Annotated in this window: 44 protein-coding genes (1 of these 44 running past the window's edge); 34 read left to right on the top strand and 10 right to left on the bottom strand. The window is 56.0% G+C overall.

The window, feature by feature from the left end; genetic code table 11:
* Both pepN and QP381_RS03115 read right to left on the bottom strand, forming a co-directional pair.
* Nucleotides 1–376, bottom strand: the beginning of a protein-coding gene (gene pepN / locus QP381_RS03120; RefSeq protein ID WP_219585792.1) for an aminopeptidase N. It extends 2,180 nt beyond the left edge of the window; the window shows 376 of its 2,556 coding nt (coding positions 1–376); it begins with the start codon at nt 374–376; its stop codon lies off the left edge, out of view.
* 182 nt (nt 377–558) lie between these two features.
* Nucleotides 559–2,610, bottom strand: a complete 2,052-nt coding sequence (locus QP381_RS03115) for a M13 family metallopeptidase (protein WP_219585793.1) — start codon at nt 2,608–2,610, stop codon at nt 559–561.
* A gap of 327 nt (nt 2,611–2,937) precedes the next feature.
* Here QP381_RS03115 and glpA point away from each other — a divergent pair, with 327 nt between their 5' ends.
* The 11 genes from glpA to smc all read left to right on the top strand — a co-directional run bounded on the left by glpA (nt 2,938) and on the right by smc (nt 20,267).
* Entirely contained in the window at nt 2,938–4,569 is a 1,632-nt protein-coding gene (gene glpA, locus QP381_RS03110; RefSeq protein WP_285067863.1) for an anaerobic glycerol-3-phosphate dehydrogenase subunit GlpA, read from the top strand.
* The gene (gene glpB, locus QP381_RS03105; RefSeq protein WP_103633604.1) at nt 4,566–5,816 is read left to right on the top strand and encodes a glycerol-3-phosphate dehydrogenase subunit GlpB; all 1,251 of its coding nucleotides are present in this window, start codon (nt 4,566–4,568) and stop codon (nt 5,814–5,816) included. Before glpA ends, glpB begins: the two co-directional genes overlap by 4 nt.
* Before the next feature lie 11 nt (nt 5,817–5,827).
* Nucleotides 5,828–7,066: an anaerobic glycerol-3-phosphate dehydrogenase subunit C gene (locus QP381_RS03100; protein ID WP_103633642.1), complete on the top strand. Its 1,239-nt coding sequence runs from the start codon at nt 5,828–5,830 to the stop codon at nt 7,064–7,066.
* 279 nt (nt 7,067–7,345) lie between these two features.
* Entirely contained in the window at nt 7,346–8,197 is an 852-nt protein-coding gene (locus tag QP381_RS03095; RefSeq protein WP_285067783.1) for a DUF4349 domain-containing protein, read from the top strand.
* Nucleotides 8,198–8,543: 346 nt separating this feature from the next.
* On the top strand, nt 8,544–11,822 hold the full coding sequence (gene ileS, locus QP381_RS03090; RefSeq protein WP_285067780.1) for an isoleucine--tRNA ligase: 3,279 nt from the start codon (nt 8,544–8,546) through the stop codon (nt 11,820–11,822).
* Nucleotides 11,823–11,960: 138 nt separating this feature from the next.
* Nucleotides 11,961–13,628: a bifunctional folylpolyglutamate synthase/dihydrofolate synthase gene (locus tag QP381_RS03085; RefSeq protein WP_103633607.1), complete on the top strand. Its 1,668-nt coding sequence runs from the start codon at nt 11,961–11,963 to the stop codon at nt 13,626–13,628.
* Between the two features lie 95 nt (nt 13,629–13,723).
* Nucleotides 13,724–14,716, top strand: coding sequence for a dihydroxyacetone kinase subunit DhaK (gene dhaK, locus QP381_RS03080; protein WP_103633608.1), 993 nt, complete (start codon nt 13,724–13,726; stop codon nt 14,714–14,716).
* Between the two features lie 8 nt (nt 14,717–14,724).
* A complete protein-coding gene (gene dhaL / locus QP381_RS03075) occupies nt 14,725–15,357 on the top strand; it encodes a dihydroxyacetone kinase subunit DhaL (RefSeq protein ID WP_103633609.1) in 633 nt (210 codons plus the stop codon).
* Nucleotides 15,354–16,055, top strand: a complete 702-nt coding sequence (gene dhaM / locus QP381_RS03070; RefSeq protein ID WP_040318674.1) for a dihydroxyacetone kinase phosphoryl donor subunit DhaM — start codon at nt 15,354–15,356, stop codon at nt 16,053–16,055. Before dhaL ends, dhaM begins: the two co-directional genes overlap by 4 nt.
* A gap of 120 nt (nt 16,056–16,175) precedes the next feature.
* Nucleotides 16,176–16,628: a nucleoside-diphosphate kinase gene (gene ndk, locus QP381_RS03065; RefSeq protein ID WP_006681586.1), complete on the top strand. Its 453-nt coding sequence runs from the start codon at nt 16,176–16,178 to the stop codon at nt 16,626–16,628.
* Between the two features lie 123 nt (nt 16,629–16,751).
* Nucleotides 16,752–20,267 (top strand): chromosome segregation protein SMC, encoded by a 3,516-nt coding sequence (smc, locus tag QP381_RS03060; RefSeq protein WP_285067772.1) that lies wholly within the window; start codon nt 16,752–16,754, stop codon nt 20,265–20,267.
* Between the two features lie 144 nt (nt 20,268–20,411).
* Here the strand turns inward: smc and QP381_RS03055 are convergent, their stop codons facing one another.
* Nucleotides 20,412–20,633, bottom strand: coding sequence for a DUF7455 domain-containing protein (locus QP381_RS03055; protein WP_006681584.1), 222 nt, complete (start codon nt 20,631–20,633; stop codon nt 20,412–20,414).
* Between the two features lie 172 nt (nt 20,634–20,805).
* Here QP381_RS03055 and QP381_RS03050 point away from each other — a divergent pair, with 172 nt between their 5' ends.
* The 3 genes from QP381_RS03050 to QP381_RS03040 all read left to right on the top strand — a co-directional run bounded on the left by QP381_RS03050 (nt 20,806) and on the right by QP381_RS03040 (nt 25,188).
* Nucleotides 20,806–22,908 carry a DNA gyrase/topoisomerase IV subunit B gene (locus QP381_RS03050; RefSeq protein WP_006681583.1) on the top strand — a complete coding sequence of 701 codons (2,103 nt, stop codon included), beginning with the start codon at nt 20,806–20,808 and terminating at the stop codon, nt 22,906–22,908.
* A gap of 217 nt (nt 22,909–23,125) precedes the next feature.
* Nucleotides 23,126–24,064: a GNAT family N-acetyltransferase gene (locus QP381_RS03045; protein WP_006681582.1), complete on the top strand. Its 939-nt coding sequence runs from the start codon at nt 23,126–23,128 to the stop codon at nt 24,062–24,064.
* A gap of 83 nt (nt 24,065–24,147) precedes the next feature.
* Nucleotides 24,148–25,188 carry a GNAT family N-acetyltransferase gene (locus QP381_RS03040; RefSeq protein ID WP_285067771.1) on the top strand — a complete coding sequence of 347 codons (1,041 nt, stop codon included), beginning with the start codon at nt 24,148–24,150 and terminating at the stop codon, nt 25,186–25,188.
* 47 nt (nt 25,189–25,235) lie between these two features.
* Here QP381_RS03040 and QP381_RS03035 read toward each other — a convergent pair whose 3' ends face one another.
* The gene (locus tag QP381_RS03035; RefSeq protein WP_285067769.1) at nt 25,236–27,710 is read right to left on the bottom strand and encodes a DNA gyrase/topoisomerase IV subunit A; all 2,475 of its coding nucleotides are present in this window, start codon (nt 27,708–27,710) and stop codon (nt 25,236–25,238) included.
* Nucleotides 27,711–27,778: 68 nt separating this feature from the next.
* Between QP381_RS03035 and QP381_RS03030 the strand changes: the two genes are divergently transcribed.
* A complete protein-coding gene (locus QP381_RS03030) occupies nt 27,779–28,312 on the top strand; it encodes a DUF5998 family protein (protein WP_006681579.1) in 534 nt (177 codons plus the stop codon).
* 5 nt (nt 28,313–28,317) lie between these two features.
* Nucleotides 28,318–29,457, top strand: a complete 1,140-nt coding sequence (locus QP381_RS03025) for an alkaline phosphatase family protein (protein WP_285067767.1) — start codon at nt 28,318–28,320, stop codon at nt 29,455–29,457.
* 70 nt (nt 29,458–29,527) lie between these two features.
* Here the strand turns inward: QP381_RS03025 and sepH are convergent, their stop codons facing one another.
* Nucleotides 29,528–30,682, bottom strand: a complete 1,155-nt coding sequence (gene sepH, locus QP381_RS03020) for a septation protein SepH (RefSeq protein WP_006681577.1) — start codon at nt 30,680–30,682, stop codon at nt 29,528–29,530.
* A 182-nt stretch (nt 30,683–30,864) separates the two neighbouring features.
* On the opposite strand from sepH, the gene QP381_RS03015 reads away from it, so the two are divergent.
* The 4 genes from QP381_RS03015 (at nt 30,865) to QP381_RS03000 (ending at nt 32,907) form a co-directional block, all read left to right on the top strand.
* A complete protein-coding gene (locus tag QP381_RS03015; protein ID WP_006681576.1) occupies nt 30,865–31,167 on the top strand; it encodes a DUF4193 domain-containing protein in 303 nt (100 codons plus the stop codon).
* 9 nt (nt 31,168–31,176) lie between these two features.
* Nucleotides 31,177–31,818: a DUF3710 domain-containing protein gene (locus QP381_RS03010; RefSeq protein ID WP_285067765.1), complete on the top strand. Its 642-nt coding sequence runs from the start codon at nt 31,177–31,179 to the stop codon at nt 31,816–31,818.
* A 79-nt stretch (nt 31,819–31,897) separates the two neighbouring features.
* Entirely contained in the window at nt 31,898–32,206 is a 309-nt protein-coding gene (locus QP381_RS03005) for a DNA-binding protein (protein ID WP_243440792.1), read from the top strand.
* Nucleotides 32,203–32,907 (top strand): DUF3159 domain-containing protein, encoded by a 705-nt coding sequence (locus QP381_RS03000; RefSeq protein ID WP_006681573.1) that lies wholly within the window; start codon nt 32,203–32,205, stop codon nt 32,905–32,907. Before QP381_RS03005 ends, QP381_RS03000 begins: the two co-directional genes overlap by 4 nt.
* A 30-nt stretch (nt 32,908–32,937) precedes the next feature.
* Here the strand turns inward: QP381_RS03000 and QP381_RS02995 are convergent, their stop codons facing one another.
* Together QP381_RS02995 and QP381_RS02990 are read right to left on the bottom strand one after the other, a co-directional pair.
* Nucleotides 32,938–33,642 carry a potassium channel family protein gene (locus tag QP381_RS02995; RefSeq protein WP_006681572.1) on the bottom strand — a complete coding sequence of 235 codons (705 nt, stop codon included), beginning with the start codon at nt 33,640–33,642 and terminating at the stop codon, nt 32,938–32,940.
* 5 nt (nt 33,643–33,647) lie between these two features.
* A complete protein-coding gene (locus tag QP381_RS02990; RefSeq protein ID WP_006681571.1) occupies nt 33,648–34,298 on the bottom strand; it encodes a potassium channel family protein in 651 nt (216 codons plus the stop codon).
* A 199-nt stretch (nt 34,299–34,497) separates the two neighbouring features.
* Here QP381_RS02990 and QP381_RS02985 point away from each other — a divergent pair, with 199 nt between their 5' ends.
* The 6 genes from QP381_RS02985 (at nt 34,498) to acnA (ending at nt 44,549) form a co-directional block, all read left to right on the top strand.
* Nucleotides 34,498–36,498: an amino acid permease gene (locus QP381_RS02985; protein ID WP_442953397.1), complete on the top strand. Its 2,001-nt coding sequence runs from the start codon at nt 34,498–34,500 to the stop codon at nt 36,496–36,498.
* 69 nt (nt 36,499–36,567) lie between these two features.
* Entirely contained in the window at nt 36,568–37,881 is a 1,314-nt protein-coding gene (locus tag QP381_RS02980) for a class I SAM-dependent RNA methyltransferase (protein WP_285067764.1), read from the top strand.
* 158 nt (nt 37,882–38,039) lie between these two features.
* A complete protein-coding gene (locus QP381_RS02975) occupies nt 38,040–38,978 on the top strand; it encodes an alpha/beta hydrolase (RefSeq protein ID WP_179370418.1) in 939 nt (312 codons plus the stop codon).
* A 33-nt stretch (nt 38,979–39,011) separates the two neighbouring features.
* Complete coding sequence (locus tag QP381_RS02970; protein WP_101627215.1) at nt 39,012–39,491, top strand: ABC transporter permease; 480 nt, start codon at nt 39,012–39,014, stop codon at nt 39,489–39,491.
* Between the two features lie 750 nt (nt 39,492–40,241).
* A complete protein-coding gene (locus QP381_RS02965; protein WP_285067762.1) occupies nt 40,242–41,468 on the top strand; it encodes an MFS transporter in 1,227 nt (408 codons plus the stop codon).
* A gap of 390 nt (nt 41,469–41,858) precedes the next feature.
* On the top strand, nt 41,859–44,549 hold the full coding sequence (acnA, locus tag QP381_RS02960; protein ID WP_285067761.1) for an aconitate hydratase AcnA: 2,691 nt from the start codon (nt 41,859–41,861) through the stop codon (nt 44,547–44,549).
* 78 nt (nt 44,550–44,627) lie between these two features.
* Here the strand turns inward: acnA and ppgK are convergent, their stop codons facing one another.
* Nucleotides 44,628–45,383: a polyphosphate--glucose phosphotransferase gene (gene ppgK / locus QP381_RS02955; protein ID WP_006681564.1), complete on the bottom strand. Its 756-nt coding sequence runs from the start codon at nt 45,381–45,383 to the stop codon at nt 44,628–44,630.
* 134 nt (nt 45,384–45,517) lie between these two features.
* Complete coding sequence (gene map, locus QP381_RS02950; protein WP_006681563.1) at nt 45,518–46,405, bottom strand: type I methionyl aminopeptidase; 888 nt, start codon at nt 46,403–46,405, stop codon at nt 45,518–45,520.
* Between the two features lie 206 nt (nt 46,406–46,611).
* Between map and pheS the strand changes: the two genes are divergently transcribed.
* The 8 genes from pheS to tyrS all read left to right on the top strand — a co-directional run bounded on the left by pheS (nt 46,612) and on the right by tyrS (nt 57,074).
* Nucleotides 46,612–47,697: a phenylalanine--tRNA ligase subunit alpha gene (pheS, locus tag QP381_RS02945; RefSeq protein ID WP_006681562.1), complete on the top strand. Its 1,086-nt coding sequence runs from the start codon at nt 46,612–46,614 to the stop codon at nt 47,695–47,697.
* A 1-nt stretch (nt 47,698) separates the two neighbouring features.
* Nucleotides 47,699–50,347, top strand: coding sequence for a phenylalanine--tRNA ligase subunit beta (gene pheT / locus QP381_RS02940; protein WP_285067759.1), 2,649 nt, complete (start codon nt 47,699–47,701; stop codon nt 50,345–50,347).
* A 128-nt stretch (nt 50,348–50,475) separates the two neighbouring features.
* Nucleotides 50,476–50,967 carry a flavodoxin domain-containing protein gene (locus QP381_RS02935; RefSeq protein ID WP_103633645.1) on the top strand — a complete coding sequence of 164 codons (492 nt, stop codon included), beginning with the start codon at nt 50,476–50,478 and terminating at the stop codon, nt 50,965–50,967.
* A 50-nt stretch (nt 50,968–51,017) separates the two neighbouring features.
* Nucleotides 51,018–51,530, top strand: coding sequence for an arginine repressor (locus tag QP381_RS02930; protein WP_006681559.1), 513 nt, complete (start codon nt 51,018–51,020; stop codon nt 51,528–51,530).
* Between the two features lie 57 nt (nt 51,531–51,587).
* Entirely contained in the window at nt 51,588–52,811 is a 1,224-nt protein-coding gene (locus QP381_RS02925) for an argininosuccinate synthase (RefSeq protein WP_006681558.1), read from the top strand.
* A 139-nt stretch (nt 52,812–52,950) separates the two neighbouring features.
* Complete coding sequence (locus QP381_RS02920; protein WP_285067758.1) at nt 52,951–54,336, top strand: O-antigen ligase family protein; 1,386 nt, start codon at nt 52,951–52,953, stop codon at nt 54,334–54,336.
* Nucleotides 54,333–55,766, top strand: coding sequence for an argininosuccinate lyase (gene argH, locus QP381_RS02915; RefSeq protein ID WP_006681556.1), 1,434 nt, complete (start codon nt 54,333–54,335; stop codon nt 55,764–55,766). The genes QP381_RS02920 and argH overlap by 4 nt, the downstream gene beginning before the upstream one ends.
* A gap of 42 nt (nt 55,767–55,808) precedes the next feature.
* Complete coding sequence (gene tyrS, locus QP381_RS02910; RefSeq protein WP_006681555.1) at nt 55,809–57,074, top strand: tyrosine--tRNA ligase; 1,266 nt, start codon at nt 55,809–55,811, stop codon at nt 57,072–57,074.
* Nucleotides 57,075–57,372: 298 nt separating this feature from the next.
* Here tyrS and QP381_RS02905 read toward each other — a convergent pair.
* The coding region (locus QP381_RS02905; RefSeq protein WP_285067756.1) for a hypothetical protein at nt 57,373–57,671 on the bottom strand (299 nt) is incomplete at its 5' end.

Genomic DNA, 57,671 nt, shown 5'->3' with positions numbered 1-57,671 from the left:
CCTCAAACTGGGAGTAGCAGTAGTCTTCGCCGTCAGCCGGATCGGTGAAACGGTGCAGGCCTTCGCCGGTGTGCATGTACTGGCAGTCAGCTTCAACTTCAAGAACGTTGTGCTTAGCCAAATCGTCCAGCGCGATGCGGTGGTCAGTGTGAGCCTCGGTGGGGATTTCCTGACCATTCAGACGAATCGAACGGACGTTGTTTGAAACTAAGTCAGCGAAGGTCGAGGCGCCGGCGGTCGCATCGAACTCGATGCGCGTCGTGGAACCAAAATCAGTGGCGCCACGCGTCAGATCCAGCGTGATGTCGTAGTGGTGAACGGACAGGATCTCCGCGCGTGTCGCTGCTTCTTCGCGGGTAAGGTTCAATCCCGGCATGATGCCCTTTCAATTCAGAGGAACGTAAACAAAGAAATACTTGATCCTATCTTTTCACTGAACGACCTTTGACGCACATTTGACAATGAAAAAGCAAGCATGACCCGCCAGAGTGATCAGTCGTGAACGGGGAATAGTCCCAGACCGATGGCTGTTCGCCACGGTAGAAATGAAGCGGAGTTTTACCAGATGTGAACACGCTGTGAGGGATCAAGCCACATGTGATCGCCCTGACAGACATCGAAGGCCTCGTGGAACTGATCCATATTGCGTGCAATCTGATTGCATCTAAACTCTGCGGGCGAGTGAGGATCGATCGCCAGCATCTGCAGAGCAAACTCTGGGCGTGACGCGGTTCGCCACGCTCGTGCCCACGCGTAGAAGAAGCGTTGGGCTCCGCTCAGACCATCAATCACCGGGGCAGAATCAATAGTTAAGCCTTGTTCACTCAACGTGGCAACCCACGCATTCCATGCAATCGTCAGACCAGCAAGGTCGCCAATATTCTCGCCCAGGGTCAGTGCACCATTCACCGTTGGAACAGGTGAAGACTCTTCTTCCACCTGCGTATCTTCGCCGGCATCCAGATCATAGACCGCAAGTTGAGCCAAATCTAGGGGAGTGAGTGTGTCGTACTGTTCGACCAGTTTGCTCGTGATCTGCTCGAAGAGCTCGCGGTCGGTGTCACTCCACCAGTTTTCAAGGTTGCCCTGAGCGTCATACCGTGAGCCCTGGTCATCGAAGCCGTGCCCGATCTCGTGTCCGATAACTGCGCCGATTGCACCAAAGTTCACTGCATCGTCAGCTTCGGGATCGAAGAACGGTGGTTGCAAGATCGCGGCAGGGAAGACGATTTCATTCATCGCAGGGTGGTAATAAGCGTTCACCGTCTGAGGAGTCATCAGCCACTCGTCGCGGTCGACTGGCTCATCGAGCTTACGTAGTTCTCGCGTGGTCTCGAACTGGTAGGCCTTTGTCACGGCGTCAACCAGAGAATCACCCTGTTCAATGACGAGCCCCGACATGTCGCGCCACTTCGGTGGATACCCAATCTTCGGGCGGAAGGTTGCGAGCTTTTCAAGCGCCCGCTTCTTTGTCTCTTCGCCCATCCAGTCACATGTAGTGATTGCTTCGCCGTAGGCATTCAATAGCCCTTCGACCAACTGATCCATGCGTTCCTTGGACTCTGGCGGGAAGTGTCGTGACACCCAGATGCGCCCCAGCGATTCGCCGGCAACAGATTCAACGAGGCCGAGTGCACGCTTCCAACGAGGTCGCAGTTCCTGTGTGCCTGACAAGGTACGGCCATAGAAATCAAAGTTTTCTTCGACAAACTCCGAAGAAAGCAGACCGATCCGCGCATCCAGTACGGAGAGCTTTGACCAGATCTTCAGATCCTCGATCGGAGTCTGGCCCCAAATCTGCGCCGATCCGGCAAAGAAATCGGGTTGAGACACGCTGATCTGGGCCTCGTCCCCGATCTGCCAACCCAGGCCGCGCGCCCACGCATCCCAATTGAACCCAGGCGCACTGGCAACAAATTCGCGCCACGTCATCTGGTTATCAGACAGGAGGGGATTGCGGTTATCCACGGCACTGCGGTGATGCGAAGCAAAACGCGTTTCGAGATCCATAATCAGGCGCGCAACCCGGGCAGAGTTTTCACCAATACCGGCCAACGATGCGAGTTTCTCGAGGTGAGAAACGTAGGCATCGCGGATGGGTGCATATGAATCTTCGCGATAGTAGGCCTCGTCCGGAAGACCTATTCCGCCTTGGACAAAGGTCATAATGCGCGCATCGGAATTATGCGGATGCGTACCGCTGTAGGCCCCAAAGAAAGAATCGGCGCCACCGGCCATCAACGTGCCAGTCAATTCATCAAGTTCTTCGCGCGTAGTTACGTGATCGATGGCCTCGAAGAAGGGAAACAGGGGAGTAATGCCTGCTTCCTCAATCGCGTTTTCATCCATAAATGCACCCCAGAGGGTAGCAATAAGAGTGGCGTCCGTGTCATCAAGAGTGCCGGCAAGAGCATCGTTGCAAATATCCCGACCACGTTCTTCGGAAAGATCACGCAACGCGTGGAAAGCGCCGTCGATCGGCCGGTCAGCGGGGATTTCATGCGTTGCAATCCAGTGTCCATTGACGTGACGATAAAAATCGTCCTGCGCACGGACGTTGGAATCGATGTTTGCGGTTTCTAGGACTCGCGCCAGAATCTTTTCGCTCATGCGCTAACTGTATGGCAGAGCATGTAGATATCGCTTTGCGAAAACAGGGGAGTGGTCGGAGGGGCCATGTGCCCCCCCAGCTCTTTCCTGGCAGATCCGAGTGCGAATTCCGAATCATTCGTTATGTGAAAATCTGTCATTTCACACCTGAAAAGCGCAGGTTTCCGGCGTTTCTCTACGAATGGAAAATGAGGTACGCCTAAGTTGTGAACATTTGTGCATAGGGGTTGAACAATGCAATCAAATGAGGGGAGGCAAGGCACTATTGAAGAGGCGAAGGGGCTAGCTGTGTGCAAGCCCGAAGCGAAAATGTGAAGGGAACGAATGGTGAAGACGATCAACACTGACGTTGTCGTCATTGGCGGTGGTTCCACCGGAGCCGGTGTCGTCCGTGACGTTGCAATGCGAGGGTTTAGAACCGTCCTCGTTGAACGATTCGACATCGCACAAGGTACCTCTGGCCGCTTCCATGGACTGCTCCACTCTGGTGGACGCTACATCGCGTCCGACCCCGAGTCAGCAACCGAGTGTGCAGAAGAAAACGAAATCGTTAAGCGCATCAACTCAAACGCAGTTGAAGCAACCGGTGGCCTGTTCGTGGTTACCTCGCAAGACGACGAAGAATACGCAGATAAATTCCTCGAGCGCGCTGCCGCGGCAAAAGTGCCGGCACAGGAAATCAGCGTCGCCGAGGCACTGAAGCGTGAGCCTCGTCTTGACCCCAAGCTCAAGCGTGCATTCGAGGTCCTCGACGGCTCCGTCGACGGCTGGCAGATGGTCTGGGGCGCAATCCGTTCCGCAGAGGCTTACGGCGCACAGGTGATGACCTACAACAAGGTCACAAAGATCGAACGCGAAGGTGACCGCATCAGCGCAGTCATCGTCCACAACGTTCGCACCGGCGAAGACACTCGCATCGAATGTCAGTTCGTTTTGAACTGTGGTGGCCCCTGGGCCGGTCAGATTGCCGCGATGGCTGACTGTCACGGCGTTGACGTCGTCCCCGGCGCCGGCATCATGATTGCAATGAACTTCCGCCTGACCCAGACGGTGCTCAACCGCTGCATCTGGCCAGCCGACGGCGACATCATCGTTCCTGACCACCCGGTGTGCATCATCGGCACGACGGACCTCAAGGCAGACGACCCGGACAAGCTGACGATCCCCGCCGATCAGGTTCAGCAGATGTTCGATGCTGGCGAAGCAATGGTTCCCGGCTTCCGCAAGGCTCGCGCGGTTCACGCGTGGGCAGGTGCCCGACCGCTGGTCAAGGATTCGCGTGTTGCAGCAACCGACACGCGCCACATGGCTCGTGGCATGTCGGTCATCGACCATAATTCGCGTGACGGCGTCTACGGCATGCTTACCATCGCCGGTGGCAAGCTCACGACCTACCGTCTGATGGCAGAGCGCATCGTCGACATCATGTGTGAAGAAATGGGCGAGAAACGCGAGTGCAAGACCGCCGGTGAAGCAGTCCCGACCGCATCGCCGAAGCTCTACACCATCGGCCACCGCCTACACGACATCGAGCACAAGAACGTGGCCCCCAGCCACGATCAGATCATCTGCGAATGCGAACTGGTCACCCGCAAGATGCTCGAAGACACAATGGATGCTTTGCCGGGCGGTCAGCTTGATGACGTTCGTCGTCAGGTTCGCCTCGGCATGGGCCCCTGCCAGGGTGGCTTCTGCTCCCAGCGTGCAACCGGTATCGCTCACGAACGTGGAGATATCGATTCCGAGAAGGCAAACGAACTGTTCAAGACCTTCTTGAAGAACCGTTGGATTGGTCTATGGCCGATCACCTACGGCAAGCAGCTACGTCAGGCAGCGCTTGATAACTGGATTCATGAAGGCATGCTCGATGTCGAGCACCTGCCGATGGCGCAAGGCGAGCCTGGCGAGGAATTTGTCTTTCCTGCATCAGCTTCCGAGAATAAGGAGGACGCCCGATGAGAGACGCCGTTGTTATTGGCGCTGGCCTTGCCGGTCTTACCGCAGCTCTTTATCTTGCTCGCGGTGGCGCTTCGGTCACGGTTGTAACGAAGGGGCTTGGCGGTTTGCAGCTTGGCCAGGGCACCGTCGATATTCTCGGATACTCCGAGTCTCGCGTGGATGCTCCGATCGCTCAGATCTCCGAGCACATTTCCTCGCGTCCGACGCACCCGTACACGCACTTCACTCCCGAGTTCATTGCTCACAGCGCGAACTGGTTGAAGGATGTCCTGGGTCCTGACCTTTTGGTTGGCGATCCCGAAAAGAACGTTGTGCTTCCGACCGCGATCGGTGCGCTCCGTCCGACGAGCCTGTACCAGCCCTCGATGGAAGCGGGTATTCCTGCAGACGGAGCCTCGTACCTGATCGTCGGTCTGCGTCGACTGAAGGATTTCTACCCGACCCTCGCTGCCGAAAACCTCTCGCGCCAGACCACACCGAATGGTGAACCGATCAAGGCGCGTTCGTTGATCGTCGACGTCGAGATGCGTGCAGACGAGGCCGATACGACCGGTACGAACCATGCGCGCACATTGGATCGAGTCGAGAAGCGCACCAAGCTGGTTGAGGCCATCAAGCCTCACGTTCGCGAAGGTGAAATCATCGGCCTTCCCGCCGTGCTTGGTCTCGATGACCTGAACGCCTGGAAAGACATTGCTGACCAGCTCGGACACAAGGTCTTCGAGATCCCGATGCAACCGCCATCAATCCCCGGTATGCGTATGAACCAGGTCCTGACCGCTTTAGTGAAGGCTGAAGCGCGCTTCATTCTCGGGTCTGCCGTGAAGGGCATCGAAACTGACGGCCAGAATGTCACCGCCGTGACGATCGGGACCGCCGGTCACTCGACGCGCATCGAAACGAAGAATGTCATCCTCGCTGGTGGCGGTTTCGAATCCGGCGCACTCGATATGGATTCCTACGGGAAGGTCACCGAAACGATCCTCGGCCTGCCGGTTCTCGGCGCTGAGGGCCAGCTTCTCCACGGTGACTTCTGGGGTAGCGACCAGCCGATCTTCCTCGCCGGCCTTGACGTTGACGATGAGATGCACCCGCTGGACGCAGCCAAGAAGCCCGTCTACACCAACGTTTACGCAGCCGGCGGAAACCTGGCTGGCGCAACCCGTTGGCGCGAAAAGTCAGGTGAAGGCATTGCCCTTGCCTCCGCACTCCGCGCCGCCGATTCGATCCTTGGGAGCCTGAAGTGACCATCGAAGAAATGAACGTACTGTCCCTGACCGACGAAGACTTCGGTCTGCGCTCCACCCTCGACTCCTGCGTCAAGTGCACGATCTGTGAAACCCAGTGTCCGGTCATGCGCGTGACCGATCTGTTCCCGGGCCCGAAGTACTCCGGCCCGCAGGCAGAGCGCTACCGCAAGGCAGGGCAGATCGTCGATTCGTCGATCGATTACTGCTCGTCGTGCGGCACTTGCACGCTGGTCTGTCCGCAGGGCGTGAAGGTCACCGAGATGATCCACCACGCTCGCACCGACATGAAGAAGGAAAAGGGCATTCCGCTTCGCGATCACCTGATTGGTCGTACCGGTTTCATCGGTACCGTCATGACCCCGGTTGCTCCGATCGCGAACTGGGCGCTCGATGTTAAGCCGATCCGTATTGCCATGGAAAAAGTCATCGGCGTTCACCGCAGCGCACCGATGCCGAAGGCTGCCGGTCGCACCTTCGAAGGCTGGTTCAAGAAGCACACGCCGCTGGAAGGTTCTGGCCGCAAGGGCCAGGTCATCTTCTTCCACGGTTGCGCAGGCCAGTACTTCGAGGTCGAAACGTCGATCCACTCGGTCCAGGTTCTCGAGTACCTCGGGTACGAGGTTCTGGTTCCGCCACACGGTTGCTGTGGTTTGGCATTGCAGTCGAACGGCCTGTACGACGAGTCCCGCAAGTACGTCTCGAAGCTGACAAACGATCTGCGCAAGGCCAACCGCAACGCGCCGATTATCTCCGCTTCCGGTTCGTGCGCGGGCATGCTCCGCCATGAGGCAAACGAGATCCTCGAGATGGATACTCCGGAGCTGAAGGACGTGGGCTCGCGTATGTGGGACATTTGCGAATTCCTCATGCACCTGCACGAAAAGGGCGAGTTGGATCTGAACTTCCAGCCGATGGACATCACCATCCCTTACCACGCACCATGCCAGCTGAAGTCTCAGGGTCTCGGCCTTCCGGCTGTCGAACTGATGGAACTGATCCCCGGTGTGAAGGTCAAGGAATCGAACCAGCCTTGTTGCGGTATTGCTGGTACCTACGGCATGAAAAAGGAAAAGTACGACATTGCCCAGGCAGTCGGAAAGCCTGTCTTCGACTTCATCAAGCAGGTCAACGTTGAACTGGCCGCGTGCGACACGGAAACGTGCCGTTGGCAGTTGCGCACCGCAACGGGTGCGAACGTTGTTCACCCGATCTGGCTGATCCACAAGGCGTACGGCTTGCATAGCTGAACGTTGAATACAGGCGAGTGAGGCGGTGCGAACCCACGTGGTTCGCACCGCCTCACTGCAATCAGGGCTTAATTTCCTTCAGATACGGCACCGTTTCTTCGTAGCGACGATACGATGAAAGACCACACGACGCTAAGGAGGAGTCATGCCCCCCGTTTTGTCCGATCCTCGCAGACAACGCGAAAGCCATTAGTCGCCACCGCCCTTGTAGCGATAACAAGTCTGCTTTTAGCCGGTTGCGCAAGCTCAACGATGAGTTCTGACTCCAGTGGGGCGCCCGTGGGTCAGAATTACGAGTATGGCACCTCTTCGAGCGAGGCGAGTAACTCAGACTCTGACTCTTCGTATGACTCGAACAGAGAATCGCAAGGAACAACGGTTGAAGCTCAAGTGATCGTCACCGGTAATATGAGCCTCGATGTTGCTGATCCCGCTGAAGCGTTAGCTCATGCCTCCACTATCGTCACTGAAGCGGGTGGCTCAGTTGCTCATTCTTCCCTGAAGGGAGAATCGGATTCACCGTGGGGCAACGCAACATTCAAGATCCCAGCAAATAGCTTCGAAGAAACTCGTCAGAAGCTTGCAGAATTGGGGAAGGTCACTGATCAATCGACTGATACTGCCGATGCGGGGGCTGAAGTCGCTGACCTTGACGCTCGCATCACAGCGTTGAAAGCATCCATCGCCCGCCTTACCACTTTGATCGATCAGGCAGAGACTACATCGGATCTCTTGGAAGCAGAACGCGAACTCACAAGTCGTCAGGAAGAACTCGACAGTCTGAAAGCGCAGCGCGCCTGGTATTCCGACCAAGTGTCGTATTCAACTCTTGAGGTTTCTTTCCATTCGACAGCGATCACTCCGGTTCCCTCAAGCTCGGCATGGGAAGAATCCTGGCAGGCGTTCTCTCAGGGAATCGCAGGACTTGTGTATGGACTGATCATGTTCGTCCCGTGGCTTATCGTGATTATTCCGATCACGCTATTTTTCGTGTGGCTATATCGCCGTAGAAGGGCTCGCCGGCGCGCGCGAGGGGAGGCAACGCCTACCATGTCTACGGAAACTGAGCCCGAGGCTCAGGGGGATCCCGTTGCTCAGGCAACGAATACGCTGGTCGCACGCAACATGTGACCGGGCAGACTAACCGCTGATGTTGAACTCTCGCCGGAGGGATGTGAGGGACAAGCCACGTGGGCTGGCTCGGCTCTCAGTCGTAATTTCAGCTACGATAAACACCAACGTTGATCCGGCCTGCGCTACACGGCGCGGGGTATCACCGGGGAGTTTTCGGAAGAACCGGGCGCGCTCGCAGTGCGCCCACAGTAGAACCGAACGGGTGAGCCCGTTACAGCGAATAAAAGAAGCGGCTTTGCTCCTGCGGCGCGCACGCATCGGGGTGGTAGAGCAAGCGGGGTGGTACCGCGGGTCCCAGTGAAGCTGGTCCTCGTCCCTGTGAATCGAACAGACGAGGACAACAATGACGAAGCACGGCTTTTACCCGCGTCACCGCGACAACGAGGTGGACGCAAGCCCGTCCTTCCCGCAGATGGAAGGCGAAACCCTGGCCTTTTGGGCCGATAACGATACCTTCCGTAAGTCCATTGAGGCGCGCCCTGCTGGCGAAGGCGGTCAGAACGAGTTCGTGTTCTACGACGGCCCACCCTTTGCCAACGGACTTCCGCACTACGGTCACCTTCTGACCGGCTACGTCAAGGACGTTGTTGGTCGCTACCAGACAATGCTCGGCCACCGCGTTGAACGCCGTTTCGGCTGGGACACGCACGGTCTGCCCGCTGAACTCGAGGCGCAGCGTATCCTCGGCATCGAAGATGTCACTGAGATCACCCGCGAAGGTGGCCTCGGCATCGAGAAGTTCAACGAGGCCTGCCGTTCGTCTGTTCTTCGTTACACGAACGAGTGGGAAGACTATGTCACCCGCCAGGCTCGCTGGGTTGACTTCTCCGACGACTACAAGACGCTCGACCCGAACTACATGGAGTCGGTCATCTGGGCATTCAAGACTCTCTATGACAAGGATCTTGCCTACCAGGGCCACCGCGTTCTGCCGTACTGCTGGCACGACCGCACCCCGCTGTCCAACCATGAGCTCAAGATGGATGACGATGTCTACCAGGATCGTCAAGACAACACGGTCACCGTTGGTATGCGCCTCGAAGAGCCTCTTGTTGAGGGCTCTGACAAGGGTGAACTGGTCCTGATCTGGACTACGACCCCGTGGACCTTGCCGTCGAACGAAGCTGTCGCCGTTGGCCCGACCATCGACTACGTGGTCGTGCGCGTTCCGGCTGACCTCGAGTCCCCGGTTGCCGGCCAGGATGTCGTTGTCGCTCAGGGGCGTCTTGGCGCATACGCGAAGGAACTGGGCGAAGAACCGCAGATCGTGAAGACCTTCAAGGGGAGCGAGCTTGCGGGCAAGCATTACTTCCCGATCTTCGACTATTTCGACAACGCCGATCACCGCGCCAAGGGTGCGGCTCCCGGCCCGGACGGCTGGACGATCATCCCCGGCGATTACGTGTCGACGGAAGACGGCACCGGCCTGGTCCACATCGCACCCGCATTCGGTGAAGACGACATGTTCGTCTGCCAGGAACGCGGAATCCTACCGGTCATCCCGGTGGATGAAGGCGGTTGCTTCACGTCTGAAGTTCCCGACTACCAGGGCATGCAGGTGTTCGATGCGAATAAGCCGATCACCGTTGACCTGCGCGATGGTACTGGTCCGCTGGCCCGCGTTCCCGAAGAAAAGCGTGCCGTTCTGGTTCAGCAGAAGTCGTATGTTCACTCCTACCCGCACTGCTGGCGTTGCCGTAAGCCACTGATCTACAAGGCTGTGTCCTCGTGGTTCGTGCGCGTCAGCGCTATCCGTGATCGCATGGTCGAACTCAACCAAGAGATCACCTGGGTTCCTGAGCACACCAAAGACGGCATCTTCGGAAACTGGCTTGCCGGCGCTCGCGACTGGTCGATCTCGCGTAACCGCTTCTGGGGTGCGCCGATCCCGGTCTGGCGTTCAGATGACCCGAACTACCCGCGTGAAGACGTCTACGGTTCCTTTAAGGAACTTGAGTGCGACTTCGGCGTGAAGGTGGATAACCTGCACCGCCCGTTCATCGATCAGCTGGTTCGCCCGAACCCGGATGATCCGACGGGCAAGTCGATGATGCGCCGTATCCCGGACGTTCTCGACTGCTGGTTCGAGTCTGGTTCTATGCCGTACGCGCAGGTTCACTACCCGTTCGAGAACCAGGAATGGTTCGAGTCGCACTACCCGGGCGACTTCATCGTCGAGTACATCGGCCAGACGCGTGGCTGGTTTTACACCCTGCACGTCCTGGCGACCGCTCTGTTCGACCGCCCGGCGTTCACGAACGTTGTCTCGCATGGCATCGTTCTGGGTGATGACGGCCGCAAGATGAGCAAGTCCCTGCGCAACTATCCGGACGTCAACGGCGTGTTCGACACCTACGGTTCGGATGCGATGCGTTGGTTCCTCATGAGCTCGCCTGTCGTCCGCGGTGGCAACCTCATAGTGACCGACACGGGTATCCGTGACACGGTTCGCCAGGTGCTACTGCCGATCTGGAATACCTACTACTTCTTCACTCTGTACGCGGGGGCAGCGAATGGGGGCAAGGGGTACGAGGCCACGGCCTGGGACCTCAACGACAAAGCGGTGGTTTCCAGCTTGTCGAAGATGGACCGCTACCTGCTGGCACGCACGCGCTCGCTCGCAGCCGATGTCAAGGCTGACTTGGATTGGTATGACATCGCGAAGGCATGCGAGCACGTCCGCGATTACCTGGATGTTCTGACGAACTGGTACGTGCGTACTCAGCGCCAGCGTTTCTGGGAGGAGGATTCGGCTGCGTTCAACACGCTGTACACCGCTCTTGTCCGTCTGTCTGAGATTGCAGCTCCGTTACTCCCGTTGCTCAGCGAGGAAATCTGGCGCGGTCTGACCGGTGGTGAGTCTGTCCACCTGGTTGACTTCCCGGTGATCTCGGATCTGGTTGCTGACGACGCACTGGTGTCCGCAATGGACGAGGTCCGCGACGTTGTGTCGACGGCACACGCCCTGCGTAAGAACCATCACCTGCGCGTTCGTCAGCCACTTGCCGGCATGACGATCGTCTCTGAGCAGGCGGGTGCGCTCGGCCAGTTCGCTGACCTTGTTGCATCCGAGGTCAACGTCAAGGACGTTCGCTTCCGAACGCCGGAAGAATCCGGTTTGCGTGCGAACATCGAACTGTCGCTGAACCCGCGCGCCTTTGCTCCCGAGCTCCGTAAGCTGACGTCTTTGCTGTTCAAGGCGCAGAAGTCGGGCGAGTGGACCGTGAACGAAGACGGTAGCTGTGTTTTTGCGACCGTCCAGCTTAATGGCCAGCCGGTTGTTCTGACCGGCGAGCAGTTCTTAGTGGCCACCACCGTGGACGCTGAAGAAGGCCAGGCGGCGGACGTCATGAGCAATGGCACGGTGGTCCTGCTTGATACAGAGCTGACCGCGGAGCTGGAAGCTGAAGGCTACGCACGTGACGTGATCCGCGCCGTGCAGGATGAGCGTAAGAACGCCGGCCTGCATATTGCTGACCGCATCACGCTGAACCTCGTTGTTCCTACTGATCGCGTGGACGCCGTGAACGCGCACACTGAAATGATCGCCCACGAAACGCTCGCCCTTCAGGTGAACGTGGAAGCCGGCGAGAAGCTCACGGTGAGCGTCGCAAAGCACTGATCATTTGATCGCGTGACTCGGGGCTGGGATCACATCACTACGAAGTGCTCCCAGCCCCGAACCGTATAAAATAGGCGGGTCGCTTTTTAACTGCGCGCACTTTCGATGCGCCGGGCAACATGTGCTCTGGAGGCCCTCATGTCGAACGATCACTCCGCATTCTTTGGCGATAGCGAGGAAGAAGCGGTTGCAGGCTCAATCCCTGCGGATCTGATTCCCTACCTTGAAGCGGCTGACGAGCCCGATGAGGTGGCATTGACTGACGTAACGGATCACGGGCAAGATGCCGAAGAGGCTGAACTGCAAACTGCTCTGCGGAACCTCGTCGAATCCTCCTTGCTACTTGGCCCCGATCCTTCGATTCTCGCAGAACTGGAAGGCGATATCGACGAAGACTTTGCCGACGACGCCGAGGCAGCGCGCGCAGAACACGAAGAAGCTCTCGCGAAGGCTGCAGATTCGGTTGAGCTGGATGCTACGGTGGCTCAGATCTACGAATCAATCGTCGAGCGCGCACCCGAACACGACATTGAGCCGAGCTTGGATCGCATCCGGATGCTGCTCGATATCCTGGGCGATCCGCAGAATACATTCCCGACCGTGCACATTACGGGTACGAACGGCAAGACATCGACCGCACGCATGATCGATGCGGTGCTGACTGCGTTCGGCGTGCGCGTCGGACGATTTACGTCTCCGCATTTGATTGATGTGCGTGAGCGAATAAGTATCGAAGGCATACCAATTTCCCGCGAAGCCTTTATCGCAGCCTGGAACGATATCGCGCCCTACGTCGAGATGGTCGACACGAAGTCGGTTGCTGCCGGAGGAGTACGCCTGTCGTTTTTTGAGGTCTTTACTGCTCTAGCGTTGGCAGCGTTTGCGGACCACCCGGTCGATGCTGGCGTCATCGAGGTCGGCATGGGTGGAACGTGGGATGCCACGAACCTCATTGAGGCCGGCGTTTCTGTGATCATGCCGATCGATCTGGATCATACGAAGTGGCTGGGCTCCACGATCCGTGAAATCGCAGAAGAAAAGGCCGGGATTATCAAGCCCGGTCAGATTGTCGTGATCGCCGAGCAACCCGAAGAAGCACTAGAGGTCCTATTGGACCGCGCCCGCGAAGTTGATGCGATCGTCCGCCTTGAAGGCCGAGACTTCGAGCTCCTTGATCGCCAGATGGGCGTTGGTGGTCAGCTGGTTACTGTCCGCACTCCTTCCGCCACCTATACTGACGTTTTCGTTCCGCTCTTTGGCGAGCATCAGGCCCACAACGCGGCGGCAGCTCTGGTTGGAGTCGAAGCGTTCATGGGCGGTCGCGCCTTGGATGCGAAGATCGTCGAAAATGGCATGATGACGGCGACTTCACCGGGACGCCTGCAGGTTGTGCGCACATCCCCGACAATTCTTGTCGACGCTGCACATAATCCCGCAGGTGCTCGCGTCCTTGCCGATGCTCTTGACGATTCCTTCGCATTCGCTCACGTTGTCGGCGTCTATTCGGCGATGGGAGACAAGGACATCGAGTCCGTTCTGGCCGAAATGGAACCGCATCTGGATTCGATTGTCATCACCGAAATGCCCGGCGAACGTGCTGCGAATATCCAACAATTGCGCGAAATTGCAATCGATGTCTTTGGTGAAGACAGGGTGGAAGTACGCGACAATCTTGGCGAAGCGGTCGACCGTGCGGCGACCCTTGCTGAAGTCACCACTGACCCCGCAGACAAATGCGGCGTGGTCGTCTTTGGCTCGGTCGTTCTTGCAGGCCACATGCTTGATCTTGCTGGCATTCGTCCATAGAGGTCAGTGAGCCGTCTTTTTGCTAGTCGAGTAGCAAAAGTCGTGGCACCATAGTCCCAGAGCATGACCGCTCTGTTTTGATGCAAGGAGGCACGATGAAGAAGCTGGTCAATGACGTCCACAACGTCGTCAAGGAAACCCTCGAAGGGTTTGCTCTGGCGCATGCGGATATGGTGGAGGTTCACCTCGATCCCGATTTCGTTACCCGCGCAACCCCGAAGGATAACGGCAAGGTCGGTCTGGTTTCCGGTGGTGGCTCTGGTCACGAACCGTTGCACGCAGGCTTTGTCGGCCTGGGCATGCTGGATGCTGCCGTTCCTGGCGCCGTTTTCACGTCCCCGACCCCGGATCCGATCCTCGAAGCCACAAAGGCTGCCGATCGCGGTGCAGGCGTCCTGCACATCGTGAAGAACTATACCGGCGACGTCCTCAACTTCGAGACCGCCGCCGAAATGGCTGAAATGGAAGACATCGAGGTCCGTTCCGTTGTCGTCAATGATGACGTCGCGGTCGAAGACTCGCTGTACACCGCAGGCCGTCGTGGTGTTGCCGGCACCGTCTTTGTTGAGAAGCTTGCCGGTGCAGCCGCAGAACGTGGCGACGACCTTGACAAGGTCACCGAAATCGCTCAGCGTGTGAACGACGAGATGCGTTCCATGGGCCTCGCACTTGGCCCGTGCACGGTTCCTCACGCAGGCACCCCCTCCTTCGATCTTGGCGAAGACGAGATCGAGCTCGGCATCGGTATCCACGGTGAACCCGGTTACCGTCGTGGCAAGATGGAAACCGCTGACGCACTGGTGGAAGAGCTCTATATCAAGGTTCGTGATGACCTGAAGCTTGAAAAGGGCCAGCGTGTGATCACCCTGGTCAACGGAATGGGTGGCACACCTTCGTCCGAGCTCTACATTTGCCATCGTCGACTGGCTCAGCTGCTGGAAGCAGACGGCATTAAGATTGCTCGCACAATGGTGGGCAACTACGTGACCAGCCTTGAAATGCCTGGCGTTTCTGTCTCCCTGCTCCGCGTGGATGACGAAATGCTTGAACTGTTCGATGCGCCGGTGGCAACACCGGCATGGAAGTGAGGGACTAGATGGCGCTAGATACTGCATGGGCAATGCGCTGGATTGCGCTTACTCGCGTAGAGATTGGTGCTCAGCGTGAATACTTGATCGATCTGGACCGCCAGATCGGCGACGGTGATCATGGTGAGAACCTCGATCGTGGGTTCGGCAAGGTCATGGAAGCCTTCGAAGCAACGCCTCCGACTAGCGTTCAGGACTGCCTGAAGATCGTTGCGAAGACTCTGATGTCGACGGTCGGTGGGGCTGCTGGTCCTCTGTACGGAACAGCTTTCCTGCGCGCAGCAAAGGTTGCTGTCGACGAACCTCTGACCGCTGAAGCTGTTGCTGCCCTGATCGGCGGTGCTCTCGCTGGCATTCAGGCTCGTGGCAAGGCAGAGCGTGGCGAGAAGACCATGGTCGATGCCTGGGGTCCGGCGTATGACGCAGCTAAGGCTGCTGCAGAATCTGGCGCCACACCTGAACAGGTTCTGGCGGTTGCTTCCGAGGCCGCTCATAAGGGTGCTCTTGCCACTGAACCTCTTCAGGCAACCAAGGGTCGTGCTTCCTACCTGGGAGAGCGTTCCAAGGGACATCTTGATCCGGGTGCTATGTCGTCCGCGATCATCCTTGCGAAGGCGCTTGAAGCAGCTGAGGAGGAATGATGGCGCGCGTTGCATTTGTCATCGCAAGCCATTCGGATCTTCTGGCTCGTGGCGTAGTCGAACTTGCCCGGCAGATGGCTCCCGAGGTTTTCTTCCAAGCCGCGGGTGGTACTGATGAGGGCGGGATCGGTACATCCTTCGACAAGATTGATGCTGCTGTCAGCGCCTGCCTCGATGAGGTTGGCGATGGCGATGGTGCAGGTGTCTTGATCCTGACAGATCTTGGTTCAGCCACGATGACGGTTGAATCGGTTCTGGATTTTGCTGACGATCCCGATCATCTGAAGTTCATTGAAGCTCCGCTTGTTGAGGGTGCTGTCGCGGCTGCGGTGCGCGCTCAATTGGGTGATTGCCTGAATGACGTTGCCGATGCTGCGCGTAATGCGATCGGACCAATGATCGAGCTTCACTCTATGCATCAGGATCGCCAGACTTCTTCAGCTCCAACCGATGGTGTCACGGACACGGCAGTTGTTGCTGATCCGGTTGGTCTGCATGCTCGTCCGGCAGCTCTTCTGGCTCGTCTTGCAGCCACATTTGATGCCGAGATTCTTGTGAATGGAACAGATGCCGCTTCCGTTCTTGAAATCATGGCTCTCGGTGTGAAGCAGGGCGAAACGGTTGAACTGCGGGCTACTGGTCCGCAGGCAGCTGAGAGCATTGTTGCTCTCAAAGAGATGATCGAAAACGCTTCGTGATGCGGTGTGGCTGTGGTGGATATTCATCCGAGTACCGCCACAGCCACGTCGTGTGAACGATGATGCGATCATCGGTTACGATATTGATTCCTTGAACAACGTGTAATGAAAGGAGGGCGAATGCCAACTCCTGATCTGCTCGACCCGAATAAGGAACACACTCTGATCCTGGTCAAGCCCGATGGGTTTGCTCGCGGTCTGACCGGAGAGGTTCTGCGTCGCATCGAAGCGAAGGGCTATGTCCTGAAGGGCCTGAAGATTAAGAAGGCCTCTAGGGAACTCCTTGAAGAGCACTACGCGGAGCACCGTGAGCAACACTTTTTTAACGGAATGGTTGATTTCATGAGCTCGGGCCCGCTCGTTGCCGTCGTGGTTGAAGGTGACCGCGTGATTGAGGGTATGCGTATTCTCATGGGCACAACAAACCCGACCTTGGCTGCTCCTGGAACTATTCGAGGCGATCTTGGACGCGACTGGGGTTCGAACCACGTGGAGAACGTTGTTCACGGTTCAGATTCCCCGACTTCTGCTGAGCGTGAGATCGCACTGTGGTTCCCTGAACTGTGTTGCTGAGACTATCTTGTATGAGCGTGAACCTGTCCGAGGAGCACGCATGACATTATGAAAAAGTGGTGTTTGCATCTGCAGGCGCCACTTTTTCTTATTCTTCCCACAGTTTCCACGTATCCTTGACCCGTGCACTTAAAGAACCTGACGCTACGCGGGTTTAAGTCTTTCGCGTCTACGACGACGTTGAAGCTTGAACCCGGGATCACCTGTGTCGTGGGTCCGAACGGTTCGGGTAAGTCGAACGTTGTGGATGCACTTGCCTGGGTGATGGGCGAGCAGGGCGCGAAGAGCCTGCGTGGCTCTAACATGTCGGACGTTATTTTCGCCGGCACATCGGGACGTCCGGCTTTAGGACGTGCGCAGATTGATCTGACGATCGATAACTCAGATGGCGCTCTTCCCATCGAATACACGGAAGTAACGATCACCAGGACACTGTTCCGCGGTGGGGGCTCCGAATACGCAATTAACGGTTCACCTGCTCGACTGCTTGATATTCAAGAATTGCTGTCCGATACGGGCATGGGACGTCAGATGCACGTCATCGTGGGGCAGGGGCGCCTCGACTCGATCCTTCAAGCAACCCCGGAAGATCGTCGCGGGTTCATTGAAGAGGCTGCCGGTGTGCTGAAGCATCGCCGGCGTAAAGAGCGTGCGCTGAAGAAGCTCGCTGACATGGATCAGAATCTCGTGCGTGTTCTGGACCTGACTGAAGAGATCCGACGCCAGCTGGGTCCTCTTGCGCGCCAAGCGAAGCAGGCGCGCAAGGCCTCGTTGATCCAAGCACGAGTGCGAGACGCGAAAGCTCGCTTGCTCGCCGACGATCTTGTGAACGTGCGCGAGAAGCTTGAACGTCAGTCGCATATTGATACCCGTCTCGAAGAGCTGAAGCGTGCGCATGAAACCAAGATTGCGGATCTGCGGGCATCAATTGAGGAAAGCGAACGCAATCAAGAAGCTCGCGCTCGCAATGCGAATGACGTGACGCGAGTCTGGCAGGAAGCGACCAGCGTCCATGAGCGTGCGAAGACGACGCTCGCAATCTCTGCCGAGCGCGTCAAACAGTATTCGCGCCCCGAAGCTACACCGACGGGTGAAGACCCGGATGTCTTGGACCAGAGGGCATTAGCTGCTTCGAATGAGGACGGGGACCTTCTCCAGCGTGTTCAGCAAGCCCAACGTGAATTAAGTAGCCTCGTACGCGCCAAGGAACAAGCGGAAGACGAAGATCAACGCGCAGCCAAAGAACTCGCCAGGGTCAACGCACTCGTCGCTGACCATCGTGAGAAAGTGGCGCGCCTGACGGGTGATGTTGGGAGTGCTCACGCCCGATTGGAAGCCGGTGAAGCGGAAGCCGGTCGTGCTCGTAGCGCGCTCGAAGCTGCACTCGCGCGAGCTGAAGAAGCGAAGAAAGCCGTTGAGGACGCGCCCGAAGAATCGGGTGGCGATTTCGATGTGAGTCGCGCGCATGCGCAGGCGGGCATCCATCGTGATCAGGCACGAGCAAAAGTTGATGCCCTCCTTGCCGCTGAACGCGAAGCTCGCGCCGATCGTGCTCACTGGGAAGCGCGTCGTGATGCCCTGACCCAGCTTCTTGCGCGTGACGATGACACGGCTCACCTGCTCGATCGTGACCACGTGCTGGGTGCCGTCCAGGATTTCGTGAACGCCCGCCAAGGAACCGAGAACGCGATCGCGACGCTACTTGGCCCATTTGCGGACGCCGTCGTCATGGATTCCCTGGATTCTGCGCTCACTCAAGCGCGCGACGCCCAGGAGTCCAATAGTGGCCAGTTACGGATGATGATCGCGAATGGGGACGAGGTCGCGCCTGCCAAGCAGAAACTACCCGAGGGCCTGACGTGGGCGCGAGAGTGCGTGACACCAGACCCGAAAGTCGCAGCGAGCGTTTCAGCCTTGCTTTGTGGCGCAGTAGTTGCCAACGATCTTGATGCTGCCCAACGTGGCATTGCGATCGACACAGTGGACGTTGCCGTTACATTGAGCGGAACAATGGTGACTCGTTCAGGTGTTATAGCAGCCGGACAGACAGCCGACTCATTACTTGCCATCAAAGCCCAACACGAAGCAGCCGCTACGAAGGCCGAGGCAGCACAACACACGTGCGATGCCCTCTCTGATGAACTCACGGCAGCGAATACTGCGCTGGACCTGGCAATACGCGGAGCGAACGAAGCCCTGAAAGCTCTGCGTGCCCACGACGCCCTGCAGGCTGAACGCGCTCAAAAGACTGCACGACTCCAGTCCGCGCTCGCAGCCAGTGAAGCTGAGGTAGGCCGTGGACGAGAAGCGCTCAAACGTGCCGAGGATCATGTCGAATGGGCTAAAGAACGCGTTGAAGAAGCGCGATCGAAAGTCGAAACACTGTCGGAGAGTCCCTCTGAAGACGTCGACGCAGCGCGCGATAAAGCTGAGGGTGCTGCCAGAACGGCGAAAGAAGCCCGTGAAGCGGAAACCTCAGCGCGCCTGGCATTGCGAGCATTAGAAGAACAATCCAGGCAGGCTGGCGCGCGTGCCCGAAACCTTCGCCAGGCAGCAGCAAAAGAGCGCGAAGAGCGTGGCCGTTATGCGAAGCGCGAAGCTCAACGCCAGGTTGCGTTGCGTGCTGCAACGGAGATTGAGGCCGACGCGCGTCAGGCAGTGAACGAGGCTGCCCAGCTGCTTGCTATCGCCTCGGCCCGCCAGACGGCGGTTGCTGAAGAAACTCGGCAGGAAAATGAGCGCGTTGGTGCCCTGCGCTTGGCCGTGGATGAAGAAATGAAGCGCCTAGCCGACGTTACTGGCGAGGTTCAACGTGACGAAATTGCGCGCACTCAACTGGAATTGCAAGCGAGTGATGTTGAGCGTCGAGCAATGGAAGAGCTTGCGCTCGATGCTGACACTTTGATTGAAGAATACGGACCCCATACCCTGGTACCCGTTTTCCCATCGGACCCGGATGAAGAAGTCAGCGAAGAAGGCCAGCCTTTTGTTCGAAGCGAACAAGAAAAGGCTTTTGAGAAAGCTTCAAACGAGCTGGTGCGCCTGGGGCGCGTGAACCCCCTGGCTTTGGAAGAACACGATGCTCTGGCTGCTCGTCATGCATTCTTGATGGAACAGGTAAAAGACCTCAAAGAATCAAAAGCCGATCTGATGAGCATCATTACCGATGTGGATCGACTGGTTGAAGAAGCATTCGTTTCCGCATTTGAAGACACGAAGAAACAGTTCGCGCACACCTTTGACGTTTTGTTCCCCGGCGGTACAGGTGATCTGATTTTGACCGACCCAGATTCGCCTTTGACCACGGGCATTGAAATTGAAGCTCGCCCCGCCGGCAAGAAGGTCAAGCGAATGAGTTTGCTGTCGGGTGGTGAACGCTCACTCGCAGCTATTGCTTTCCTCGTCGCGATCTTTAAAGCTCGTCCATCTCCGTTCTACGTGATGGACGAAGTTGAAGCCGCACTCGACGACGTGAACTTGTCGCGTCTTCTGGCAATCTTTAAAGAACTACGTGAAGAATCTCAGCTGATCGTGATCACGCACCAGAAACGCACTATGGAGATCGCCGATGCTCTCTATGGCGTCTCGATGCGTGATGGTGTGACAGGAGTTGTTTCCCAGCGTCTTGCGCGCTCATAATGCCGTGTTAGTGTGAGAAACCCGTGTCCGCATCTTTATGTTTTCTGCCCGCGCGATAACAAAGACAATGGGTACGCCAGATGGCGTACCCATTGTCTATTCAGTAGTCGTGGCGTGGTCAAAGAGAACCGAGACAGCAGATGATCAGTTGTCCTTGTTCAGGAAGTGACGTTCGTCGAGGATCGAGGCGCCCGACAGCATAAGGGCGTCAAGGTTTTGCGTCGCGTGGTGGGCGCAGAAGAACAGTTGGAAGCCGGATGGCATCGTGGCACGCAGCCACGCCTTCGCGCCACACTTGTCGCAACGGTCGGCGGCGTTGAGAACCGGGGCCGTTGAGGTTTCTGGCTGAAGTGAAAGCGTTGTCATGTTTCAATCACACACTAAAGAGTCGGTAATGTCGCGTTCAAAAGCGATTGTTCACCCTCGGCGCAATCCGTACGCGAGTGTGCTCATCATGCGAGCAAGTGGAACACGCGTCATCTGGAAGAATACGGCGAGGTGAAATGGCGCTCATTCAATGATTCTTTAAGATAAGCGGGTGACTTCTTCATCTGACTATTCGGCACGGCACCTCAGCGTCCTTGAAGGACTGGAAGCTGTTCGTAAGCGCCCCGGCATGTACATCGGTTCCACGGACCACCGCGGTTTGATGCACTGTCTCTGGGAAATTATCGACAATGCCGTTGACGAGGCTCTTGAAGGTCACTGCGACACGATCAATGTGCGCCTGCACCCTGACTATTCTGCGTCGGTGGCTGACAACGGTCGAGGTATTCCGGTTGACGAGGTCCCCGGTGTCGGTTTGTCAGGCGTCGAGGTCGTGTACACGAAGCTTCACGCTGGTGGTAAGTTCGGTGGCGGTTCCTATGCGTCATCGGGTGGTCTGCACGGCGTGGGTGCGTCCGTTGTGAACGCGCTGTCCGCGCGTCTTGACGTGCAGGTTGACCGCGGCTCAAAGACATGGGAAATGTGTTTCCGTCGCGGTGAGCCCGGCGAATTCGACGATTCGAAGCAACGCACCCCGAATTCACCGTTCACTCCGTTTGAAGAATCTTCACAGCTGAAAACCGTTGGCAAGGTAAAGAAGAATGTCACCGGTACACGCGTGCGTTTCTGGGCTGACTTTCAGATCTTCCCGTCAACCGAAGGATTCTCATGGGAAGCTTTGTGTGCGCGTGCACGCCAGACCGCATTCCTTGTTCCCGGCCTGACCATCAACTGCTGGGATGAGCGCGCAGAAGAAGAGCTTCACGAGTCATTCCGCTACGACGGTGGCGTCGTTGACTTTACGAACTGGCTGGCCAGCGATGGTCCTGTGACTGACACGTGGCATATTCAAGGTGAAGGAACCTTCACCGAAACCGTTCAGGCACTCGATCCGTCAACGGGACACCTCGCTGCGACCGAAGTGGAACGCACGTGCCAGGTGGATTGCGCCTTGCGATGGGGGATTGGCTACGATACTTCACTGCAGTCATTCGTCAACATTATTGCGACCCCGAAGGGTGGCACACACGTTGCCGGTTTCGAGCAGGCTGTCTTGAAGGTGTTGCGCGCGCAGATTGATAAGAACGCGCGCAAGTTGAAGGTGGGTACCAAAGATGGGCGTCCCGAAAAGGATGATGTCCAAGCGGGTCTGACTGCCGTTGTCACCGTCCGTTTCCCCGAACCGCAGTTTGAGGGGCAGACCAAGGAAATCCTGGGTACACCACAAGTCCGTACGGTCGTGTCTCGCGTTGTCACCGACTGGCTGAATGCGAAGTTTAATTCCTCAAAGCGCGACGACAAACAGCAGACGTCTTCGTTGATGGAAAAGGTTGTCGGCGAAATGAAAGCGCGTGTTTCAGCGCGTATTCACAAGGAAATTTCGCGTAAGAAGAATGCGCTTGAAACATCCTCTCTGCCCGCGAAGCTCGCAGACTGCCGAATGGAAGATGTCTTAGAAACCGAGCTGTTCATCGTCGAGGGTGACTCGGCACTGGGCACGGCAAAGGCGGCACGCAACAGCCAGTATCAGGCGCTCTTCCCGATTCGAGGCAAGATCCTGAACGTCCAAAAGGCATCGACAGCGGATATGCTGGCGAACGCGGAATGCGCGAACATTATCCAGGTCATTGGTGCAGGATCAGGTCGAACTTTCGATCTTGATTCCGCCCGCTACGGCAAGGTTATTTTGATGACCGATGCTGACGTCGATGGCGCGCATATTCGCACGTTGTTGCTCACCCTGTTCTTCCGCTATATGCGCCCCATGGTCGAAGCTGGCCGAATTTACGCTGCTGTTCCACCGTTGCACCGCATTGAAGTGAGCGCTAAGGGACGCAAGCCTCGCGAACTGATTTACACGTATTCCGAAGATGAACTCCACAAGAAGCTTGCTCAACTGCGTAAGGCGGGGCGGACATGGAAAGAACCGATCCAGCGCTACAAGGGCCTGGGTGAGATGGACGCGGACCAGTTGGCTGAAACCACCATGGATCGCGCGCATCGTTCCTTGCGACGCATCACCCTTGATGATGAAGACGCTTTGCGCGAAGCAGAAGATGTGTTCGAACTGCTGATGGGTTCCACGGTGGGACCGCGTAAGGATTTCATTGTCGAAGGATCCTCTGGCATCGACCGCATGCGCATCGATGCCTGAAAACTCCCTGTCGCCTCATCCGTGTTGGGCCTCGTCTTTTCGCACCGTGTGTATTGAGCACCTGGCCGCTGAGACCTAGCGCAGAACCTTCCCGCGTATGTGACCAAAGACCCGATGCGCACGTACACTAGGATCTATGACTGGACTTGCGCAACGTTTGAAGCCACCAGCCTCAGTTTCGTATCCGGGCACCCACATCGGATTGAGGTGGCGTTCGATGATCGCCTCCGACGCTCCGGGTGTTTATGACGTGATTCGTCAGGTTGAGGCTGCTGATGAGATGCATCATCGTATGAGTGCATCCGACATCGCCGACATGGTGGAAGGTCGCACGCAAGATTTCTGGATCGATGCGCTTGTCGGTATCGATTCAGACAATCGTATTTGCGCAGTCGCAGCCGTTCGAGTCCTCACTTCGCTCTCAGATCATGCTGCCGCCGAGGTCAACGCCTACATTCATCCGCATTGGCGTGGACGTGGATTGGGCCGAGCTCTCCTCTACTGGCAAGATGGCCGTGCCCGTCAAATGCTGGTCGAAACATTCGGAGCGGACTCGAAGGTCCCCGCATCAATTTTCAACGTCGTTGATGCCCACATGACGGATCGTCGTCGTTTGTATATTGCGGCGGGCTTCTACGCGAAGGCTACGTTCCAAGTGATGTACCGCGAGCTTCTAGGGGCTGAAAAGGCTCGGAAGCCTCGCCACGGCTATTCGATCATTCCGTGGTCCGATGTTGATATGGGGAGCGCGAAAGCACTGTACTTGCGTTCTTTCGCTGAGCACACCCTGCCCTACTTGCACGAGGCCTGGTGGGAAGAATCTACCTCGAATTTGGATCCTCGCTGGTCGTTCGGAGCAGTATCTGAGCAGGGCGAGCTGGCTGGCTGTTTCGTCGTGGGACGCCCCGTTGAACGGTGGGCCGCGACCGGTAAGACAGAGGCATACGCGGAACTTCTGGCCGTTGATCAATCGCATCGTGGGCACGGGCTTTCAACCGCGTTGATTGGTGCAGCGGTGGCGGCGGCCGCTGAATCGGGAATGTCCAGGATCGGATTGGATGTGGATACGAAGAATACGTCGAACGCCCATGCCATCTACGAGCACCTCGGTTTCCTTGACGGGCCCGCGCAGGTTTTCTATTCGATTGACCAATAAGGTGTCCTGCGGGTTAGCGTGCCCGTGGGCGAATACGGGGACGTGAATATCTCACAATCTGGTGGTGACAAGAAAGGACGCGCATGGCTGACAATGCGTTGACGGGTGAAATCCCGCTGGCTCGTCGTACAGGCGCATCCGACGACGTGCCATTCCCGCCGTCCCATCATGGGATTGTCTGGGAAGAGCTCAGCATGAATCGCCTGCATGAATTGGCGACGCTGATTGCGCGCATGGAAGCGCAGGATAATCCTCCATATCGCACCAGTGTCGACGAAGTCGAAGAGATGCTGTCGGCTGAAGGCTGGCGTGGGCTGGCCGGTATGACGACTCGTGGTATCGCGAAGGGGCGCATGGTCGCTTACGGTCGCGTTGCAATGCGCCAGAGTGGTCGTGTGGAGTGCCTGTGCGACGGAGGCGTTGACCCGTCGTTCCGTCGCATTGGCTTGGGCAGTTCGCTGGTTGAATGGCAGGAAGCAGTTTCGCGTCAGATGCTTGCTACAGCGGATACGGATGCGCCGGCTCAGATCACCATGCTTGTCGAGGCGGGTGAAAATGAGCTGGAAGAGCAGCTTCAGTTGCGTGGCTTCCACTGGACCCGTTCGTACTATGAACTTCGCGCGGATCTGTCCCAGATTCCTCCGACTCCGGATCTTGGCCGTTATTTGACGATTGAACCTTGGTCGGATGAGTGGGATGAACCGGCGCGTCACGCCGCGAATCGGCTCTCCGAGATTGAGTGGGGTAGTCCTGCCCTCACTCGTGAACAGTGGCTGATGGGACGTACTTCTTTCGTCCCGCAGTGGTCGTTCGTTGCCGTGGACCGCAGGGGTGACCGTCCGTGCGTGGTTGGTTTCCTTCTTGCCTCGAAGTACGTCCAGGACTGGGCTGCTCTTGGTTGGCGCGAAGGCTATATCGACCAGATGGGTGTCTTGGAAGAGGCGCGTTCGGATCGCGTCGTCGATGCCCTGATTACGTCGTCGATGCGCGCGATGGCAGCCGATGGGATGGATCGTATCGGCGCTGGGCTCGGAAGCGCGAATCATTCCAGAGCGCTTGCCGTCTACGATTATTTGGGTTTTGCGACGGTGGGTCAGACGCGCTTGTACGCGATCGATGTGTGACGAGGCCGCGCCGGCACTTTCGCGCCGGCGCGAACCGTTGTAGCGCCTTAGCCGATGAGGGTGATTGGAAGAACCACGGGAGTACCTGACCCATCGCGACGTTCGTCAACGTCGGGCAAGTCAACGGGGGAGCCATCAGCTGAGGCGCCTCGAGGTCGACGGTCACCCACCCACGCCAAGTCAATGCGATCCTCACCGCGCAGGAAACGCTGGGCGCGGACGCCTTGACCACCGCGACCCTTGACCGGGTAGAGCTCCAGCGGAGTTACCTTAGCGGTCGTCTGACCCGTTCCCGGCAGTGCTCCTTCAGCTGCTGCGACGGTGACGACGAAGGAGTCTGATGATACTGACAGAGCCCAGAATCCGAGTGCTTGGGCACCATCGTTCAGCTTCATACCAGCCATACCAGCGGCGGTGCGACCCTGCGGTCGTACCTTCGATGCCGGCGTACGAAGAAGCTGCGCGTCGGTTGAAACAAAGACAAGATCGTAGTCGTCGGCACACGGTCCGAAACCAACTAGACGATCACCGTCATCCAGTGTGATGACTTCCCATTCGTCACGGGCAAGTACATCCGGCTTCAAGCGCTTCACGGTGCCGTGGGCAGTACCCATCGCATACACCTGGTCTGATGCGGGATCAAGCAAACCGATCGCGGGAGAATTCGTGTGCAAGAGCAGAGATGCGGGCGTGGCTGCGGCCAGCGACAATCCTGTATCGAAGCGGGGGAGCGCGGGTAGGTCCACGACCTCTATGCGGTGAGCAACACCGTCTGCTGTAACAACCGCGATCTGAGAACGTGCGGTCGACGACAATTGTGCTATCCACCCGTCGTGGCTGGCACGAGGCCCCGGTTCTAGCGGGTCTCCGCCTTCAATTCGAGCCAGACCACCGTTCGATGACAGCACAACGACGCACGGGTCATCAGGGATCTGCAGGTCCATTCCCTTGCCGGACTTCGATGTGGCCGGCAACGTAGCAGCCAAGGCGGCGCCACTCGTCGCCTCGTTCCCCGATTCGGCTCCGGCAGACGACAGCAGCAGAGTCCGCCGGGGAGTAGCCAGACGCTGAGCAACATCGCGCAACTCAGAGATGACCAGTCCTCGCAACATCACCGGATCGGAAAGAATCTCTTCAAGGTGTGCGATCGTTGCGTGGAGTTCATCGCGTTCGTTCTCTAGCTCGATGCGCGAGAACTTGGTCAAGCGACGCAGGCGGAGCTCCAGAATGTAGTTCGCCTGAATATCGGTCAGGTCGAAGGCAATCTTCAGTCGTTCGCGAGCGGTTTCCACGTCGAAAGACGAACGAATAATCGCAATGACATCATCAATATCGAGGACTGCGATCAACAAACCTTCAACCAGGTGAAGGCGATCCTGAGCCTTACCCAGACGGAACTTCGTGCGTCGCGTTGTCACGTCAAGACGGTGGTTGACGAATACGCTCAGCATGTCTTTCAAACCGAGGGTACGAGGCTGACCATTGACGAGGGCAACGGCGTTGATCGAGAAGGAATCTTCAAGAGGTGTGCGCTTGTACAGCTGTTGCAGGACCGCTTCGGGGTTGAAACCGTTCTTGATTTCGATGACCAAACGCAGGCCGTGGATACGGTCAGTCAGGTTCTGAACCGACGAAATACCCTTCAGCCGCCCGGCGTTAACGTTTTCCTTGATCTTTTCGATGACCTTTTCGGGGCCGACCATGTAGGGCAGTTCGGTGACGATCAACCCCATCTTGCGTGCGCTGACGCGTTCGACTCCGACCTTTGCGCGAGTCTTGAAAGCACCGCGACCAGTTTCGTAGGCGTCTTTGATTCCATCGAGTCCGACGATGACGCCACCTTCAGGCAGGTCAGGCCCGGGCACGAAACGCATCAGGTCGGCGACGGTGGCATCCGGATGCTCAATCAGATGAATGGACGCTGCGATTGTTTCAGCAAGATTGTGCGGGGCAATATTCGTTGCCATACCAACAGCAATACCGGAAGCGCCGTTGACCAGAAGCTGGGGGAATGCCGCTGGGAGTACCTCGGGTTGCATGAACTGGTTGTCGTAGTTCGGCACGAATTCAACCGTGTCTTCATCCAAACCGGTGACAAGATCCAACGCGGAGGGAGCCATACGGGCTTCGGTGTAACGCGCGGCTGCGGGGCCGTCATCAAGAGAGCCAAAGTTGCCGTGTCCGTCGACTAGGGGAAGACGCAGGTTGAACGGCTGAGCGAGGCGCACAAGAGCCTCGTAAATTGCCGAGTCACCGTGCGGGTGAAGCTTACCCATAACCTCGCCGACAACACGCTGGGATTTCACGTGGCCCTTGTCGGGGCGAAGTCCCATCTGATCCATCTGGAACAGGATGCGTCGTTGCACGGGCTTGAGGCCATCGCGTGCGTCTGGGAGTGCGCGAGCGTAGATGACAGAGACGGCGTATTCCAAGAAGGAGGTTCGCATCTCTTCGGAGACATTGATTTCACTGATGTCTTCGTCCGCAACGGGCAGTGGTTCTACGAGGTCCTTCTTAGCCATATTCGCGATTATCACGGGCGAAAGAAACTCTGTTCGACTCCCACGCCGAACGCGGGCACAATTAGAGGGTGAACACATGGGATCGAATCAATCGAACGGGCTTTTTCCCCCAGCTTGTTACCGCATCTTTGAAGCGCGCGTTGGGTGGTCAGACGCCACGCGCCACTCTTTGCCAGGTGGATGCTGCTTTTGATCAGGGGTCGGTTTTCCGCCACCTGTCATTGGCGACTCTGACTGACAGCGTGCTGATTCATATGCATGTTGATGAACTCGAAGATGGCGGAGCCTCCGTTGGCACGGGGATCTTCCCTCTTTCGCGTTTGGGGACGGTGTCGTCGATTGAGGTCTACCGTGAGGCGATGACATCGATGTTTCCTGCGGAGCTGACCATCTCGGTTGATCTGGGGGCAATGCGTCGTAGCGAAGTTGAGCCCGCTCAATGTGGCGATCCCTCGTGCACAGCGGAACACGGTTACACGGTCGCATCTTTCCCCGATGATTTGAATTTCCGTATCAGCGTCGACGCTGATGGCGTGGATGCAATGACTGAAGCCAGGCAGTTCGTGGACCTGCTTTCATCTGCTACTCGAGATCACCACTGATCGCCATGGCCACTTCACCCGTTTCGGTTCCCGCATGGGCAGATGTGCCTTCGCAGGCTGACCCGTGTTTGGCTGATGTTTTTGGTGCCGCTTTGGCATGTGCCGGTCTGCCTCTGGGGAACGAGGCCGCTCGGGCTCGTTTGTCGCTTGACCGTGAAGAAGGGCAGCTCCTGATCATCTTGGTCGATGGCTTGGGGTATGTTCCCTTGATGTCTCACCTTGGGCACGCGTCGACCTTGCGGTCGGTGCGCGATGACATTGTGAACCTTCACACGATCGCGCCGTCGACGACAGTTGCTGCGATTACCTCTTTTGGAACAGGGGAAAAGCCTGGGAAGACGCGGATGGTGGGCTATGCGGTTGCCCGGGGGGATTCGGTGATGAATCTTCTGGCGTTTGAGAATGGTCCAGATCCTCTGGCATGGCAAGAATGTCCGACTTACTTTGAGCGCCTCAGCCAGCAGGGGGTGAAGTCCGCAGTTATTTCTCCGCCGACGTTCGCTGGTTCGGGCTTGACGAAGGCTGCTTTAAGGGGCGCGCGCCACGTGGCTGGCAAAACCTGGGATGAGCGTGCCAGTGCGGCTCTGGGAGAGCTCAAGAAAGGCACGCAGGTCGTCTACCTCTACTGGTCAGAAATCGACCATACGGGCCATGGGCATGCAGTGAGCTCTTGGGAATGGTCCGATGCTCTTGAAGCCTTCGACGCTGGATTGGGGCGCCTGCTTCGTATCCTGCCCCGCAACGTGCGTACGGTACTGACTGCTGATCACGGCATGATCGATATTGACCATGGTGCGTTGATTGATCTTGCGGATCGTCCAGATCTTGCCGACGGTGTACGGATCCTTGCCGGAGAAACACGCGCTGTTCACATTCATACCGAAGCTGGTCGTGAATCCGAAGTGATTGACCGTTGGAAGCATGAACTGAACGACGTCGCGTGGGTACTCGGTTGCGATGAATCTGCGAGCCTCTTGGGTGAAGGCCCAGGTAATCGCGAAATTGGCGCGGGTATCGCGTTCTTTAATGGACGCGCAGGCCTCGTTGATTCCAGATCACAAAAGCCGGAAATGATCGCGATGCCTGGAGTCCACGGTTCCCTGACCGAAGCTGAAATGCGAATTCCGCTGATCCGGCTTTCCTGAACCCGAGCCGTCAGCAAAAAACGAAAAACTCACGAGCATCATGTGTCGTGGGTTTCTCGTTTGAAAACGACTACTTCGACTTTGAACCGAAGACGATTTCGTCCCAACTGGGAACAGAACGACGACGAGACTTCGACTTCTTCGCGCTAGCTGGCGCTGAAGAATGAGGCTCTTCAACAAGGTTTTCAAGACCTGGCAACGACTGATCATCATAATCAGCATCCGAATCGGTGGACGCTTTTTTCGCGGGCGCAGTCTTCTTTGCAGAAGGAACCTTCGTGTCCTGGGTCTTCGAGTTGGGAGCTTCCTTGTCCTTTGGTGAAGAAGTAGACGCGCTCGGGATCGGCGTCGATGCGGACAGTGCATCGAGAACAGGGAACTCGGAGTTCTGCGAAGGGACCTCTTCCTCTTCCTTCGTGCGAGCATGTGCCAAGGAATAGATGCGAGCCGAAATTGAAGAATCGGTCAGCGTGGCCTGTTCGAACTCTTCGGGGTCAAAATCCTCGTCATCAAGGTCATACTCGATGTCCTGAGGCTTTCCGCGGCTCGCATTCAACTGATCAATGATCGCTTCACGTGCGCGAACTTCTTCGAGGTCTGCAGGATCCAACGCATCGGGTGCGTTCGGCTGCAGGGGAGTGAAGATTGAAGCCGCAGGAGTCGACGACTGGGTTTCAGTCAGCCACTGGGCTTCCTGATCAATAGCTTCAAGAGGACCGGTCTTCGGCAACAGCCAATTGGCGGCGTGTTCTGACGCCGACTGGATGAACGTCAAGCAAATCTGCCAGGGGCCAGCACCTTCGCGACTTGCATTCCATTCCAAAGTTGACGGATCAACACCGCGTGCGGCCAATCGATCAATGACAAGCTCACCCATCTTCGGGCCGTCCGCTACCGAGCCAATGCGCATATTCTGCGCGCGCTGGAGTGCGTATTCTTTTTCAGCCTGGATGGGGCTTTCGAAGGAACGCACCATCTCGATATCGCATGCGTGGGATGTGGCGATTTCTTCGGGAGTAGCGCCGGCACGGAGCAGGCTCTGAATCTCGCGGGGAGAGATCTGCTGACGCGCTGGGCTGGGTGCTGGCTCGAGGTGCATACGATGACGACGGATTGATCCGCGAAGCTCGTCAGTAATAGAGACTTGGTAGCGTTCCCCGTTTGGATCGGTAAAGACCAGCGTTTCGCCGTCTGCGCCGATACCGAGCAAATCGAGCTCGATCATGAGCACCTCCTACAGTTCATCAGCGAAATGTTCTCAAACTGTAGGCACTAATCGTGATTGAACGCGCCGCAAAGTCCTAAGTGGTGGCATTCGTCTCTTAACAGTGTTATATTCCCTCCGCCGATACAGTTCATGATCAGGCTGTAATAATCATGAAATAACCCGCCCGAAGGACGAAACTCATGGCTACCGATTACGACGCACCTCGTAAGAATGACGATGATGTTGCCGAAGATTCAATCGAGGAACTGAAGTCGCGTCGAGGTGACGCTGGTTCCGCTGAAATCGAAGAAGACGAGACCGAAGCAGCTGAGAACTTTGAGCTCCCCGGTGCTGACCTGTCGAAGGAAGAACTGACCGTTCACGTTATTCCCCGTCAGGATGACGAATTCACCTGCTCGTCCTGCTTCCTCGTCCACCACGCTTCTCAGCTCGCCTACGTTGACGACGCTGGTCTGCCGGTGTGCACCGAGTGCGCGGGCTGAGGCGCTATCTTGTTTTTCTCTCGAAAGAAAAAGGCTGAAGCAACCGATATTCCCGAGCTTGGAGCGCAGGTAGCACCTGAAGAAACCGTTGACCCACTTGATTTGCCGGGCCCTCGCTCGGTTGGCGAGTGCGATACGTCCAACGGCTACATCGATATGGGCTCCTTGCTTCTTCCCACCGTCCCCGGTGCCCAGTTGCGTACCCAGGTCGGCGATGACGGTCACTCCGTTCTCAAGGTTTTAATCGTTATCGGAGACTCCGGTCTGCAGATTTCTGTTGCTGCAGCACCTCGAAGCGGTGGCGTGTGGGATGAAATCCGCGAAGAGATCCGTGCCGCATTGCTGAAGGATTCTGCAACAGTCATTGATCGCGATACGCGTTACGGGACTGAGCTCCAAGCTGATATTCCAGTCTCCCTTCCGGATGGCCGACAGGGGACCTCGCGGATGAGGATCATCGGACGTGAAGGCGACCGTTGGTTTGCGCGCATTGACATTCTTGGCCCTGCGGCTCTGAGCAATGAGGCAGGCAAAAACTTCGAGTCGATCATTGACCGAATCGTTGTCGTTCGCGACGATCAGCCACGCGCTCGCCTTGGGTTGCTTCCTCTTCACCTTCCGAACGAAGAAGTCGAGATTCCTCGTGTCTAAACACAGTTCGCGTGCGTCAGGCTTCTGGAACGCACTCGCGCAACATTTCTCGACGGACAGTCGTCAAAAAGACGAGGCTCTGGATGAGGAACAGAGGCGAGCGCGCCGTGGAACCACTCCAATTCGTGACGTTCACAATCGTCAACACGTCACGCTTTTTGGCACGCTCATGTCAATGACCTACCCGCCTGAAGGATCACATTTCATGCTGGTTGGAACCCTGTATGACGGGACGGCCTCCATTGAACTGAGATGGCCGGGACGCGTGTCAATTCCGGGGCTGAAAGTCGGCGAACACATTGAGGTTGAAGGCACAGCAGGAATGCAAGGAGACGTGCTGACAATCATCAATCCGCTCTACCGCATCATCGCTTCGGAGAACATGTGAGCGCCTTAGATGAACACGATGAATCCACTGGCGTGACCGAGTCTGGTCCGACCTGGACGCGTCAACTCAACGAAGAATCGTTTTCTTTTACCCAGGCGGTCGGAGGCTGGCGCGGACTCACTGAATCCGTAGTGCCAGCCCTTCTCTTCGTTGTCGTTTTCATCATTTTCCACTCGGTCGTCGGCGCATCGGTCGTCGCGGGTGTCGTTGCGCTACTCGCCGTTGGCATCCGTCTTGTTCAGCGTCAGCCACTGACGCAATCGCTTTCAGGCGTAATCGGTGTAGGAATCGGCGTGGTCTGGGCTCTTGCTTCGGGCAGGGGAGAAAACTTCTACACGTGGGGCCTGATTACCTCGGCAGCTTTCCTTGTTGGCTTCCTTGCGTCGATCGTCGTAAGAAAGCCACTTGTCTCCCGGGGCGCTGGGATGTTCTGGGAACTGGAAGCTGACTGGTATCGCAAAGAAGAGTGGGCCGGCCTTAAGCGTCGAGGCCTTCTTCTTACGTGGCTTTGGACAGGGCTCTTCGCACTACGTCTTGGCATTGAGCTTCCCCTATGGCTTGCTCATATGGTTGGCCCATTAGGTATCGCGAAGCTTGTCCTAGGACTGCCACTCTTTGCCCTCGTCACATGGCTCACCTGGATGGGATTAAAACCGTTCTCTCCAACAAAGGCGGATGAGCATCCAGCCCAGGCCTCGTAGCGACGAATCGCGAATCGGGTGAAGGCGGAATTATTCTTCCGACTCGACTTCCTCTTCGTCGGCCGCTGGCGGAACTTCCACCAACGCTTGGAGAGTCGACAGAGCATTCTTCTCCGTATCGGAAATCAACAGCAACAACTCGTCACCGGACTCAAAAAGATCATCATCCGATGGCGTGAGTGGGCGACCATCACGGAGCAACGACGTCAATACGGTGCGCGGAGGCAGATCCGTGTCAGAAATGCGTTTGCCAACGATCGGGGAGCCCTCGGGCAAAACGATCGCGTACATCGATACTTCAGCAGAGTTGAACGAGAACAAACGAACCGGAATACCCTCGGACACGGCTTCTTCCACGAGAGCCGTCATAATGCGTGGGGTCGACACCGAAACATCAACGCCCCACGAGCCATTGAACAGCCACTCATTGTGAGGATTGTTCAGACGAGCAACCACTCGCGGCACCGCGAACTCGGTCTTCGCTAGCAAAGAAATAACCAGATTAGCCTTGTCATCGCCCGTCGCGGCAACCATCACGTCAGCTTCCGCAAGACCTGCTTCACGCAAAGCGTCGGGAGAACAGGCGTCAGCGAGAACCCAGTCCGCGTCAGCAACCGATGCAACGCGTAACTTATCGGGCTGCTTATCGATCAGAGTGCACTCGTGACCGTGTTCGAGAAGTTCAAGGGCGACGGAGCGACCAACCGAGCCTGCGCCTGCGATAACGATCTTCATGCGTATCAGTCCTCAAAGTTCGGGGTGGCCGTCAGAATAGAACGCAAGCGCGTCGACTCTGCTCCACCGATCGCAAAGTACAGCTGGTCGTGTTCTTGCACCACGAAGTCTTGGCGCGCTGGAACGATAGTCCCCAAACGGGATACGAAGGCAATACGCTCGCCGGTAAGTTCTTCAACTGTCGGGAAAGAAACGCCGTACCACGATGTCTCGGGCGTCGCCGTAACCAAGGAAACCTCGCCCGTGGGGTGCGTCCATGTGACCGCCGCATCCGGGGGAAGCATACGGCGCAGAACTGATTCTGCCGTGCGCTTCACGGTCGCAACCGTTGGGATGCCGAGACGCTCGTACACGTAGGCGCGTTCAGGATCATAAATTCGTGCGACAACGTGTGGCACGTGGAAGGTCTCTTGGGCGATACGCGTCGAAATAATGTTCGAGTTATCACCGCTGGAGACAGCTGCGAACGCATAGGCGTCTTTAATGTCAGCTTTCTTCAGGGCCTCGCGATCCATACCCAAGCCGGTGACGCGCTTGCCGGAAAAATCTGACGGCAGACGCGAGAAAGCTTTCGGATCAACGTCGATGACTGCAACTGAATGCCCATCAGCATCCAAAGCGGTGGCGAGGAAAGAACCAACGCGACCGCATCCCATAATGACGAAATGCACGCTCCTAAACTACCCGCATCAGCGTGCTTTCGTCACGTCTGAAGGGCTGGCCTAGAGCACATGTTCTCGGTATCACTTAAAGAGTTGCCCCAAGGAGTGCTGTTTTGACGCTAATAGGGCTACGCTTTAGCCCGTGCTGTATAACGTTTTCGCCAGAGCAAAACGTGTTCTGATCGGTCGTCCGATGCGTTCGGGCGCGATGGGACACCAGCTTCTGCCTAAGCGCATTGCGCTACCGATCTTCGCCTCAGACGCGCTGTCGTCGGTCGCCTATGCCCCCGATGAAATCCTGCTGACCTTAGCGTTGGCGGGCGGTTTGGCTGCCCTGCAGTCGATTTGGGTTGGTGTCGTCGTCGCTGCGGTTCTTGCAGTTGTCGTGTTGTCATACCGCCAGACCGTGCATGCTTACCCGTCGGGTGGCGGTGACTACGAGGTTGTCACAACGAACCTTGGTCGCACGTGGGGTCTGGTTGTCGCATCAGCTCTGCTGGTCGACTACATCCTGACGGTCGCCGTATCGATTTCGTCGGGTGCTGCCTACATCACGACTGCTTTGCCGTCGCTTGCGGGGCACGAGGTTCTGATCGCAGTTCTGCTTGTCATCATCTTGTCCCTGTTGAACCTGCGTGGCACGAAAGAAGCAGGTGGCGCATTTGCGATCCCGACATACATTTACATGGGTGCGATCGCGCTGATGGTGATCGTCGGCTTTGTGCAGATGGCGACAGGACACCTGGGGAGCGCACCGACAGCGCAATACGAACTGGTTGCTTCCGATCAATTCTCCTCTGGTCTGGCGGGCCTTGCGGGAGCGTTCCTGCTGATGCGCGCGTTCTCTTCCGGTTGCGCCGCTTTGACGGGCGTTGAAGCAATCTCGAACGGCGTGCCCATGTTTAAGCGTCCCAAGTCGAAGAATGCTGCTTCGACGCTTGCACTGCTCGGCTTGATTGCCGCAACAATGATGCTGTCGATCCTGATCTTGGCGCGTGCAACCGGTGTGAAGATTGTCGATGACGCCGTCGAACAGCTGACACTTAACGGCCAGCCCGTGGGTGAAGAGACGGTTGTGTCTCCCGCAATTGGTCAGATTGCTTCGGCTGTTTTCGGCCATGGATCAATCCTGTTCCTCTTGGTGACGACCGTGACCGGTTTGATTCTGGTTTTGGCAGCAAACACTGCGTTTAACGGTTTCCCGACTCTTGCGTCGGTTCTCTCCCGTGATTCCTTCCTTCCGCGACAGCTCTACAAGCGTGGCGATCGCCTTTCATACTCGAACGGCATCGTTGTTCTGGCTCTTGCAGCGATCATCTTGATCGTTGGATTCAAAGCCCAGACGACGCGCCTGATCCAGCTGTACGTGCTCGGTGTGTTTATCTCCTTCACACTTTCGCAGCTGGGCATGATTCGTCACTGGAACCGCGCTCTGCGTATGCGCCAGACCGGCTCAGAACGAGGCGCCGTATTGCGCTCGCGTGCGGTGAACATCATCGGTTTTATGATGACCGGCTTGGTTCTGCTGATCGTTTTGGCCACGAAGTTCACGCACGGTGCGTGGATTACGCTGATCATGATTGCGGTCGTCTTCTGCGTCCAACTCGGCATTCAGCATCACTACACGCAGATTCGCTCTCAGCTGCGTGTCGACGATTGGTCGGCGAAGCGTGCGCTTCCGACCCGCGTTCGTGCCCTGGTACTGGTCTCTAACCTTTCTCGCCCGTCTATGCGAGCTATTGCTGCGGCCCGCGCCTCGCAACCCTCCGCTCTGGAACTGGTGAGCGTCGTTGCCGACGATGACGAGGAAGCCCACATCCGCAAGGAATGGAAAGAATCTGGTCTACCGATCCCGTTGACCCTCCTGTCGAGCCCGTACCGCGACCTCAACCAGGTTGTGTTGCAGTATGTGCGCGGGCGTCGCCGTCGCGCTCCGGAGGAAATGCTGGTCGTGTATATGCCCCAGTTCCTTGTTCGTCATTGGTGGGAAAATGCAATGCATAATCAGACTGCATTGCGTCTTCGTCGTGCCCTCCTGTCCGTTCCCGGTGTAGTGATTACGACCGTGCCGTGGAAGCTAGGCGAAGATGACGAAGTGGAAGGTCGTCAGTTGATTAACGACCCCTTCAAGTCCGATGAGCACCATTCGAGTGCCCACGAAAATAGGCGACCGCCTTCGTTGACGACGAAATAGAATCGTTTCTTCACATCCAACTCGCTCCCGTGAGGCTTTATCGCCATCGGGGATTATCAAAGGCTTCATATGAACAAGCGCCGTTATCATCACCGCACTGCCACTCCACGCAACGAAGAGATTATTGAGTTGCGTGTTGGCGAGCCGGCTCACGGTGGCGCGTGTGTTGCCCGCGACGTTTCCGGGCGCGTGGTGTTTGTCCGTCACACATTGCCCGGCGAAAAGGTGAAGGCACGCGTGACGGCGGTGCAGAAGAACCTTGCGTGGGCTGACGCTGTAGAGATTCTTGAGGCATCTGCCGATCGTGTGCCGTCCGTGTGGCCACAGGCTGGCCCCGGTGGTGTCGGCGGTGGCGAGCTTGCTCATGTGGCGCCCGCGGCTCAGCGTGTGTGGAAAGAGACGGTTCTGCGTGGCCAGCTTCGTCGCGTTGGTGGTGAGGCTCTGTCTGCCCGCGTTGAGGATCTGGGGGGTGTTACAGTGCGCCCAGCTCCTGGGGACGAGGCCGACCAGACTTTATTGCACCGTCGGACGCGCATCGAGGTCGTCATTGATCGCGCTGGCTTGGCCGGTATGCACACCTATCGTGGCAAAGATGTCATTGCTCTAGATTTGATGCCATTGGCTTCAGAGTCGATTGAACGATTGGGTCTGTGGGGTGCGAACTCTGAATGGGCTCCCTTCTTTGAGCCTGCTGACCGTGTGCGCGTTGTCGCGCCTGACGGTGGCTCTCCGGTCGTCGTGACTCCTCGCGGGACATTCAACTCGCTGGGTGAAAAGTTCACGGAAACGCGATTGCCTTGGCATGTCACGGTGAACGGTGAGCAACTGGAGTACCGCGTTCGTGTTGGGGGCTTCTGGCAGACGCATGTCATGGGCGCTGAAGTTCTTGCAAACGCAGTCATGGGTGTTGCTTGTCTGTCTGAAGGCGACCGGGTGATGGAGCTGTATTCGGGTGCTGGCCTGTTCAGTGTTCCGATGGCAAAGGCTGTTGGTGCACGCGGTCACGTTGTCACCTTGGAAGGTTCTGCGGGTGCGGTCGAGGACGCAGGGGAGAACTGCGCGCCCTTTGGCTGGGTTGAACCCTATGTTGGGAATGTCGACACTGAAGGTGTCCGTGAACTTGCAGCGGAGCTAGAGGGGCGTCCGGACGTCATTGTTCTTGATCCTCCGCGCGCGGGTGCAGGTCGTGAGGTGACTGAGGCTATTGCTCAGTGTGGTGCATCGAAGATTGTCCTGGTTTCATGTGATCCTGCTGCCGGTGCCCGTGACATGCGCCTGCTCACCGAATCGGGGTATGAATTGGCTAGCCTCAATGCGTGGGATTTATTCCCGCATACGCATCACGTTGAGACTATCTGTTTGATGTCAAGGATTAAGGACTAAACAGTATAGAAAAGGCTTGAAATCAAGGGATTTCGAAGAACTGCTCCAGAACTTCATCAGCCGACTTTCAATGAAGAATGTCGATCGGTGGAAAACAATGATCTTGCGTCTGCGTTTAGCGAAACTGTAAATTCTTCATACTTAAAGGAGTAAATAAAATGAGTTTAAATTATAAAATTGCATCAGGAATAGTGAGACTATTAAATGTCAAAAAAATGTTTTTAAAGAATAAAGACGAGATGCTTGAGTATGCAAAGGGGGAAAATGCAAAAGAAGTATTTGATTTAGATAAGGCAATGAAGAGGGCAAAGAGAAAAAATTATTATCTTTACGCCAGAGATGTTATGGGATACAGTCTGATTTCATATCAAAAAAATAAGAGTCTTTCTCACGGGGCGGTTCTCTATCTATTCGGCGGAGGAATGATTACACAACCAAACAAATTGGATTTTACTTTGTCTGAAAGAATAATGAAAAAAACCGGTAAAGATGTTTGGTTTTTATTTTATCCTCTTTGTTCAGAGGATATAAAGGTGGATAAAACCTATGAAGTTTGTTTTGAAACCTATAGGTTAATGACAGAAACTTATAAGGCGGAAAATATTAGCGTGCTTGGATTTTCATCAGGTGCCTGCCTATCTATTGGAATATTTCTCTATAATAATGCTTTAGGCAGACCCCTTAAAATGCCTGGTAAAATTATTTCAGTTTCTCCGGGCGGGATTCCCGATTTAAGTCTTGACAAAAATAAGGGAATATGGGAGAGATTAAATGAACTTAACCATAAAGATATAATGATTGAACCTACATATATTAAAACTGCAAGAGAAATTTTAAATGGAGATGAAGATTTGCCGGAATATATGTTAGACGGAACGGTAGGAGATTTTACCGACTTTCCGAAAACATATTTTTATTACGGCGAAAATGAATGCCTCTATGCCTTTGCGGGAGAGTTTAAAAAAGCAATGGAAAAATACCGTGTCCCGTATGAAATCATTGTAGGTAAAGGAATGTGTCACTGTTATCCTATGGCAAGGTTTTTTAGAGAAGGCAGAGAGGCGCAGGAACAAATTATTGAATTATTGAAATCTTAATCTAAAGACGGAGAAGAAGGGATTTGAAAATCCATGCTTTTAATTGAAGCCGTCATTTTATGCTCTGTATTTTTTGCGCTCTGTTTTTTGGGTACTGGCACGGACGAGAAAAATTTAAGAAATTACGTGTCCTATCCTGATGAAGTTCAGAAGAAAATCAAAGAGATTGAAGAGTATCAGGGGAAATATAAGGAAACAGGCAGATTTGCCGCATGGATCGCAAATTTTTTACTATTTACTATCTTATTTTTATTGTTAGGAATCATCATTCGTCAGGCAAACTTTATACATAACTTTATTCGTTTGCTGATTTTAGGTGAAACGTTAAATGTTTTTGACCTTATTGTTATTGATCTATTATGGTGGAGAAATATAAAACGGATAAGGCTATCAAAAATACCGCAAAAGGAACTCTACCAAAATCCTAAAAAGCACATTGAAGCTTTTTTAAGAGCGCTGGTTCTGTATTTTTTTGTTGCGGTGCTTGACGGATATTTACTGACTCTATTTTGACCAACAGCCATTGTGAGGGTGATTTATGGGGATATCGTGCGAGCCACTATGGGCGGAACTGCAATAGCTGTAATCTTTAACGGGGCGGCGGCTGCTTTGGCGTTTATAAATCCGAGATATTTTTTTGATTCTTATCCAAAGGTAATTCAGGTTTTGATTGTTGGATTATTAGAAAGATAACGACGAACTAGAAAGCCCGGGAAAGCAAGCGCATTACGCCAAGCTAAAAGAGTATTTAAAGTCACTTAAATGATAAAAGATTCTGTTTGCAACGACCTTTGACTTGCGCCATCTACAACATTCCTTTTGCCAGCTTCCACTCTGCAACGAGTGTTAAGACTAAGTTCTTGATGCAGGGTTATCATCAGGGTAGTTTTGATACACCTAGAGACAGTTGCTTTGCTTCAACGCGTGAATTGACGCTGTCGGTTCTTCCTCCAGATTGACCTTCGTATCTTAGGTACTGGCATCGTTTCGCTGATCGTCGTCGCGGGTTGGTTTTGTCTCTTCTGGTAGCTGAATCTGCTCACTTTGCATTTTGGCGCCACTGTAGCGGTGGGGGAATGGGGGAGAAGTAGGCGTGGAAATGTCGAGCAGATGGAACTCATTTTTAGGGCTCGTTGGATGACGAATCATCTTCTGTGTGCCGAACACAGACCCCAGTTTTTTGCACTGCGACCAGTCACTCGTCCAGGCGTCGGATGCATACACTAGAGCTTCACGCACCTGTCAATCGATATATGGAGCTTCATGCAACTCTTGCTTGCCGTCATTTACGTCTCCTTTGTCAGCTTGGGCCTGCCAGACTCACTGTTAGGTGCGGCGTGGCCGTCGATCTATCCGCAGATCGATGTCCCTGTTTCCTACGCAGGCATCATTTCAATGCTGATTGCAGCGGGTACCATCGTCTCCTCCCTGAACTCCGATCGCCTGACCCTGCGTTTTGGTACCGGCAAGGTGACAGCAACGAGCGTCGCGATGACCGCTGTTGCCCTTCTCGGCTTCTCCTTCTCAACGTCATTCCTTGAGCTTTGTCTTTGGGCGATTCCTTACGGTTTGGGTGCGGGTAGCGTTGACGCATCGCTGAACAACTTCGTCGCTCTTCATTACAAGTCGCGACATATGAGCTGGTTGCACTGCATGTGGGGCGTAGGCGCCAGCCTTGGCCCGTACATCATGGGGTACGCGCTCACCGGGCATGCTGGTTGGGCTGGTGGCTATCGAATCATTGGCCTGATGCAAATCGGATTGACGACGTTGCTCTTTATCAGTCTTCCCCTATGGAAGAAAACACCTGTCAATACCGGTGTGAGTGACGCCAACTCCGCGCCCACACATCAGGCGGATGCTGATGATCGTCAAGCGCGGCCTCGTACCCCTTTGACCCTGGCGCAGATTCTTCGCATCCGTGGTGCAAAAGCAGTTATGCTCACATTCTTCTGCTACTGCGCGATCGAAGCTACAGCTGGACTCTGGGCTGCCAGCTACCTGAACCTTCACCGTGGAGTATCTGCTGAAGACGCCGCTTCGTACGCAGCGGCATTCTTCGTTGGTCTTACGGTGGGGCGGGCACTCAGTGGTTTCCTGACCATTCGATTCAGCGACGATCAGATGATTATTGGTGGTGAAGCCTTGATTGTCATCGGTATCGCCACCACGGTGATCCCAGGCCATAACATCATCGCGTTGATGGGGCTTGTGGTGATTGGCTTGGGGTGTGCTCCGGTGTATCCGAGCATCATCCACGCAACACCTGCGCGCTTCGGAGCGGACAAATCGCAGGCGATTATCGGCGTCCAGATGGCAACCGCCTATGCGGGCACCCTCGCCATGCCACCGTTTTTTGGGTTGATTGCGAACCATTTTTCTGTCGCGTTATTCCCTTACTACCTCATGCTTTTGCTGTTCGCGATGGCCGCTAGCCACCGCCTGCTATTGTGGATCAGCGCTACGCATGCGGACGAGGATACTGCCTAGCGCGATCCTCATCTGGGCGAGTCATCGTTTCGTTTCTACGAGCGCATGGGCTATGCGCTCATCTCAACCTTTCATCAATGCGGTTTCACGTCTGACCGGTGGTAGACATGGTGCGGATGGAAAAATGATTGGCTCGCATGAATTGCTGGCATCTTTTGTGTCTTTTTGTTCACTGAGAACCAACATCCGCGGGTTTTTAGTACACCAATGTTGTTGATTTCTGAGGCGAGTGTTGTGTGAGGGCCTCCTGCACCACCTGAGGGAAGCCGAGAATTCACCGAAAAGTCTGAATTCAACGAATCTGTCCCATTTCTACTTGCGGACGCCATGTCAGCAAGTAATCTTGATATCAAGATAATTAAGTGTGTGCGCAACAGTGGAGGAGGGGTCATGGCATCCGTGAACTCATTCGGAGCACAAACCACCCTGAGCGTTGATTCTCAGGACTACACGATTTACTCGCTTGAAGCGGTCGACGGTCTCGACAAGCTTCCGTACTCACTGAAGGTTCTTGCGGAAAACCTGTTGCGCACCGAAGACGGCGTAAACATCACCGCCGAGCACATCAAAGCGCTTGCATCGTGGGATCCGGATGGCGAGCCTGACACCGAAATCCAATTCACCCCTGCGCGCGTCATCATGCAGGACTTCACCGGCGTTCCCTGCATCGTGGACCTCGCAACAATGCGCGAAGCAGTAGCTGACCTCGGTGGCGACCCGACTCTGATTAACCCACTGGCCCCCGCTGAAATGGTCATCGACCACTCCGTCCAGATTGACGTTGCCGGCACTTCGATCGCATTCGAACGCAATGTTGAACGTGAATACGAACGCAACCAGGAGCGCTACCAGTTCCTCCGCTGGGGTCAAGGGGCATTTGACAACTTCCGTGTTGTTCCTCCGTCAACCGGCATCGTTCACCAGGTCAACATCGAGCATCTCGCCCGCACGGTTTTCGTCAAAGATGAGGCCGACGGTTCGAAGATCGCCTACCCCGACACCTGCGTCGGCACTGACTCGCACACCACGATGGTCAACGGTCTCGGTGTGCTCGGCTGGGGCGTTGGTGGCATTGAAGCCGAAGCTGCCATGCTTGGCCAGCCCGTTTCGATGTTGATCCCGCGCGTTGTTGGCTTCAAGCTGAAGGGGGAAATCCCCGCTGGCGCAACCGCTACCGACGTCGTGCTCACGATTACGCAGATGCTGCGCGCACACGGAGTTGTCGGCAAGTTCGTCGAGTTCTACGGCGGCGGCGTGGGCGCAGTTCCGCTCGCTAACCGCGCAACGATCGGCAATATGTCGCCGGAGTTCGGCTCCACCGCCGCCATTTTCCCAATTGACGAGGTCACGCTTGACTACCTGCGTTTAACGGGTCGGAGCGAAGAATCGATTGCCCTCGTTGAGGCATACGCGAAGAAGCAGGGTCTCTGGCATGATCCTTCACGCGAGGTCCGCTATTCCGAATACCTTGAACTCGACCTGTCGACGGTTGTTCCTTCGATTGCAGGCCCGAAGCGCCCGCAGGACCGTATCGAGCTGTCGGACTCGAAGGAGATGTTCGAGAAGACGATCGGCATCTACGCGCCGGATGGTCCGCGTGAGGATGTTGAGCTGACGTTGGCCGATGGGACGAAGACTCGCCTGAATCACGGTGACGTGGCGATCGCGTCGATCACTTCGTGCACGAATACGTCGAACCCATCGGTCATGTTGGCTGCCGGTCTGCTGGCACGTAACGCTGTGAAGCGTGGTCTGAGATCAAAGCCGTGGGTGAAGACTTCTCTGGCGCCCGGTTCCAAGGTTGTCACCGACTACTATGAGAAGGCAGGCCTCTGGGACGACCTCAATGCTCTGGGATTCAACCTGGTTGGCTATGGGTGCGCCACCTGTATCGGTAACTCTGGCCCGCTGACTCCCGAGGTTTCTGCAGCGGTGAACGACAACGACCTCGCTGTCGTGTCGGTTCTGTCGGGCAACCGTAACTTCGAAGGTCGCATCAACCCCGACGTGAAGATGAATTACCTGGCGTCCCCCCCACTTGTCATCGCCTACGCGTTGGCTGGCACGATGGACTTCGACTTCGAGAATGATCCGCTGGGAATCGACCCCGCAGATGGTTCGGAAGTGTATCTGCGTGATATCTGGCCGGACGCCGATGAAGTACAGAAGACAACCGACGCGTCGATCGACCGCTCCATGTTCGAAAACGGCTACGCGGATGTCTTCGCTGGCGATGAACGCTGGCGCTCTCTGAACACCCCCGAAGGCCATGTATTCGCATGGAACGGAGAATCCACCTACGTGCGTAAGCCCCCGTATTTCGAGGGCATGGGCTTGGAGCCTGCTCCAGTCTCGGATATCGAAGGTGCTCGCGTTCTGCTGAAGCTCGGCGACTCGGTGACAACCGACCACATTTCGCCGGCTGGCGCTTTCAAGCCGGAAACCCCCGCGGGGCAGTACCTGATGAGCCACGGAGTCGAGCGCAAGGACTTCAACTCCTACGGTTCTCGCCGAGGCAACCATGAGGTCATGATCCGCGGTACGTTCGCGAATATCCGTATTCGTAACGAGATGCTTCCCGGTGTTGAAGGCGGTTTCACGAAGAACTTTGCTCACCCGGGTGCACCGGTTTCAACCGTGTATGACGCCAGCGTCGACTATCTTGCCCAGGGCACCCCCCTCGTTGTCCTCGGTGGCAAGGAATACGGTTCCGGTTCGTCTCGTGACTGGGCAGCAAAGGGAACCTCCTTGCTCGGCGTGAAGGCCGTGATTGCTGAATCCTTTGAACGCATTCATCGCTCGAACCTGATCGGCATGGGTGTCTTGCCCTTGCAGTTCCCCGAAGGGCAGACGCGTGACTCGCTGGGATTGACCGGTGATGAGGTCTTCTCAATCCACGGTGTCACCGCTTTGAATGAGGGCATAACCCCGCAGGCTCTGACGGTCGAGGCTCTACGCGAAGACGGTACCTCCGTTACCTTCGATGCGCGCCTGCGTATCGATACGCCCGGTGAGGCTGACTACTATCGACACGGTGGCATCCTGCAGTACGTTTTGCGGGGCCTCGCTCAGCGTGACTAAAAACGCGCGCGGTAAGACGAGTGGGGAGGCACGGTGCGCTACCAAGTTGGTAGTCGCCTTCAAGATTTTGCGAGTGAATTATTCACAAGGCCAGGATGCCGCGTACCACGCTGCACCGACGATGCCGGCGGTATTACGAAGCTCAGCCGGGACCATCTTCGTCTTCAGATCAAGCAACGGCATGAACTTCGCGTGGTTCTTCGACACGCCACCGCCGACCACGAACAGGTCGGGGCTGAACAACATTTCAACGTGGCTGTAGTACTTCTGAAGGCGCTTCGCCCACTTCTTCCACGACAGATCCTGAAGTGTCTTCTGACCGGACGAGGCGCGGGTCTCGGCGTCGTGGCCGTCGATCTCAAGGTGGCCGAGCTCAGAGTTGGGGACGAGCTTGCCGTCCATGATCAGAGCCGAACCGATTCCTGTACCGAGCGTCGTGACAATGACCAGACCCGGGACATCCTTCGCAGCACCGTAAACGACCTCTGCCAGACCAGCAGCATCAGCGTCGTTGAGTGGAACAACCTTGCGACCAAGGTGCTTTTCCATCAGGTCAATGACATTCACACCAACCCACGAATCATCCAGATTCGCCATAAAAGGAATAACGCCGTGAATCACTGGAGCTGGGAAGGTAATTCCGACAGGAATATCGGAGGCAACCTCAAGACCTTCAAGAAGCTGACGACAAACATCAGCAACTGCATCGGGGGTTGCAGGCTTGGGCGTTTCAATGCGAATACGTTCGCCGATGAACTCACCAGTCTCCAGGTCGACCAGCGCTGCTTTCACGCCAGATCCACCAATATCGATTCCACATCCAACGGTCGTCATTGTGCGAATGATCCCTTCCGAAACATCATTGTTCGACTCAGTCGCTATCGTATCGTAGCGCCGAGCAACAAGGTCGCGCGAACAGTTACGTCCGCGCGACCTCGTCGATCAGCAAAAATGTGCCAGCCTCAGACTCACGGAAGAGTCAAAATCTCCGCACCGTCTTCGGTGACAACGAGGGTGTGCTCAAACTGAGCAGTACGTGAACGGTCAGCGGTCACAACGGTCCAGTCATCGTCCCACTGCTCCCAATCAATGCCACCAAGGGTCAACATCGGCTCGATCGTGAAGACCATACCGGGCTCCATCATCGTCGAATACGCGGGTGCAGCATCGTAGTGAGGAACAATCAGACCGGAGTGGAAGGCCTCGCCCACACCGTGCCCCGTGTAATCGCGGATCACGCCGTAGTCGAAACGCTTCGCATAACGTTCAATGACACGACCGATCACGTTGATTTCACGACCCGGACCAACAGCCTTAATGCCACGCATCATCGCTTCATGCGTGCGTTCAATCAGAAGGTGCGATTCCTCGTCGACCTTGCCAACCTCGAACATCGCGCAGGTATCACCGTGAACACCATCAACATAGGCGGTGATATCAACGTTCACGATGTCGCCTTCTTCCAACGGGCGATCGTCGGGAATGCCGTGGCAGATGACCTCGTTGATCGACGTGCACAGAGACTTCGGGAAACCCATGTACCCCAAGCATGACGGGTAGGCATTGTTGTCAATGAGGAACTCGTGGCCAATACGGTCGAGTTCGTCGGTCGTCACGCCCGGTGCGACGCTCTTGCCTACAGCCTCCAGAGCCTGAGCAGCAATACGACCCGCGTGACGAATACGCTCGATCGTCGACACGTCCTTAATATCCGACGCAGTCACGCGCTCCGGACCCTCATGGAACATGTATTCAGGACGATCAATATGAGACGGGACTAAACGAACAGGGGAGATAGTTCCCGGTTTCAAGGTTCCAAGTGGCGCACGCTTGGCTAAATCAGATACATGAGTCATACCTTTAAGACTAGTCCTTTCGCGCACCTCGGGCAGATGGCCAGGCGACGAGGCTCCTTTATGACTGCTGACTGTGCAGACAACGAAGATAGGAACCCAGCGTGAGTGACCCCATGTGGACGACAAGGCGGTATCTTGCAGGCTCGGACTATCATGGCAGGGCATATAGTGCGTTCAAAACGAGACCTAATTGGAGGAAACAGGACATGGCCCAGGAAGCCCCTGACCTCAATCCACTGGATAGCGCAGCCGTCGACGCCCTCGTCACAGCTGCACTTTCAGATATTGAAGCCGCATCTTCACTCGAAGAACTCAAGGCCACAAAGCAAGCGATCCTTGGCGACAACGCCCCGCTGGTCGCAGCCAACCGCATCATCGGTTCCCTCAAACCCGCAGATCGTGGCACTGCAGGTAAGAATCTCGGTGGTGCTCGCGGCCAGATTTCGAAGGCTCTCGCCGTCCGTCAAGAGGTGCTTGAAGCTGAGAACGAGGCACGTGTTCTTCGCGAAGAATCCGTCGATGTGACTGCCGGTGGGCATCGCACGGTGACGGGTGCGCGTCACCCGATCGAGACTCTGATTGAAGAGATCGAAGATGTGTTTACATCCATGGGCTGGGCTATCGCTGAAGGCCCCGAAGTTGAACACGAATGGTTTAACTTCGACTCCCTGAACTTCGACATCGACCACCCGGCTCGTCAGATGCAGGACACGTTCTACGTTGACGGCACTTCTGCTGGTGGCCAGAACGCCGATGATGGGCACCTTGTGATGCGTACTCACACGTCGCCGGTGCAGTCGCGTGCCATGCTTGACCGCGGTGTCCCTCTGTACGTCGCATGCCCGGGCAAGGTGTTCCGTTCTGACGCTCTCGACGCGACGCACACCCCGGTTTTTCACCAGGTCGAAGGTTTGGCCGTTGATAAGGGCCTGACCATGGCGCACCTGAAGGGCGTGCTCAATCACTTTGCTCAGGCAATGTTTGGTCCTGAAGCGAAGGCGCGCCTGCGCCCGTCGTTTTTTCCTTTCACTGAGCCCAGTGCCGAACTTGATATTTGGTTCCCACAGAAGAAGGGCGGCGCCGGCTGGATTGAAGTCGGTGGTTGCGGCATGGTGAACCCCAACGTTCTCAGAGCAAACGGAATCGATCCGGAGGTCTACACCGGTTTCGCATTCGGTATGGGTATTGAACGCACCCTCATGCTCCGGCACGGAATTGCTGACATGCACGACATCGTTGAAGGCGACGTTCGTTTCAGCCAGCAGTTCGGTTTGATTGGAAAGGGACACTGACATGCCAATGGTTCCGATTTCTTGGCTCGCCGATCACGTCGAGGTCCCTGCTGATCTTGATGCCGCGCAGCTCGCAGCAGCGCTGGTGAAGGTTGGTCTGGAAGAAGAAGCAATCCACCCCGCAAAGGTCACCGGTCCGCTGGTTGTTGGCAAGGTTCTGACCCTGGTGAAGGAAACTGCCTCCAACGGCAAGACTGTCAATTACTGTCGCGTCGACGTTGGTCAGTACAACGACCAGCCGGGTGCCGGTAAGGAACCTTCGGATCTGCCAAGCCGTGGCATCATTTGCGGTGCTCACAACTTCGTTGAGGGTGACCTCGTTGTTGTTTCCCTGCCCGGTGCAGTTCTTCCCGGCGATTTCGCGATTGCAGCGCGTAAGACCTACGGTCACATTTCCGATGGCATGATTTGCTCTGCCCGTGAACTGGGACTGGGTAACGATCACGATGGCATCATCGTGTTGCCGAAGTATTTCCCAGACCGTGAGATCCCTGCTCCGGGTTCTGATCTGCTCGGTTTCCTTGGCTTGGGCGAAGAGACTCTTGAGATCAACGTGACCCCCGACCGCGGTTACTGCTTCTCAATGCGCGGTGTCGCACGCGAATTCGCGCACTCGACGGGTGCGAAGTTCACGGATCCCGGTCTGGTTGGAAACCGTGTTGCTTCGGTGCCCGAGGCAACCGCTGACGGATTCGAGGTGCGTATCGCAGACGACGCGCCGATCCACGGTAAGCCCGGTGCGGACCGTTTTGTCACCCGCATTGTTCGTGGCGTGAACCCTTCGGCTCCCAGCCCGCGTTGGATGGTCGAGCGTCTCGAAGCAGCAGGAATGCGTAGCCTCTCCTTGGCTGTTGACATCACCAACTACGTGATGCTCGACCTTGGGCAGCCAATGCACGCCTACGACCTGAATGCTCTTGAAGCTCCGATCGTTGTCCGTCGCGCACGCGCCGGTGAGCGTCTGACAACGCTGGATGAGGTCGATCGGCAACTGGATCCGCAAGACCTGCTGATCACAGATTCTCCGAACGGTGAAGGATCACGCATCATCGGCATGGCCGGTGTTATGGGTGGTCAGTATTCAGAGGTCGAGCATTCCACGACGGATATCCTCCTCGAAGCCGCTCACTTTGATGCGGTGTCGGTCGCCCGTACCGCACGTCGTCACCACCTGCCGTCTGAAGCGTCGAAGCGCTTCGAACGTGGCACTGATCCCCAGCTTGCTCCTGTCGCAGCTCAACGAGCTGTTGACCTGCTGGTTGAGTACGGCGGGGGAACGGCAGATGCAGCAGTGTCCGACTTCAACGAAGTCGCGCCGGCCTCGTCAATTCGTTTCCCGTACACCGATGCCGCCCGCTTGATCGGCGTCGATTACTCGAAGGAACGCGTTGAGGAGCTTCTCACTGAAATTGGTTGCACGCTCGACGAAATCGAAGACGGAATCTTCGACGTGACCGTTCCGACGTGGCGTCCCGACCTGACTGGTTCTGCCCACCTGGTTGAGGAAATTGCACGTCTTGACGGTTTCGACACTATTCCGTCGATTCTGCCGTCGGCTCCTGCCGGTGCTGGTTTGACTGATGCGCAGCAGGCGCGTCGTCACGTTTCTGCGTCGCTTGCAGCTTCTGGTTTGGTTGAGGTTCTCAGCTATCCGTTCGTTTCGGATTCCTTCGATCGTCAGCGTCTCGCTCAGGGCGATGAACGTCGTCAGGCTCTGAAGCTTCGTAACCCGCTTGCGGATGATGCACCCCTGTTGCGCACCTCGATCATTGATACCTTGCTTGACGCTGCCGGACGCAACGTTGCACGCGGTAGCGACCGCGTGGCGCTGTTTGAAACCGGACTTGTTGTTCGCCCTGCAGGCACAGTTCCTGCCGATCTTCTGAGCGCTGAACAGCGCCCGACTGATGAGGAACTTGCTGGACTGCGTGCTGGCACTCCTGCTCAGCCGTGGCATGTGGGTGTTGTCCTTGCCGGTCGTGCCTCGGCTTCGCCGGTTGTCGAGCCTGCTCGCATGTTCGCATGGTCGGATGCTCTTGAGATGGTCGAGAATATTGCGTCTCTTCTGGGCGTTCGCATTGAGGTCACTCGCGCGTGGGATGCCGACTACAAGAAAGTGCCCGGTCCACTGATGCCTGAACCTGCATCGGATCCGGCTGATGTTGCTCCGTGGCATCCGGGTCGTGTTGCTCGCGTATTCGTCCGCCGTGGTCGCGATTTGATTGATATCGCGATGGCTGGCGAACTTCACCCCGGCGTGTGCAAGTCGTTTGGCTTGCCGGCCCGTTCGTGCGCCGCAGAGATTGATCTGTCTGCTCTGATTGAGGCGATGAGCGGTGAGCCGACGCAGGTGAAGCCTGTCTCGACTTACCCGATTGCGAAGGAAGACATCGCTCTTGTTGTGTCGAAGTCGATCCCTGTTGCTCGCGTCGAGCAGGTTGTTCGTCAGAGCGGGGGAGCGTTGCTTGAAGAAGTGACCCTGTTCGACATTTTCGAATCCGAGACACTTGGCGCTGACGTTCGCTCGCTGGCGTTCGCTCTGAAGTTGCGTGCGCCGGATCGCACGCTGAGTGCCGACGAAGTTCGTGAGGTTCGCGAAAGTGTCGTCGCGAAGGCGGGCAAGGTGCTGGGAGCACAGTTGCGCTCTTAGTTAACGAGGCTCCTGACGGGCCACGATGACCGATAGAACAGCCGGGCTGGAGTCCGCGCCTTGTGTATCTTGACTCAGTACGAGATGTCAGCGCGACTCCAGCCCGGCTTTCTGCCACACTTATAGCTATGCATATCCTTGTCACTGCTTCTTCAAAGCATGGTTCAACGAACGAAGTTGCCGACGCGATTGCGAGGCGACTCGAAGATGCCGGTCACACGGCTGATCGCATCGCGCCGGAGGATGTTACTTCTGTTGACGCTTATGACGCTGTGATTTGCGGTTCGGCTGTTTATATCCTGCAGTGGATGGATGGAGCGCACGATTTCATGGATCGTTTTAGCGCCCAGCTTGAAAACAAGCCCGTGTGGGCATTCTCAGTTGGTATGAATGGTGTTCCGAAGCATGCCCCTCAGGATCCGACTCGTATCGGTCCGCTTCTGACTCGCGTCAGTGCTATTGATCTTCATTCTTTTGCTGGTCGCTACACCCCATCGTTGCTTTCGTTGCGTGAACGCTCAGTTGCACGTCTTGCCGGTGTTGTGGAAGGCGATTTCCGCGACTGGGATGAGATCAACGAGTGGACTGATTCGATTCTGAAGGATCTCGAACAGCGCTGATTTTGGGTGCCTCGCGCCATTGTGCAATTTATACATAGTTACGTATAATCATGCATATGGGAGATCGAAGCACACAAACGCCCGCTGCGCGACGTGAAGCAATTCGTTCAATTCTTGCTAGCGGATCAATCGGTTCGCAAAAGGATCTTCGCGATCTGTTGCGTGAGCAAGGTATTGACGTTACTCAGGCAACTCTGTCGCGTGACCTTGTCGATATGCGTGCGACAAAGATTCGTGTGGCTGACGGCACTCGCATCTACTCCGTTCCCGATATTGACGGGGGAGCAACCCACGAAGGCGAAGCTGGACACGAACGCTTGCAGAAATGGTGCCAGTCGATCCTCGTTACCTCAATCCTTGTTGACCATCAGCTGGTGCTCAGGACAACGGTTGGAGCAGCCAATCTCTTGGCCTCAGCTATCGATGCTGTTCGTCTTGATGCGGTTGCGGGAACAATCGCGGGCGATGACACAATCCTTGTGATTTGTCGATCTTCTGAAGATGCGCAGCAGACCCAATCGTATCTGATGGATCTTGCTGAGCCCGGATCTTCCGCTCACTGAGCCCACACTTTTCTTATTCACTCCACTCTCACACTTTCATCGGAGAAGGAATACAACATGGCAGAGCACAAGGACCGCGTTGTCCTCGCATACTCGGGTGGTTTGGACACCTCCGTTGCTATTGGTTGGATCGGCGAACAGACCGGTCGCGAGGTCGTTGCGGTTGCAGTTGACGTGGGGCAGGGTGGCGAAGACCTCGAGGTCATCCGCCAGCGCGCGCTCGACTGCGGTGCGGTGGAAGCCTACGTTGCAGATGCTCGCGACGAGTTCGCCAACGAATACTGCATGCCGGCACTGAAGGCGAATGCCCTCTATGAAGGTAAGTACCCGCTGGTTTCAGCTCTGTCCCGTCCCGTGATCGCCAAGCACCTGGTGAAAGCTGCGCGCGAATTTGGCGCACACACTGTTGCTCACGGTTGCACCGGCAAGGGGAACGACCAGGTACGTTTCGAGGTTTCGATTACGTCGATGGCCCCCGACATGGACTGCATCTCGCCGGTTCGTGACCTTGCGCTGACGCGTGACGTTGCTATCGAATACGCCGAGAAGCACCACCTGCCGATCGAAACGACGAAGCATAACCCGTTCTCGATCGACCAGAACGTGTGGGGTCGAGCAATCGAAACTGGCTTCCTTGAAGACCTGTGGAACGCGCCGACCAAGGACGTCTACGTTTACACCGATGATCCGACTTACCCGCCGCTTCCGGATGAGGTCGTCATTTCCTTCGAAAAGGGCATCCCGGTAGCCATTGACGGTCGCGCAGTCACCCCGCTTGAAGCAATCCAAGAGCTGAACCGCCGTGCAGGCGCTCAAGGCATCGGTCGTATTGACATGGTCGAAGATCGTCTGGTTGGCATCAAGTCACGTGAGATTTACGAGGCTCCCGGTGCTCTCGCTTTGATCGAAGCACACCAGGGGTTGGAATCCATCACCCTCGAACGCATGCAGCGCCGCTACAAGCGTGGTCTTGAGCAGATGTGGGGTGAATTGGTCTATGAAGCCCAGTGGTACTCACCGTTGAAGAAGTCCATGGATGCGTTCATTGAAGATACTCAGCAGTATGTGACCGGTGATATTCGTATGGTCCTGCACGGTGGCCGTGCAACTGTGAATGGACGGAGTTCCGAGGCTTCACTGTATGACTTCAACCTGGCAACCTACGAGACTGGCGATAGCTTCGATCAGTCTTCGTCGCGTGGATTCATTGATATCTACGGTCTGCAGTCGAAGCTTGCGGCTGCTCGTGACGTCCGTCTGGGTAACTCGCAGGGATACTGAGCAGACGTTCGTTTGGTCAAACAAACACTGATATGCACGTGTGCCCAAGGCTGATTTCCTTGGGCACACGTGTTTTCTTTATCTAAGTGTGCCCAATGGACACCGGGGCGTGGCACGTTCTTTCGCTAGAGTGGTCACGATGAAAGAATCGGTTGAGTTTCTACGCAGGTATGGGGCGAAGACGACGCCTGAGCGTCGAGCCTTAGATATCGTCACCATTGCAATCTTCTTTCTAGGCTTCGCAGGCCAAGGCGTACGTAATATCGTTGGCTTCTACGGGTCTTCGGTTGTCATGGTGGCATTATTTGTTGCTTTGGCGTATCTGATGCATCTCAATCAGATTCGTTTCACACGGGTTGCGTATCCACTTGCCACACTGCTGTTCGTCATGTGGTGCGCTTTATCGGTCGCATGGTCGCAATATCCGCATTATTCTGCGATGTTTGCCGTCGTGACAATCGGCGTGTCTCTTACAGGTTTGGCGATTTCTGCCTGTTACACGTTTACGGAAACAGCGAATCTTCTCATCGTTTCGTTCAAGGTCATTCTGATTGTTTCCTACGCTCTTGAGCTGTTCACCGCTCTTATCTGGAAACAGCGCTTGGCTCCGATTCCAATGATCCGCGCTGGGGAATCCGTGCCCGATATGTCCTATTGGGTTTATGGAGATCTTTTTAATGGTGGCCCTATTCAAGGCTTCCCCGGTAATCGGAATCCGCTTGCGTTTATTGCGTTGCTGTTGATTCTCTGTTTGCTTGTCAAATGGATGTCAACGTATAAAAACACGACGTCAACGATTATCTGGCTGATCATTTCGATTGTGACAATTGCTCTGACGCGTTCAGGAACGGTCACCGTCGCGGTCATCATCTGTATGGCGATCGCAATGTCCTTCGGTTTGGTGAAGTCGGTGACGCGTCCTCATCGTCCCGCCCTGATTTCTTTGATCGTCTCGCTGACTTTGACAGGAGCGGTGATCGCACTGTTTAACCGTTTGGCGATCACTGATTTCCTTGGTCGTTCCCCGGATTTTTCAGGTCGTGGTGACATCTGGAAGGCGCTTCTCCCCATGTGGAGCCAACATCCGATTCTCGGATGGGGCTTCACCATTGGCTATCAAGGTGATGTGCCTGTTTTTTCGAATTTCATTCGTCGCGGTGATGGAACTCCGACAACTCAGGCTCACAACTCGTTTATCGAGGCCCTTTTCCAGACAGGCATTATCGGAGTCTCAATTCTGAGCGTCGCCGTTGCGACAGTATTCTTTGGCACGTTCATTTACGCTGTGCGCCATATCGATGAATCCCGCAGGGTTGTAATGCCAGCAATGATTGCTTCAGCATTGATTATTCAGTCGACGGTTGAATCCCGTCTTTTGTTTGAAGGCAACTGGATTCTTTTTGTCATCTTGGCAGCGTGGGTGGCGAAAAAACAACCTTTTGCTTCACTGTTTGCAAAATATGGTCCCTTTAAACGTCTCGCGAATTGGAGTTTGTCGCGAGGGCAAGGAATGATGAACCCGTGACTTCGCAAGAGACAACAACACCGACTGCTTTGTGGGGTGGCCGTTTTTCCGGTGGTCCTGCGCAGGCGCTCGCAGCCCTTTCAGTTTCTACCCATTTCGATTGGCGTCTCGCGCATGTGGACATTGCTGGTTCTCATGCCCACGCTGACGCGCTGTACGAGGCTGGCCTCTTAAGCGCTGATGAAATCGACGCGATGCATGCCGCGTTGGCGCAATTGGATGCCGATGTTGCGTCGGGTGCGTTTGTTCCATCGCCGGACGATGAGGATGTCCATACGGCACTCGAGCGTGGTTTGCTTGAGCGCGCGGGTAGTGAGCTTGGCGGAAAGTTGCGTGCGGGGCGTTCGCGTAATGATCAGATTGCAACACTGATTCGCATGTACCTGCGTGACGAGACGCGCCATATTGCGAGCCGCGTCCTGGATGTTGTGGACGCGATTTTGTCGCAGGCTGCACGTGCTGGTGACGCTGTTATGCCGGGGCGTACTCATATGCAACACGCACAACCCGTTTTGGTGGCGCATCATCTGATGGCACACGCATGGCCTCTGATTCGCGACGTTGAACGTTTTGCCGATTGGGATAAGCGTGCCGCGATTTCTCCCTATGGCTCGGGCGCTCTGGCAGGTAATACTCTCGGCATGGATCCGCAGGCTGTTGCTCGTCAGCTCGGCTTTGATGATTCGGTGGATAATTCGATCGATGGAACCGCGTCGCGTGACATCGTTGCAGAGTGCTCTTTTATCCTTGCGATGATCGGCGTTGATATCTCTCGCCTCAGCGAAGAAATCATCATGTGGAACACCAAGGAATTCGACTACGTGACTCTTGATGATTCCTTCTCAACAGGATCATCGATCATGCCTCAGAAGAAGAATCCCGATGTGGCTGAACTCGCTCGCGGTAAAGCCGGTCGCCTGATCGGTGATCTGATGAGCCTATTGACGGTGCTCAAGGGCATCCCGCTGGCATACGATCGCGATCTTCAAGAAGACAAAGAACCTGTCTTCGATCAGCTGGATACGCTCGATGTTTTGCTGCCCGCTGTTTCGGGAATGGTTGAAACGATGACCCTTAACTTGGAGCGCATGGCGGAGCTCGCACCTCAGGGATTCTCGCTTGCCACGGACATTGCAGAGTGGCTTGTGCGTAGGGGAGTACCTTTCCGTAGCGCGCACGAAATCTCTGGAGCTTGCGTCAAGATGGCAGAGCGACGTGGCGTCGAGCTTGCTGATCTCAGCGATGAAGAATTGACCTCGGCCTCGTCGCTTCTGACCCCGGATGTCCGCGAAGTCCTGAACGTCGCAGGATCTGTATCCGCGCGACTGGGGAAAGGGGGAACTGCTCCTGTTCGCGTTGAGGAACAACGACAAGCACTTGCTGTCCGTATTGCTGGATGCCGTGAGTGGGCGTCCACCCCAACCCGCTAAGATAGCCTCGGCTACTTCGAGCCGAAATGGAAGGAATTTAAAGTGACCGACATTCTGGATGACCTCCAGTGGAGGGGTCTCATCGCCCAGCACACCGACATTGATGCTCTTCGCGAGCACCTGAACGCCGGGCCGGTCACCTTTTATTGTGGCTTCGACCCGACCGCAGCTTCTCTGCACCACGGACACCTTGTTCAAATTCTTCTGATGCGTCACCTGCAGCTGGCTGGTCATAAGCCACTCGCACTTGTTGGTGGGGCAACCGGTCAGATTGGCGATCCGCGTCAATCGGGGGAGCGTCAGCTACAGCCGACCGAGGTCGTTCGCGGTTGGGCAGACAATCTGCGCAACCAGATCTCGCGTTTTCTCGATTTTGAAGGACCGGCCGCGGCGACGATGGTGAACAACCTCGACTGGACTGAGGAACTGAGCGCCATTGATCTGCTCCGCGGTATCGGTAAGTACTTCCGCGTTGGCACGATGCTCGGTAAGGACATTGTTGCGCGTCGTCTGGCATCGGATGAGGGCATTTCCTACACGGAGTTCTCCTATCAGATCCTGCAGGCGAACGATTTCCTTGAACTGCATCGTCGTTACGGTGCCACTCTTGAGACCGGCGGTAACGATCAGTGGGGCAATATGATCGGTGGCGTTGATCTGATTCGTAAGGTTGACGGCGAGGTGTCGCACGTGCTGACGACTCCGATTATTACGAAGGCTGATGGTACGAAATTCGGTAAGTCCGAGGGCGGTGCGATTTGGCTCGATCCGACGATGATGAGCCCGTACGCCTTCTACCAGTTCTGGCTGCAGGTTGAGGACGCCGATGTTGTTCGCTTCCTGAAGATCTTCACCTTCCTTGACCGTGCTCGCATAGAAGAGCTTGAGGTTGAGGTTGCAGAGCGTCCTCATGCGCGCGCAGCCCAGAAGGCCCTGGCGGCTGAGGTGACGAAGCTTGTTCACGGTGAAGAAGAGTTTGAGCGTGTTCTTGGCGCAACCAACGCCCTTTGGGGTGGTGGAGATCTGCGCGCAATCGATGCGGATACCTTGGCTTCTGCTACGTCGGATCTTCCTCGCGCAACTGTGAAGCTCGGTGAGGCAACGATGGTTGACGCGTTGGTTGAAACCGGTTTGGAAAAGGGACGAGGCGCCGCACGTCGCACGATTGCTTCCGGTGGCGCGTACCTGAACAACGTCAAGTTTGAGGACGCGGAAGCTGTGTTCACGGCTGACGACGTTCTGGCTGGTCATCGACTGCTGATCCGTAAGGGGCGTCGCAACCTTGCTGTCATCGAATTCGACGACTGAAGCGTCCGTATGGGAATCGCAGTGATTTCCTGATTGGACTCACCTGCGGGGCGGAAACACTACGTTTCCGCCCCGCAGTGCGTTTCTAACAGGTCATTGCATCTCGATATTGGTGCTGTGCTGCGTGGTGTTCTTAGATGTATTGGTCGCCGTGTACGTACGCAATCGCATGTATGTGGCGACGTGTAGGCGCCGTGTGACAGTCGGCGTTTGCTACGGAGATCTGAGTCGCAATCACGGTCTAGTTTTGTGGTCTGTAAAACGCTGACAGATCACAATTTTAGTGTTTCCTTGCTGCTCAGAGCCACTTTTCGGCGAAATACTGCGAATCTGCTGGTGTGCAAGAGGTAGGAATTGAAGCTTGCGCTGATTTGACGGTGTGGTGGGGGGTGGGTATTGTTTCTGTTGTTGCGCCGAGTGGTTGCAAGCTTTTGGGCCTGTTTGTGGTTTTGGGTTTGTGATTGTGGCGTGGTTGCTTCCTCCCCTTTTTTGATGGTTGCGGTTTTTTGTGGCTGTTTTGGGGTGTGTGGGTGTTGTTTGTGAACTCGATAGTGTGTTTGTTTTTATGCCTGTTTTTTGTTTTTGAGTTTGTTTTTA

Source organism: Pauljensenia sp. UMB6358 (assembly GCF_030216865.1).
Lineage (GTDB): Bacteria > Actinomycetota > Actinomycetes > Actinomycetales > Actinomycetaceae > Pauljensenia > Pauljensenia turicensis_A.
This window is presented reverse-complemented; position numbering and strand designations above follow the sequence as displayed.

What these genes read in the sequence shown, in the direction of transcription:
- QP381_RS03055 (WP_006681584.1), bottom strand. Translation starts at nt 20,633, where the DNA reads ATGACAACGCTTTCACTTCAGCCAGAAACCTCAACGGCCCCGGTTCTC.
- QP381_RS02995 (WP_006681572.1), bottom strand. Translation starts at nt 33,642, where the DNA reads ATGAAGATCGTTATCGCAGGCGCAGGCTCGGTTGGTCGCTCCGTCGCC.
- ppgK (WP_006681564.1), bottom strand. Translation starts at nt 45,383, where the DNA reads ATGACGACCGTTGGATGTGGAATCGATATTGGTGGATCTGGCGTGAAA.
- sepH (WP_006681577.1), bottom strand. Translation starts at nt 30,682, where the DNA reads ATGATCGAGCTCGATTTGCTCGGTATCGGCGCAGACGGCGAAACGCTG.
- ndk (WP_006681586.1), top strand. Translation starts at nt 16,176, where the DNA reads ATGCCAACTCCTGATCTGCTCGACCCGAATAAGGAACACACTCTGATC.
- QP381_RS03085 (WP_103633607.1), top strand. Translation starts at nt 11,961, where the DNA reads ATGTCGAACGATCACTCCGCATTCTTTGGCGATAGCGAGGAAGAAGCG.
- QP381_RS03045 (WP_006681582.1), top strand. Translation starts at nt 23,126, where the DNA reads ATGATCGCCTCCGACGCTCCGGGTGTTTATGACGTGATTCGTCAGGTT.
- QP381_RS03115 (WP_219585793.1), bottom strand. Translation starts at nt 2,610, where the DNA reads ATGAGCGAAAAGATTCTGGCGCGAGTCCTAGAAACCGCAAACATCGAT.
- pheS (WP_006681562.1), top strand. Translation starts at nt 46,612, where the DNA reads ATGGCCCAGGAAGCCCCTGACCTCAATCCACTGGATAGCGCAGCCGTC.
- pheT (WP_285067759.1), top strand. Translation starts at nt 47,699, where the DNA reads ATGCCAATGGTTCCGATTTCTTGGCTCGCCGATCACGTCGAGGTCCCT.
- QP381_RS02920 (WP_285067758.1), top strand. Translation starts at nt 52,951, where the DNA reads ATGAAAGAATCGGTTGAGTTTCTACGCAGGTATGGGGCGAAGACGACG.
- QP381_RS02985 (WP_442953397.1), top strand. Translation starts at nt 34,498, where the DNA reads ATGCGTTCGGGCGCGATGGGACACCAGCTTCTGCCTAAGCGCATTGCG.
- QP381_RS02965 (WP_285067762.1), top strand. Translation starts at nt 40,242, where the DNA reads ATGCAACTCTTGCTTGCCGTCATTTACGTCTCCTTTGTCAGCTTGGGC.
- QP381_RS02990 (WP_006681571.1), bottom strand. Translation starts at nt 34,298, where the DNA reads ATGGGATGCGGTCGCGTTGGTTCTTTCCTCGCCACCGCTTTGGATGCT.
- dhaK (WP_103633608.1), top strand. Translation starts at nt 13,724, where the DNA reads ATGAAGAAGCTGGTCAATGACGTCCACAACGTCGTCAAGGAAACCCTC.
- QP381_RS03015 (WP_006681576.1), top strand. Translation starts at nt 30,865, where the DNA reads ATGGCTACCGATTACGACGCACCTCGTAAGAATGACGATGATGTTGCC.
- QP381_RS02980 (WP_285067764.1), top strand. Translation starts at nt 36,568, where the DNA reads ATGAACAAGCGCCGTTATCATCACCGCACTGCCACTCCACGCAACGAA.
- QP381_RS02930 (WP_006681559.1), top strand. Translation starts at nt 51,018, where the DNA reads ATGCATATGGGAGATCGAAGCACACAAACGCCCGCTGCGCGACGTGAA.
- dhaM (WP_040318674.1), top strand. Translation starts at nt 15,354, where the DNA reads ATGATGGCGCGCGTTGCATTTGTCATCGCAAGCCATTCGGATCTTCTG.
- QP381_RS02935 (WP_103633645.1), top strand. Translation starts at nt 50,476, where the DNA reads ATGCATATCCTTGTCACTGCTTCTTCAAAGCATGGTTCAACGAACGAA.
- QP381_RS03100 (WP_103633642.1), top strand. Translation starts at nt 5,828, where the DNA reads ATGAACGTACTGTCCCTGACCGACGAAGACTTCGGTCTGCGCTCCACC.
- QP381_RS03040 (WP_285067771.1), top strand. Translation starts at nt 24,148, where the DNA reads ATGGCTGACAATGCGTTGACGGGTGAAATCCCGCTGGCTCGTCGTACA.
- dhaL (WP_103633609.1), top strand. Translation starts at nt 14,725, where the DNA reads ATGGCGCTAGATACTGCATGGGCAATGCGCTGGATTGCGCTTACTCGC.
- QP381_RS03025 (WP_285067767.1), top strand. Translation starts at nt 28,318, where the DNA reads ATGGCCACTTCACCCGTTTCGGTTCCCGCATGGGCAGATGTGCCTTCG.
- QP381_RS02975 (WP_179370418.1), top strand. Translation starts at nt 38,040, where the DNA reads ATGAGTTTAAATTATAAAATTGCATCAGGAATAGTGAGACTATTAAAT.
- glpB (WP_103633604.1), top strand. Translation starts at nt 4,566, where the DNA reads ATGAGAGACGCCGTTGTTATTGGCGCTGGCCTTGCCGGTCTTACCGCA.
- QP381_RS03035 (WP_285067769.1), bottom strand. Translation starts at nt 27,710, where the DNA reads ATGGCTAAGAAGGACCTCGTAGAACCACTGCCCGTTGCGGACGAAGAC.
- QP381_RS02925 (WP_006681558.1), top strand. Translation starts at nt 51,588, where the DNA reads ATGGCAGAGCACAAGGACCGCGTTGTCCTCGCATACTCGGGTGGTTTG.
- map (WP_006681563.1), bottom strand. Translation starts at nt 46,405, where the DNA reads ATGACTCATGTATCTGATTTAGCCAAGCGTGCGCCACTTGGAACCTTG.
- QP381_RS02970 (WP_101627215.1), top strand. Translation starts at nt 39,012, where the DNA reads ATGCTTTTAATTGAAGCCGTCATTTTATGCTCTGTATTTTTTGCGCTC.
- ileS (WP_285067780.1), top strand. Translation starts at nt 8,544, where the DNA reads ATGACGAAGCACGGCTTTTACCCGCGTCACCGCGACAACGAGGTGGAC.
- acnA (WP_285067761.1), top strand. Translation starts at nt 41,859, where the DNA reads ATGGCATCCGTGAACTCATTCGGAGCACAAACCACCCTGAGCGTTGAT.